49 protein-coding genes, 1 tRNA gene and 2 pseudogenes are annotated in these 57,217 nt (G+C 68.2%); 25 read left to right on the top strand and 27 right to left on the bottom strand.

Translation table 11 applies throughout. From position 1 onward, the window contains the following. Positions 1-205: 205 nt before the first annotated feature. Both ACSMXX_RS08920 and ACSMXX_RS08915 read left to right on the top strand, forming a co-directional pair. Positions 206-1,195: a pirin family protein gene (locus ACSMXX_RS08920; protein ID WP_473183491.1), complete on the top strand. Its 990-nt coding sequence runs from the start codon at positions 206-208 to the stop codon at positions 1,193-1,195. Between the two features lie 7 nt (positions 1,196-1,202). Then, positions 1,203-1,364: pseudogene (locus ACSMXX_RS08915) on the top strand (transcriptional regulator); the annotation flags it as partial. Between the two features lie 30 nt (positions 1,365-1,394). Here the strand turns inward: ACSMXX_RS08915 and ACSMXX_RS08910 are convergent. The 15 genes from ACSMXX_RS08910 to ACSMXX_RS08840 form a co-directional block, all read right to left on the bottom strand. Then, on the bottom strand, positions 1,395-2,018 hold the full coding sequence (locus ACSMXX_RS08910) for a CE1759 family FMN reductase (protein WP_473183490.1): 624 nt from the start codon (positions 2,016-2,018) through the stop codon (positions 1,395-1,397). Between the two features lie 15 nt (positions 2,019-2,033). Next, the gene (locus ACSMXX_RS08905; protein WP_473184703.1) at positions 2,034-3,158 is read right to left on the bottom strand and encodes an LLM class flavin-dependent oxidoreductase; all 1,125 of its coding nucleotides are present in this window, start codon (positions 3,156-3,158) and stop codon (positions 2,034-2,036) included. Between the two features lie 281 nt (positions 3,159-3,439). Beyond that, positions 3,440-4,648, bottom strand: coding sequence for a low temperature requirement protein A (locus ACSMXX_RS08900; protein WP_473183489.1), 1,209 nt, complete (start codon positions 4,646-4,648; stop codon positions 3,440-3,442). Between the two features lie 117 nt (positions 4,649-4,765). Beyond that, entirely contained in the window at positions 4,766-5,494 is a 729-nt protein-coding gene (locus ACSMXX_RS08895; protein ID WP_473183488.1) for a hypothetical protein, read from the bottom strand. A gap of 60 nt (positions 5,495-5,554) precedes the next feature. After that, positions 5,555-6,046, bottom strand: coding sequence for a hypothetical protein (locus tag ACSMXX_RS08890; protein WP_473183487.1), 492 nt, complete (start codon positions 6,044-6,046; stop codon positions 5,555-5,557). Between the two features lie 65 nt (positions 6,047-6,111). Further along, complete coding sequence (locus tag ACSMXX_RS08885) at positions 6,112-7,395, bottom strand: MCE family protein (RefSeq protein ID WP_473183486.1); 1,284 nt, start codon at positions 7,393-7,395, stop codon at positions 6,112-6,114. Then, the gene (locus ACSMXX_RS08880; RefSeq protein ID WP_473183485.1) at positions 7,392-8,801 is read right to left on the bottom strand and encodes an MCE family protein; all 1,410 of its coding nucleotides are present in this window, start codon (positions 8,799-8,801) and stop codon (positions 7,392-7,394) included. Before ACSMXX_RS08880 ends, ACSMXX_RS08885 begins: the two co-directional genes overlap by 4 nt. After that, entirely contained in the window at positions 8,798-9,943 is a 1,146-nt protein-coding gene (locus tag ACSMXX_RS08875; RefSeq protein WP_473183484.1) for an MCE family protein, read from the bottom strand. The genes ACSMXX_RS08880 and ACSMXX_RS08875 overlap by 4 nt, the downstream gene beginning before the upstream one ends. Continuing rightward, positions 9,940-10,947 (bottom strand): MCE family protein, encoded by a 1,008-nt coding sequence (locus ACSMXX_RS08870; protein WP_473183483.1) that lies wholly within the window; start codon positions 10,945-10,947, stop codon positions 9,940-9,942. Before ACSMXX_RS08870 ends, ACSMXX_RS08875 begins: the two co-directional genes overlap by 4 nt. After that, on the bottom strand, positions 10,944-11,972 hold the full coding sequence (locus ACSMXX_RS08865; protein WP_473183482.1) for an MCE family protein: 1,029 nt from the start codon (positions 11,970-11,972) through the stop codon (positions 10,944-10,946). Before ACSMXX_RS08865 ends, ACSMXX_RS08870 begins: the two co-directional genes overlap by 4 nt. Beyond that, on the bottom strand, positions 11,969-13,297 hold the full coding sequence (locus ACSMXX_RS08860; protein ID WP_473183481.1) for an MCE family protein: 1,329 nt from the start codon (positions 13,295-13,297) through the stop codon (positions 11,969-11,971). The genes ACSMXX_RS08865 and ACSMXX_RS08860 overlap by 4 nt, the downstream gene beginning before the upstream one ends. A 3-nt stretch (positions 13,298-13,300) precedes the next feature. Further along, positions 13,301-14,164, bottom strand: coding sequence for an MlaE family ABC transporter permease (locus tag ACSMXX_RS08855; RefSeq protein WP_473183480.1), 864 nt, complete (start codon positions 14,162-14,164; stop codon positions 13,301-13,303). A 3-nt stretch (positions 14,165-14,167) separates the two neighbouring features. Continuing rightward, positions 14,168-14,938, bottom strand: coding sequence for an MlaE family ABC transporter permease (locus ACSMXX_RS08850; protein ID WP_473183479.1), 771 nt, complete (start codon positions 14,936-14,938; stop codon positions 14,168-14,170). Continuing rightward, positions 14,935-15,894, bottom strand: a complete 960-nt coding sequence (locus tag ACSMXX_RS08845) for an ABC transporter ATP-binding protein (RefSeq protein WP_473183478.1) — start codon at positions 15,892-15,894, stop codon at positions 14,935-14,937. The genes ACSMXX_RS08850 and ACSMXX_RS08845 overlap by 4 nt, the downstream gene beginning before the upstream one ends. Before the next feature lie 503 nt (positions 15,895-16,397). Then, entirely contained in the window at positions 16,398-17,459 is a 1,062-nt protein-coding gene (locus ACSMXX_RS08840; RefSeq protein ID WP_473183477.1) for an RNA polymerase sigma factor, read from the bottom strand. Between the two features lie 501 nt (positions 17,460-17,960). On the opposite strand from ACSMXX_RS08840, the gene ACSMXX_RS08835 reads away from it, so the two are divergent. The 3 genes from ACSMXX_RS08835 (at position 17,961) to ACSMXX_RS08825 (ending at position 20,106) form a co-directional block, all read left to right on the top strand. Beyond that, positions 17,961-18,245, top strand: a complete 285-nt coding sequence (locus ACSMXX_RS08835; RefSeq protein ID WP_473183476.1) for a hypothetical protein — start codon at positions 17,961-17,963, stop codon at positions 18,243-18,245. A gap of 70 nt (positions 18,246-18,315) precedes the next feature. Then, positions 18,316-18,756: an ATP-binding protein gene (locus ACSMXX_RS08830; protein WP_473183475.1), complete on the top strand. Its 441-nt coding sequence runs from the start codon at positions 18,316-18,318 to the stop codon at positions 18,754-18,756. A 354-nt stretch (positions 18,757-19,110) separates the two neighbouring features. Further along, positions 19,111-20,106, top strand: a complete 996-nt coding sequence (locus ACSMXX_RS08825; protein WP_473183474.1) for a helix-turn-helix domain-containing protein — start codon at positions 19,111-19,113, stop codon at positions 20,104-20,106. An 815-nt stretch (positions 20,107-20,921) separates the two neighbouring features. Here ACSMXX_RS08825 and ACSMXX_RS08820 read toward each other — a convergent pair. Then, complete coding sequence (locus ACSMXX_RS08820) at positions 20,922-22,136, bottom strand: PucR family transcriptional regulator (protein WP_473183473.1); 1,215 nt, start codon at positions 22,134-22,136, stop codon at positions 20,922-20,924. A 257-nt stretch (positions 22,137-22,393) separates the two neighbouring features. Here ACSMXX_RS08820 and ACSMXX_RS08815 point away from each other — a divergent pair, with 257 nt between their 5' ends. Next, positions 22,394-22,546, top strand: a complete 153-nt coding sequence (locus ACSMXX_RS08815; RefSeq protein ID WP_473183472.1) for a hypothetical protein — start codon at positions 22,394-22,396, stop codon at positions 22,544-22,546. Then, entirely contained in the window at positions 22,539-24,440 is a 1,902-nt protein-coding gene (locus ACSMXX_RS08810; RefSeq protein WP_473183471.1) for a long-chain-fatty-acid--CoA ligase, read from the top strand. Before ACSMXX_RS08815 ends, ACSMXX_RS08810 begins: the two co-directional genes overlap by 8 nt. A gap of 287 nt (positions 24,441-24,727) precedes the next feature. Here the strand turns inward: ACSMXX_RS08810 and ACSMXX_RS08805 are convergent. From ACSMXX_RS08805 to ACSMXX_RS08790, 4 genes and pseudogenes are all read right to left on the bottom strand, one after another. Next, positions 24,728-25,926 (bottom strand): annotated as a pseudogene (locus tag ACSMXX_RS08805) (XdhC family protein). Between the two features lie 334 nt (positions 25,927-26,260). Beyond that, complete coding sequence (locus tag ACSMXX_RS08800; RefSeq protein ID WP_473183470.1) at positions 26,261-26,737, bottom strand: (2Fe-2S)-binding protein; 477 nt, start codon at positions 26,735-26,737, stop codon at positions 26,261-26,263. Between the two features lie 9 nt (positions 26,738-26,746). Next, entirely contained in the window at positions 26,747-29,080 is a 2,334-nt protein-coding gene (locus ACSMXX_RS08795; RefSeq protein ID WP_473183469.1) for a molybdopterin cofactor-binding domain-containing protein, read from the bottom strand. A 677-nt stretch (positions 29,081-29,757) separates the two neighbouring features. Next, positions 29,758-30,294 (bottom strand): PaaI family thioesterase, encoded by a 537-nt coding sequence (locus ACSMXX_RS08790; protein WP_473183468.1) that lies wholly within the window; start codon positions 30,292-30,294, stop codon positions 29,758-29,760. Positions 30,295-30,383: 89 nt separating this feature from the next. Between ACSMXX_RS08790 and ACSMXX_RS08785 the strand changes: the two genes are divergently transcribed. Then, complete coding sequence (locus tag ACSMXX_RS08785) at positions 30,384-30,848, top strand: winged helix-turn-helix transcriptional regulator (protein ID WP_473183467.1); 465 nt, start codon at positions 30,384-30,386, stop codon at positions 30,846-30,848. Positions 30,849-30,887: 39 nt separating this feature from the next. Here ACSMXX_RS08785 and ACSMXX_RS08780 read toward each other — a convergent pair whose 3' ends face one another. Together ACSMXX_RS08780 and ACSMXX_RS08775 are read right to left on the bottom strand one after the other, a co-directional pair. Beyond that, positions 30,888-31,133: a hypothetical protein gene (locus ACSMXX_RS08780; RefSeq protein ID WP_473183466.1), complete on the bottom strand. Its 246-nt coding sequence runs from the start codon at positions 31,131-31,133 to the stop codon at positions 30,888-30,890. Between the two features lie 82 nt (positions 31,134-31,215). Continuing rightward, positions 31,216-31,698, bottom strand: coding sequence for a winged helix-turn-helix transcriptional regulator (locus ACSMXX_RS08775; protein ID WP_473183465.1), 483 nt, complete (start codon positions 31,696-31,698; stop codon positions 31,216-31,218). A gap of 280 nt (positions 31,699-31,978) precedes the next feature. On the opposite strand from ACSMXX_RS08775, the gene ACSMXX_RS08770 reads away from it, so the two are divergent. Then, positions 31,979-33,202, top strand: coding sequence for an MFS transporter (locus ACSMXX_RS08770; protein ID WP_473183464.1), 1,224 nt, complete (start codon positions 31,979-31,981; stop codon positions 33,200-33,202). Positions 33,203-33,358: 156 nt separating this feature from the next. Here ACSMXX_RS08770 and ACSMXX_RS08765 read toward each other — a convergent pair whose 3' ends face one another. The 4 genes from ACSMXX_RS08765 to ACSMXX_RS08750 form a co-directional block, all read right to left on the bottom strand. Continuing rightward, the gene (locus ACSMXX_RS08765; protein ID WP_473183463.1) at positions 33,359-34,228 is read right to left on the bottom strand and encodes an alpha/beta fold hydrolase; all 870 of its coding nucleotides are present in this window, start codon (positions 34,226-34,228) and stop codon (positions 33,359-33,361) included. A gap of 85 nt (positions 34,229-34,313) precedes the next feature. Then, positions 34,314-35,318, bottom strand: coding sequence for an NADP-dependent oxidoreductase (locus ACSMXX_RS08760; RefSeq protein WP_473183462.1), 1,005 nt, complete (start codon positions 35,316-35,318; stop codon positions 34,314-34,316). 201 nt (positions 35,319-35,519) lie between these two features. After that, the gene (locus tag ACSMXX_RS08755; RefSeq protein WP_473183461.1) at positions 35,520-36,575 is read right to left on the bottom strand and encodes an aldo/keto reductase; all 1,056 of its coding nucleotides are present in this window, start codon (positions 36,573-36,575) and stop codon (positions 35,520-35,522) included. Positions 36,576-36,633: 58 nt separating this feature from the next. Then, positions 36,634-37,320 carry an SDR family oxidoreductase gene (locus tag ACSMXX_RS08750; protein WP_473183460.1) on the bottom strand — a complete coding sequence of 229 codons (687 nt, stop codon included), beginning with the start codon at positions 37,318-37,320 and terminating at the stop codon, positions 36,634-36,636. 115 nt (positions 37,321-37,435) lie between these two features. Here ACSMXX_RS08750 and ACSMXX_RS08745 point away from each other — a divergent pair, with 115 nt between their 5' ends. Both ACSMXX_RS08745 and ACSMXX_RS08740 read left to right on the top strand, forming a co-directional pair. After that, on the top strand, positions 37,436-37,996 hold the full coding sequence (locus tag ACSMXX_RS08745; protein WP_473183459.1) for a TetR/AcrR family transcriptional regulator: 561 nt from the start codon (positions 37,436-37,438) through the stop codon (positions 37,994-37,996). A 991-nt stretch (positions 37,997-38,987) separates the two neighbouring features. Next, a complete protein-coding gene (locus ACSMXX_RS08740; RefSeq protein ID WP_473183458.1) occupies positions 38,988-40,160 on the top strand; it encodes a tyrosine-type recombinase/integrase in 1,173 nt (390 codons plus the stop codon). Between the two features lie 292 nt (positions 40,161-40,452). Here ACSMXX_RS08740 and ACSMXX_RS08735 read toward each other — a convergent pair. Next, positions 40,453-40,524 (bottom strand) — tRNA-Arg (locus ACSMXX_RS08735). A 182-nt stretch (positions 40,525-40,706) separates the two neighbouring features. On the opposite strand from ACSMXX_RS08735, the gene ACSMXX_RS08730 reads away from it, so the two are divergent. From ACSMXX_RS08730 to ACSMXX_RS08665, 14 genes are all read left to right on the top strand, one after another. Beyond that, positions 40,707-41,150, top strand: coding sequence for a response regulator (locus ACSMXX_RS08730; protein ID WP_473184702.1), 444 nt, complete (start codon positions 40,707-40,709; stop codon positions 41,148-41,150). 183 nt (positions 41,151-41,333) lie between these two features. Then, positions 41,334-42,221: a DALR anticodon-binding domain-containing protein gene (locus ACSMXX_RS08725; protein ID WP_473183457.1), complete on the top strand. Its 888-nt coding sequence runs from the start codon at positions 41,334-41,336 to the stop codon at positions 42,219-42,221. 196 nt (positions 42,222-42,417) lie between these two features. After that, positions 42,418-43,809: a diaminopimelate decarboxylase gene (gene lysA, locus ACSMXX_RS08720; RefSeq protein WP_473183456.1), complete on the top strand. Its 1,392-nt coding sequence runs from the start codon at positions 42,418-42,420 to the stop codon at positions 43,807-43,809. Positions 43,810-43,902: 93 nt separating this feature from the next. Beyond that, positions 43,903-45,195 carry a homoserine dehydrogenase gene (locus ACSMXX_RS08715; RefSeq protein ID WP_473183455.1) on the top strand — a complete coding sequence of 431 codons (1,293 nt, stop codon included), beginning with the start codon at positions 43,903-43,905 and terminating at the stop codon, positions 45,193-45,195. Between the two features lie 40 nt (positions 45,196-45,235). Next, positions 45,236-46,315: a threonine synthase gene (gene thrC, locus ACSMXX_RS08710; RefSeq protein WP_473183454.1), complete on the top strand. Its 1,080-nt coding sequence runs from the start codon at positions 45,236-45,238 to the stop codon at positions 46,313-46,315. 321 nt (positions 46,316-46,636) lie between these two features. Next, the gene (gene thrB / locus ACSMXX_RS08705) at positions 46,637-47,584 is read left to right on the top strand and encodes a homoserine kinase (RefSeq protein ID WP_473183453.1); all 948 of its coding nucleotides are present in this window, start codon (positions 46,637-46,639) and stop codon (positions 47,582-47,584) included. A 442-nt stretch (positions 47,585-48,026) separates the two neighbouring features. Continuing rightward, on the top strand, positions 48,027-50,078 hold the full coding sequence (gene rho, locus ACSMXX_RS08700) for a transcription termination factor Rho (protein ID WP_473183452.1): 2,052 nt from the start codon (positions 48,027-48,029) through the stop codon (positions 50,076-50,078). Between the two features lie 382 nt (positions 50,079-50,460). Next, the gene (locus tag ACSMXX_RS08695; protein ID WP_473183451.1) at positions 50,461-51,591 is read left to right on the top strand and encodes an LCP family protein; all 1,131 of its coding nucleotides are present in this window, start codon (positions 50,461-50,463) and stop codon (positions 51,589-51,591) included. Positions 51,592-51,743: 152 nt separating this feature from the next. Continuing rightward, the gene (gene rpmE / locus ACSMXX_RS08690; RefSeq protein WP_070010905.1) at positions 51,744-51,968 is read left to right on the top strand and encodes a 50S ribosomal protein L31; all 225 of its coding nucleotides are present in this window, start codon (positions 51,744-51,746) and stop codon (positions 51,966-51,968) included. A 103-nt stretch (positions 51,969-52,071) separates the two neighbouring features. Further along, a complete protein-coding gene (gene prfA / locus ACSMXX_RS08685) occupies positions 52,072-53,151 on the top strand; it encodes a peptide chain release factor 1 (RefSeq protein WP_473183450.1) in 1,080 nt (359 codons plus the stop codon). A 33-nt stretch (positions 53,152-53,184) separates the two neighbouring features. After that, positions 53,185-54,066 carry a peptide chain release factor N(5)-glutamine methyltransferase gene (gene prmC / locus ACSMXX_RS08680; RefSeq protein WP_473183449.1) on the top strand — a complete coding sequence of 294 codons (882 nt, stop codon included), beginning with the start codon at positions 53,185-53,187 and terminating at the stop codon, positions 54,064-54,066. Then, a complete protein-coding gene (locus ACSMXX_RS08675) occupies positions 54,066-54,713 on the top strand; it encodes an L-threonylcarbamoyladenylate synthase (RefSeq protein ID WP_473183448.1) in 648 nt (215 codons plus the stop codon). The genes prmC and ACSMXX_RS08675 overlap by 1 nt, the downstream gene beginning before the upstream one ends. Positions 54,714-54,783: 70 nt before the next feature. Beyond that, the gene (locus tag ACSMXX_RS08670) at positions 54,784-55,476 is read left to right on the top strand and encodes an arsenate reductase/protein-tyrosine-phosphatase family protein (RefSeq protein WP_473184701.1); all 693 of its coding nucleotides are present in this window, start codon (positions 54,784-54,786) and stop codon (positions 55,474-55,476) included. A gap of 104 nt (positions 55,477-55,580) precedes the next feature. Next, positions 55,581-57,044 carry an MraY family glycosyltransferase gene (locus ACSMXX_RS08665; RefSeq protein WP_473183447.1) on the top strand — a complete coding sequence of 488 codons (1,464 nt, stop codon included), beginning with the start codon at positions 55,581-55,583 and terminating at the stop codon, positions 57,042-57,044. Positions 57,045-57,217 lie beyond the last annotated feature (173 nt).

Raw genomic sequence — 57,217 nt, 5'->3', positions numbered from 1 at the left:
GCGAGGATATACCCCCTACCCGTATACGGCTCGACGGCTGGCTCTCCCCTTCCTCGACGGCGGGTGCGATCGACCGGACTACCCTCAACTCCGGGGAGGACCCGGATCTCCGGGCTCCGGTCGAGGCCACGGGCCGGGGCTCGGATGGGGGTGACGAACCGAGACGCCCGGAGCGGCCACCACGCTGTCCTTCACTGGAGGCACGATGAGCAATCTCGAGACCGCCCCTGACGAGTTGACGTGTACCGACACCTCCTCGGGGCGGGTCGGGCAGGTCCTCCAGCCCCGTGCCGTCCCACTGGGGGGCCCGCGGGCGATGACGGTGTGCAGGACGCTGCCGCAGCGGAAGCGTTCGTTGATCGGCGCCTGGTGCTTCGTCGACCACTTCGGTCCGGACGACATCGGCGTCACCGGAGGCATGCGAGTGCCCGGGCATCCGCACACCGGGCTGCAGACCGTGTCGTGGCTGTTCACGGGCGAGATCGAACACCGGGACACGACCGGAGCACATGCGATCGTTCGTTCCGGCGAGCTGAACCTGATGACCGCCGGGTCCGGCATCGCACATTCGGAGTTCTCCACCTCCGATACGAGCACGTTGCACGGCACACAGCTGTGGGTCGCCCTGCCGGACGAACACCGGTTCGTCGGGCCCGACTTCGAGCACTACGCACCGCCCGGGATCGAGTCCGGCGGCGCCGGCCTGCGGGTCTTCCTGGGGGCGCTGGCCGGGCACGTGTCTCCCGCCACCACGTACTCGCCGCTGGTGGGGGCAGAGATCACGCTCTCGGCCGGCGGACGGCTGCAGCTTCCCGTGGACCCGGCGTTCGAACACGGAGTGCTCATCGACACCGGAGAGGTTTCCGTCTGCGGCTCCCCGGCCACCCGTGGCCGGCTTGTCTACCAGCCCTGTGGCTCCTCCGAGCTCGAACTGCGGGCCTCCGCGGCAGAGCCGGCGAGGGTGCTGCTGCTCGGAGGCGAGCCGCTCGGGGAGCAGATCGTCATGTGGTGGAACTTCATCGGACGCAGCCACGAGGAGATCGTCGAGTACCGCGCTCACTGGCAGGAGGAGCGGGCCCGCACCCAGGGCAGCGCGGGCGGGCACACGGGCCGCTTCGGCGCTTTTCCGTCGGCCTGGGACGAGACGCTGCCGGCTCCGGAGCTGCCCAACGCCCGGCTCACCCCGCGCCAGTGACGCGGCATGCGACTTCCACGCGCTGGCATGTGAGCACACCGAGACGGTGTGCGGCATGAACCTCCACCTGCTGCGCGGAGTGCTTCATGGGCTGGGTGATTCCGGACTTGAGGCATGCCTGGCGCCGAGCCCCGGCCGATGCTGCGTCCGACTGCGGCCAGCCGGCTGATCCGGGAACCGAGCACCGCTTGCGCGACTTCTACGCCGGGTCGGTGGAGGAGCTGCCGAGGAGCCGTTCCATCGTGGTGAGTTCCTCGGTGAAGGTGTCGCGCCGCTGCCGGGCACCGCATCCTTCGACCAGGCGCGCGAAGTCGGTTGCCGCGGCGGTCACGCGCTGCCCGAGGGCGTCTCCCGCCTGGGCGCCGAAGTCGTCTGTGGCGGCGTAGACACCGCGGGGCGAGACGATCGCGTGCAGGTAGGAGAACATCGGCCGCAGCGCGTGTTCCAGGACGAGGGAGTGGCGTTCGGTGCCGCCGGTCGCCCCGATGAGGACGGGCATGTCCGAGAAGGTCTCCTCCGGCAGTACGTCGAAGAACGACTTGAACAGCCCACTGAAGGAAGCGTTGAAGGCGGGCGTCACGGCGATGACGCCGTCCGCGCCGGCGACGGTCTCGAAGGCGTCCTCCAGCGGTTCCGTGGGGAAGCCGGTCAGCATCGCGTCCATGACGGCGCGGCCCAGGGGACGCAGTTCGACGAACGAGGACCGGGCCGCGCTGCCGCGGGCCTCCAGTTCCGCCCGTACGGCAGCCTCCATACGGTCGGCGAGCAGACGGGTCGAGGACGGCTCGCGAAGGCCGCCGCTGATGATGGCCAGCTCGGTCATGTCGCGCTCGCTCCTTCATCCGTCCGTGGGCGCCGTTCCTGTCGCCGTCCCCGTTTCCGGCGGACCGACCTCCCGCGCCCGCAGCAGCGAGGCGTGGGTCGGTGCCGCCGGCACGCCGGCGGGCCGGTGCGCGGCGAACTCCTTGCGCAGCACCGGCACCACCTCCTCGCCGAGCAGGTCGAGTTGTTCGAGCACCGTCTTCTGAGGCAGCCCGGCGTGGTCGACGAGGAACAGCTGCCGCTGGTAATCGCCTGCGTACTCGCGGAATGCCAGCGTCTTCTCGATGACCTGCGCAGGCGATCCGACCGTCAGCGGCGTTTGGGAGGTGAACTCCTCCAGCGACGGACCGTGCCCGTAGACGGGCGCGTTGTCGAAGTACGGCCGGAACTCCTCGACCGCGTCCTGGCTGTTGCGGCGCATGAAGACCTGTCCGCCGAGGCCGACGACCGCCGCTTCCCGGGAGCCGTGGCCGTAGTACTCGAAGCGGCGGCGGTAGAGCTCCACCATGCGCTGCGTGTGGGAAGCGGGCCAGAAGATGTGGTTGGCGAAGAATCCGTCCCCGTAGTAGGCCGCCAGCTCCGCGACCTCGGGCGTACGGATGGAGCCGTGCCAGACGAAGGGCGGCACGCCGTCCAGCGGGCGGGGCGCGAGGGTGAAGCCCTGCAGCGGGGTGCGGAACTCCCCCTCCCAGTCCACCACTTGCTCGCGCCACAGCCGCCGCAGCAGACGGTAGTGCTCCACGGTCAGCGGTACGGCCTGGCGGATGTCCTGTCCGAACCAGGGATAGACCGGGCCCATGTTCCCCCGCCCCAGCATCACGTCACAGCGGCCGCCGGAGACGTGCTGCAGCACGCTGAAATCCTCGGCGATCTTGACCGGATCGTTCGTGGTGATCAGCGTCGTGGAGGTCGACAGGATGATCCGCTCGGTCTGCGCGGCGACGTATCCCAGGAGGGTCGTCGGCGACGAGGGCGTGAACGGCGGATTGTGGTGCTCCCCGGTGGCGAAGACATCCAGGCCCACCTCCTCAGCCTTCCGGGCGATGGCCAGGGTGTTCCGGATGCGCTGCGCCTCGGTGGGAGTGCTGCCGGTGGTGGGATCGGGGGTGACGTCGCCGACGGTGAAGATGCCGAACTGCATCCCGGTCTCTTCCGCGGGCTCCATGCCTACCTCCTCCGAGGCCTGCCTCGACTTCCATCCGGCGCCCCTGCCACAGCTTGCGGGGTACCCGTGTCGCCGATCCGGACACCTCGGACATCCCGTGACTGAATCGCTGGTCGCCCGGGGCATGGGGCGCTCCGGGGAAGCATGCCGGGCGCCTTGCGACGATGGCCCAACGACGGCCCCGCCGTCCGCGGCTCGCCGTCCGCCCCCCGCCGCCCAGGCGCAGGCCGACCCTCTTGCGGCCGTCCCCTGCGGCTTCAGTGTTCGTGGCGTATCCGGTCGCGTTCCTCGGCGAAGCGGCCGGTCTCGAACGCCACCAGGCCGACCATGGCGGCGGCGAGCACCGCGAGGGTGGCCAGCGCGGGAATGAGCGGCCCGACGCCCATCATCGCCAGCAGCGCGACAGCCAGCACCGCGCGCTGCACGTTGACGACGTGCAGGACACGCCACGTGAACGCGACGTGCCCCAGCAGGTACAGCGAGACGCCCCCGACCAGCGCGGCGAGCCCGACACCCTTCAACGGGTCGGCGAGGTCGTGGTGCACGGGGTCGCCCACGTAGTTCAGTACCTTCTTCAGCCCCAGCGCGAGCAGCACCACACCGGCGATCAGCGGCAGGTGCAGATAGCTGTAGGCGTCGCGCGCCAGCCGGGGCCGGTCGGCGTCCGATGTGCCGGCGAACGCCCGCTCGGCCGCGAGCGCGGTGAAGTCGAAGTAGGCCCACCACAGCGCCGCCGACAGGACCAGGCCCAGTACCGCGGCGGCCACGACCGGCCACGAGACCGGCAGCTCGGCCATCCCGACACCGACGGCCACGATCGACTCGCCCAGCGCGACGATGAGGATCAGGCCGTGCCGTTCGGCGAAGTGCTTGGCCGAGCGGAGCCGCCAACCCCGCGCCCCGCCCAGGTAGTTGCCCAGGTAGTCCGCCACCAGTGCCGCCGCCCACAGCGCCGTCTGCGTCGGCCCGTCGGTACCCGCCGCGATCAGCAGCAGAGTGGTCGCCGCGAGCATCGAGGGCGCGAAGCGCAGCAACTGCCCGCGCAGACCCGGGTCATCGGCGGAGAAGATCCAGAAAAGCATCAGGTGCAGGGTGCGGAAGAGGAAGTAGCAGACCGCGACGACGACCGGGCCGTGCAGTCCGCCGGAGAGGTCGTCGAACGCCTCCGGGATGCTCAGCGCGAGGACGAACATCACGGCCATCGCGGCGAACAGCGCCAGCCGGCTGACGCCCTCGTCGGCACGCGCCACGTTGCCCACCCACGCGTAGCAGACCCAACTCCACCACAGCAGCCCGAAGATCAGCACCCCGCGGAGCATCCCGTGCCAGGTGAGATCCTCGGACATGAACGCCGTGACCGCGGTGAGCGCGAACACGAACACCAGGTCGAAGAACAGCTCCAACGGCGTCACCGCGCCGCCTTCGCGCTGGAACTCGGTACGCAACCGCCCCCGGGCCCTGTTCATGGCGACATGGTGGCACACCCGCTGAACTGGGCCGCAACCGTCGACGACACCGCCTTGCAGGTGCGGGCACGGCCGACGAGGATCTTGAAGGGAGTGCGGCGGGCTTCGCTGCCACCCCTACAGCGCGTCGACAGCGCTCACTTTCCAGCTGTCCGAGACCCGGACCAGGGTCATCCGTACTCGGTTGAGATCGAGCCGGGGGCCTGAGACCTGAGTGCTCTTCGAAACCTGGTTCATGAACAGCAAGATGACGACGCGGTCCGGCGAGGCCGACACCACTGATGCCGCGGGAGTCTTACCGGACGGGGGCTTCGCCACCGTCGCCTTGACAACACCCCGGTATTTCTTCGCCGTCGGCATGACCACGGTCGAGGTCGTCTTCCGGTACTTGTTTCGGAAAGAACCCGTGAGGTGCCCGCTCGCTGCCGCGAAATCCCGGTCCAGGTGCCGGTGGTCGTACGAGAGGATCACCGGTGCCGCCTTCTTGGCCGCAGCCAGGGCGCCGGTTCGCGCCTGCCGGGTCCGTTCGGCGTCGTAGTACTCCGGCCCGAGCAGCGTCGTGGCGATCAGCCCCACCAGGACGAGCACCGCGAGTACGGCCCCGGGGATTCCGGATCGATCGGGCTGCCGCTTCGCGGCTGTTCCCGCCGGCTCCTTCCCGTGGACCTTCCGCTCAGCTCTCCTCTCCTCGTCGATCCCGCTTTCCCATGCCTCCCCTGCTGCAGCGGCATCGGGTCCCTGGGCCTTCTCGGCCCGCTTGGCCGCAGCGCGGGCGGCCGCCACCACGGCGCGCGGCCGGGCTTTGGTGCCCGCGCCCTCGCGCCCTCTGACCGTCGGATTCACCACGATGACTCTCCCTGACTGGCGTTACGGGTTGCGGGCCGCGTGTTCATGGCGGGGCGGGCCTCAGCCGACGAACTCGACATCGGAGGTCAGCCATCTGCCGTCCTCGAGCACGAGGTCGAGCTGCAGCCGGTAGTTACGGGCCTGGCCCTGCTTGACGGCGGTATTGGTCACCTTGCTGTCGGCCACGATCAGCACGCGGGCGGACCGCTCGTCGGCCCTGGCGATCCCCGCCTCGATCACCCGTCCTTGGGAGACCGACTTGTTGGCGGCGACCAGTTTCGTCAGTTCCTTGGTCTGCCCTCTGAACTGACGCTTGAAGTCACCCGTGGCGCCCTTCAGTACGTTCTTGCTGTCGCGGTCGTAACGCCGGTAGTCCAGCGACGTGAAGTTCAGCGCCGTCTGCCGGGCCGCGGCCACGATGTCCTGGCGGCGCTGCTCCTCCTGCCCTCGGTGGTAGGTCTGCACGGCGAGGTAGCCGGAAGAGGCCAGCAGCAGCACGAGCGCGACCGCGAGTCCTACGGTGAGCGCCCTGCCATGGCGTGCAGAGCTCACCGCTCTCCGCCAGAGACGACGCGACGAACCGGCGGCCCGGACCGCGAAGGCCCGAAGCGGAACGGTCATGCCATGGGTCCGACGAGCAGCCATCGCCACGACTCCTTTCCGAACACGATCTGTTCTCCACCCGTCGAGCCGATCTCGAAGGGCGTTCCGCCCGGGCCGTCGGCGATGCCGGTGGCCGGGTCGTAGGGCGAGAGATACGCGGCTTTGCCGGCGCCGCCCGGTCCCGCAGTCCGCCCGTCCGGCGGACTCGGAGCGTTCTGCGCACCCCGGACCGAGGACTTGCTCCCCCGCGGGGCCGTGCAGCGGGCCTTGGTGTTCGCCTCCCGCTCCCGGGTCTCCTGGGGAGCACGCCGCTGGGTGTCGTAGCCCTGCCGGCACGACGGCGGATCGTCGGCGTTGACCACCATGCCGAAGTGGGCGGTGCCGTCTCCCGGCAGCACGGTGAAACTGCCGGCCACGGCCGCGGGGAAGGTGACCAGGGCCTGTTCCACACCGGGAAGCCGGGCCTCGGTGATCTGCCCGCCGCTGATCAGGTTTCCCAACAGCAGAGGCACAGCCGAGCGATTGGCCTTCACCAGCCCGTCCAACTCGGGCGCGGCGGAAGCCCCGCCGTCGATGAGCCTGCGGATGTCGCCGTCGCTCTTCTTGAGCTGTCCGGTGAGCGCCGAGAGGTCGCTTGAGAACGACTTGATGGCCGAGCCCTTGTCGGACTGCGTCTTGAGGACCTGCTGTGAGTCCTCGATCAAGGAGATGGTCTGCGGCAGTGAGTCGCTCGCCGACTCGACCAGGGCGTTGCCCGAGTCGACCAGCCGGGTCAACTGCGGGCCGGTGCCGGCGAACGCGTCACCGAGCTCGTCGACGGTCGTCTTCAGGTCTTTCTTGCCGACGGAGCCGACCAGCCGGTCAAGGCTGCCCACGAGTTTCGTCGTGGGCAGCGGGGTGCGGGTGTCGCGGCGCTCGATGGTGCTGCCCTCCCGCAGGTAGGGGCCGTTCCCGGTGCGGGGCTGAAGATCGACGTACTGCTCTCCCACCGCCGAGCGCGTCGCCACGACGGCCAGTGCGTCGGACGGGATGCGCCGCTCGTCCTTGATGTCGAGTGCCGCCGCAACGCCGCCACCGGTGAGGCTCAGGTCGCCGACCCGGCCCACCGGCACTCCTCGGTACGTCACCTCGGCACCGGAGAAGATGCCCCCGGAGTCCGCGAATTCGGCTCGCACTGTGTAGCCGCGGTCCAGGACGCGATCCGCCAGACCGGTGTACTGAGCGCCGACGTAGGACACACCGACGGCGGTGACGAGGCCGAAGGCCATCAGCTGAACCTTGACCGTTCGGGTGATCATGGCTGCATTCCCCTCGTCATGAGCTGAGCGAGAGCGAAGTCGACGTCCGGGGGAGCGGAGCCGCTGCCGCCCGCGTCGCTGCTGCTGCTCGCGCCGCCACCGCTGCCGCCGGTGTACGACGCATGGCTGCTGGTGCAGACGGGCGGGCAGAGGGCGCCACCGCCACCGTCACCGTCACCGCCTCCCGACCCTCCTGAGGAGCCGCCTTCGTCCGGTTCCTCGGGGCAGTCGAGGCCCGGAACGCACGGCTCCCCCCGGCCCGGGACGTCAGGTGTGCCCGGCACCTCGGGGTCCGGGACCCCAGGGATGGCGGGGATGTCCGGGAGGCCGGGGCCCGGCTCCCCCGGCCGCTTCGGCTTCTTGGGGCCGACGTTGCGGTAGAGGCTGTCGGCATCCAGATCCGCGGTGATCTTCAGATTGACGTAGTCGCCCTTGATGGCGTCGACGACATTGCGCGGGAACGGGTAAGTCGTCATCAGTTCCAGCGCGTTGGGCAGGTCGTCGCCCGCCTCGTTCAGCCGGCCGAGAATCGGCCGGAGGTGCTTCAGATTGGCGATGACGTCGTCCCGCGATGCCTTGATGACCCTGGTGCCGACCTTGCCGAGCTTGTCCAGCGACTTCAGCATCGAGGTGAGATCACGGCGCTGGTCGGCAAGGACCTTCAGAGCGGGGGGCATGGTGTCGACCGCCTTCTCGACGGTCCTGCGCTGCTTGGCGAGCTTCTTGGCGAGCCGGTCGATCCCCTTCATCGCCCGTACGATCTCGGAGCGTTGCTTGTCGAGGCCGCCGATGAAGGTGTCCAGCTGCGCGAGCAGCGATTTGATCCGGCTCTCGCGGCCCTCGAGCGTGTGGTTGAGCTCCTTGGTGATCGTGTGGAGTTGCGCCACCCCGCCGCCGTTGAGCAGGGCCGACAACGCGGAGAGCACCTCTTCGATCTCCGCGTTGCGGTTGCTGCGGGACAGCGGGATCGTGGCGCCGTCGGCGAGCTTCCCAGCCGAGGGGACATCTGCCGGCTTGCCGAGCGCGACGTACTTCTCGCCGAGGATGCTGGTCTGGCGCAGATCGGCGACCGCGTTGGCGGGCAGTTTCGCCGAGTCGGCGATACGCAGCCGCACCCGGGCGCGCCAGCCGTGCAGTTCCACCTTCTCGACAGCCCCGACGGTGACGTTGTTGACCTTGACGGCCGACTGCGGCACCAGGTCGAGGACATCGCGGAACTCGACCGTGACGCGGTAGGCGTTGCCGTCCGCGGCCGCGCCACCCGGCAGTTGGACGTCCTGCAGGCCGCCGAACTCGCAGCCGGACAGCAGCAGCGACGAGGCCGCTGCCCACACGGCCACGACGTGCGGAGCACGGCGCGCCCCCGACCGGCGCTGGGGCGACGAGCACGTGACGAATTCGCTCATGCCCGGGCCCCCAGGATTCCGCCGAGGGTCTTGTCCATGGAGGGCGCGCCGCCGCCCGGTTCCGCGGCGCCGGTGACCGGGTCGCCTTCCGGCAGTTCGGGCAGCGACTTGAAGACCTTCTGCAGCTTCTTGCAGTCGGCCTTCTCTCCGGCCGTCCTGAGCACGGAGCACAGCAGGGACGCGGGGTCCTGGTGCGCCTGGTCGGCGTTGTTGCGGGTGTCCAGGGTGCCCGACCTGGGGTTGTAGGCGTTGTGCAGGTTCGACAGGCCGGCCGGTGCCACCTCTAGCAACTCCTCCAGCGCGGCCCGCTGTTTGACCAGGACGCGGGTCGTCTTGCTGAGTCCCTTCACGTTGGAGGTGAGGGAGCTCTTGTTGTCGTGGACGAAGGCGGAGACGTCTGTCAGCGCGACTGACAGGTGCTTCATCGCCGCCGCCAGGTCCTTGCGTTCTCCCGCGAGTTGTTTGGCGACCTTGGCGAGGCTGTCGTTGAACGACCGTACGTTGTCGTCGTCGGCGGCCAGCGCGGCCGTGAACACCTGCAGGTTCCGTACGGTCCCGAACAGGTCCCGCCTGCCGTCGGAGAGAGTCGTGACCGCCTGCGACAGGTCCTTGACCGTCGTGTGCAACTTCCTTCCCTGGCCGTCCAGGTTGTCCGCGCTGACCCCGAGCAGCCTGGACAGCGACCCGTCCTTGTTCGCACCGCGCGGGCCGAGCGACTCGGACGTCATGTGAAGACTGTCGAAGATCCGGTCCAGCTCGACGGGGACCGCCGTCCGGCTCTGCGGGATGACCGCACCGCTCCTCATCGTCGGTCCGCCGCGGTACACAGGCAGCAGCTGGAGGTAACGGTCGCTGACCACCGAGGAGTTGACGACCGCGGCTTTGGCGCCGGCGGGGACCTTGCGGCCGGCCTCGTACTCCAGCGTCACGCGGACCTGTCGCCCCTGCGGGGTGACCTTCTTGACCTCGCCAATCCGGACACCCAGTACACGTACGTCGGATCCGGGGTAGACGCCGACGCTGCGGGGGAAGAACGCAGTGACCTGAACCGGCCGGGGCCGCGGCCAGAGCAGGACGGTCAGTCCGGCTACGAGGGCCAGCGCCACGACGAGCGCCAGTGCACGGGGGTGTCGCCTGATCATCGGGAGCCCTCCGTAGGCGTCGTCGCGGCGGATCTCGCGCCTCGGGGGACCACGGGCGCGGCGACCAGGTTCTCGATGTAGCTGTCGAACCACCGGCCGTTGCCAAGGGTGTTGGTGAAGACCCGGGAGAACGGGGCGAGGAGTTTGACGCTGCGGTTGAGGCTCCCCTCATTGCGCTCCAGGAGGTCGACCACCTTGTTGAGCCGTTTCAGCGCCGGTCCGATCTGCTTGCGGTTGTCGTCGACCAGGCCGGACAGCTGTACGCCGAGCCCGGCCGCGTTCCTCAGCAGCGAACGGATGACCGCCCGCCGGTTGTTGATCTCCTTGAACAGCTTGTCGCCGTCCTTGATGAGCTTGACCAGGGTGCGCGAACGGTCGGAAAGCACACCGGTCACGCCGTTGGCATGGTCGAGCAGCTCTCCCAGTTCCTGATCACGCTTGGCCACGGTTCGCGAGAGCCGGGAGAGACCCTTGATCGACGCCTTGACCTCCGGCGGGGAGTCCTTGAACGTCTGCGAGAGGGTGTCCATCGCGGTGGCCAGCCGCTTCGTGTCGACCTTCTCCGAGGTCGTGGTGAGGTCACTGAACGCCTGCACCACGTCGTACGGGGCGACCGTGCGCTTCAGCGGGATCTCATTCCCGGGGTCCAACTGCCCCGGACCCTCCGGCTCCAGAGAGAGGTACTTGGCACCGAGGATCGTCTTGACCCGGATCGCTGCCCCGGTCCGGGTGCCGAACCGCGGATCGCCCTTGACCCGGAAGGCCACCTTGACGTGGGTGCCCGCAAGCTCGACCTCGTCGACCTTGCCGACCTTCACCCCGGCGATCCGTACCTCGTCGCCGGGCTTGAGGCCGCCGGCCTCGGAGAAGGCCGCTGTGTACTCGTCGCCGCTGCCGATCAGCGGAAGATCCTGCACGTTGAAGGCCGCGGCCACCAGCAGCGCGATCGTCGTCAGTCCGGCGGCCCCGATCGCCACGGGGCTGCGCTCGCGGAAGGGCTTCACCGGCCGCACCTCGCCTGGGCCACGTGCATCTCCGGAGTGAGCACCTTGCCGGACTTCGGCAGTACGACCCGGCCGTCGAAGTCGCAGAGGTAGAAGTTGAACCAGGAACCGTAAGAGGCCGTCCCGGTCAGCTTGTTGAGCTTGCGCGGCAGCCGTTTCAGGACACCCTCCACGGTCTTGTCGTTGTCGTTCAGCGTTCCGGAGAGCTCGGACAGGCCGGCGATGTCGGACTTCAGCGCCGGGCGGCTGTCCTTCAGCAGGCCCGAGGTGGCGCCCGCCAGGTCGTTCATGCCGACGAGCGAGTCGCCGATCGCCTTGCGGTCGGCGGAGAGACCGGAGATCACCCGCTGCAGCTGTGTGAGGAGCCCGGAGAAGCGGGCGCTGCGCTTGTCCAGGGACCCCAGCACGGTGTTGAGGTTGGAGATGACGGAGCCGATCAGCTTGTCGCGGTTCGCAAGGGTCGTGGTCAGGGACGCGGTGTGGGCGAGCAGGCTGTTGATCGTGCCGCCCTCGCCCTGGAAGGTCCTGATGATCTCCGTTGCCAGCTGGTTCACGTCCTTCGGACTCAGCGCGGCGAACAGCGGCTTGAACCCGTTGAGCAGAGCGTTCAGGTCCAGCGCCGGCTGCGTACGGGACAGCGGGATCTGCCCGCCCGACGGGAGCTGCGAGCCGTCGCCCGCGCCCTCGGTGAGGGCGATGTAGCGCTGCCCGACCAGGCTGCGGTAGCGGATGACCGCGTTGGTGCTGGTCAGCAGCGGCCGGTCCCGGGAGGCGGTGAAGGAGACCTCGGCCAGCTTCCGGTCCTTGATCCGGATGTCCTCGACCTCGCCCACCCGCACACCGGCCACCCGGATGTCGTCGCCCACCTCCAGGCTCGTGACATCGCTGAACACCGCCGTGTACGTGTCAGTGGGAGTGAACCGGATCTTGACGATGGTGGCGGCGAGCAGTGCGGTCGCGAGCACCGTCACCACAGCGAAGATGCTGAACTTGACCAGCGGCGCGGTCGTTTCCCTCGCCCTCATGCGTGGCTCACCGCCGTTCCGCGGGCCATCGGCCCGAAGAGCAGGGTCGCCACCCCGGGTACCTCGTCGGCCGGGACCCCCATGACCGGGGCCACCACCGAGTTGACGAGCTGCTGCTCGGCGGGCGTACCGGACAGCACGTGGCCGGCCGAGGGAGACCCTCCGTCAGAGCCCGAACTGGACGTGCCGTCCTTGAACTTGAGCGGTGGTGCGGGCTTGGGCGGGTTCGGCAGACCCATGCAGCCGGGGCCGCGGCGCTCGCCGTAACGCGGTTCCTCGCCGGGGCGGTAGGCCGGTCGCGGCAGACCGAATTCGAGGGTGATGTGCATCTTTCCGCCCGCGTACATCTGCTCGGCGAGCGGTTCCGACTTCACCAGTCCGTCGAGCAGGCAGGGGTATTCCGGCGAGTAGCGGGCGAGGAGGGCCAGGGTGGGGCGGGAGACCCGGTTCAACGTGATGAGCCGGTCGGCGTTGTCGTCGAGGAACCCCTCAGCGGTGTTCGCGAAGGTGGTGGTCCCGGTCAGTACCGACGTCAGCGCCTCCTTCTTCCGCACCACGGTCCGGCTCGTGGTGATGGAGTTGCGCAGGACCCGCAGCAGGTCGGGGGCGGCGTCACCGTAGATCTCCGTGACGTCGGCGAGCCGGGAGATGTCCTTGTGCAGCGCCGGCATGTGCGGGTTGAGCTTGCGCAGGTAGCGCTCCAGCCGCGTGAGGTTGGCGCCGATCGCCTCGCCCCGCCCCTCCAGCGCGACCGAGAACGCGGACAGCGTGGCGTTCAGCTTGGCCGGCTGGACCGTACGCAGCAGCGGCAGCAGGTCGTTCATCAGCTTCTGCAGCTCGATGCCGGCCTTGGTGCGGTCCTGGGTGATCACGTCTCCCGCCCTGATGGAACGTATCGCCGAACCGTCGCGGCCGTCCCGGCCGGCGGGGCCTTCGGGGACGTCGGGAAGGACCAGGTCCACGTACTTCTCGCCGAACAGCGTCTTGGGCAGCAGCCGGGCGCTGACGTCGGCGGGGATGAGTGGGGTGTATTCCGGCTTGAGTGCGATGTCGAGCGTCGCCTTCTCGCCGTCGGCCCGTACGTCGCGTACCTGGCCGACGATGAGCCCGCGCAGCTTGACGTCGGCGGAGGGCTCCAGCTGGTTGCCGACGGTGTCCGCCTGCAGCGCGATCCGCACGGCCGGTGTGAACACCTGCCGGTAGACGGCGACGGTCAGCGAGAGCATCAGCCCGAGGACGACGAGGAAGACGACCCCGGTCAGCCGCAGCCTGGTGGCGGGGGCGAGCCCGGGCCTCAGTTTCCCGGGGTTCCTGGAGAGACGCATCGGCTACCCCGCGATTCTTACGGTCGTGTTGGCGCCCCAGATCGCAAGGCTGAGGAAGAAGTCGAGAATGTTGATGGCGACGATCGAGGTACGCACCGCGCGCCCGACCGCGACGCCGACGCCCGCGGGGCCGCCCTTCGCGTAGTAGCCGTAGTAGCAGTGCACCAGGATGATCAGGATCGCGAAGCAGATGACCTTGCCGAACGACCAGAGCACGTCGACCGGTGGCAGGTACTGCTGGAAGTAGTGGTCGTAGGTGCCCGCCGACTGCCCGTAGTAGCCGGTGGTGATGGTCCGGGCGGCGAAGTAGGAGGAGAGCAGCCCGATCACGTACAGCGGGATCACCGCGACGAACCCGGCGATCATCCGCGTGGTGACCAGAAAGGGCAGCGAAGGGATGGCCATCACCTCGAGGGCGTCGACCTCCTCGCTGATCCGCATCGCGCCGAGCTGGGCGGTGAAGCCCGCGCCGACCGTCGCGGAGAGGGCGAGGCCGGAGACGAGCGGGGCGATCTCACGGGTGTTGAAGTAGGCGGACAGGAAGGCCACGAAGTTGGAGGTGCCCAGCTGGTTGAGCGCCGCGTATCCCTGCAGGCCCACCTCGGTGCCGGTGAAGAAGGTGAGGAAGGCGATGACGCCCACGGTGCCGCCGACGACCGCGAGTGCTCCGCGGCCGAAGCTCACCTCGGCCAGCAGGCGCAGCACCTCCTTCTTGTAGCGGCGCAGCGTGCGGCCGGTCCAGGCGAGCGAGCGGCCGTAGAACGACAGTTGGGTGCCCAGCTCCTCGAGGGAGCCGAGCGGGCCCTTGATGAGGCGATTACTGGGGCGATTGCTGTGACTGTCACTGGGACGATCCGGCAGAGCCATGAACTATCCCCTCTGCGGGACGACTTGGAAGTAGATGGCCGTCATCACGAAGTTCACGACGAACAGCAACATGAAGGTGATGACCACCGACTGGTTCACCGCGTCGCCGACTCCCTTCGGCCCGCCCTTCGCGTTCAGTCCCTTGTACGAGGCGACGATCCCCGCGATCGCGCCGAAGACCAGCGCTTTGAGTTCTCCCGCGTAGAGGTCGGGCAGCTGGGCGAGGGTGGTGAAGGAGGCCAAGTACGCCCCGGGGGTCCCGTTCTGCAGGATCACGTTGAAGAAGTAGCCGCCTGCCACGCCGACGACCGATACGAGACCGTTGAGCAGAACCGCGACCAGCATCGAGGCCAGTACCCGGGGGACGACCAGGCGGTGGACCGGGTCGATGCCGAGCACCTCCATGGCATCGATCTCCTCGCGGATCTTGCGCGCGCCGAGATCCGCGCAGATCGCCGTACCGCCGGCCCCCGCGATGAGCAGCGCGGTGACGATCGGCGAAGCCTCCCTGAGGACCGCCAGGACGGAGGCGGCTCCGGAGAACGACTGGGCGCCGAGCTGCCGGGTGAGGCTGCCGATCTGCAGCGCGATGACGGCGCCGAACGGAATGGAGACGAGCGCGGTCGGCAGGATCGTCACACTGGCGATGAACCACGCCTGCTGGATGAACTCCCTTGCCTGGAACGGCCGTCGCGGCAGGGTGCGCAGCACGTCGAGGGCCATCGCGAACAGGCTGCCGGAGTGTCTGAGCGCACCGGTGGGTGAGAGGGTCATGTGCCCGTCACCGCCTGCCGGGACGCCGCTTCCTGGCGCGCGGCGATCAGCCTCCAGCGCGTTGGACGGTCGATGCCGGGACTGGGCAGCAGGCGCGGTGTGACACCGGCGCCGGTCGCGCCCTTGCCGCCGATCGGGCCGCGCTGGTTGCCGGCGTCGAGCTCGGCCAGTTCCTGTTCGACCTGAGCGGCGTCCTTCTCCTCCGCCATCCCGATCGGGCCCTGCATACGGCCGTTGAGGAACTGCCCCACGACCGGCTCGTCACTGGCGAGCAGCTCTTCGCGCCTGCCGAACATGACCAGCTCGCGGCGGAACAGCAGCCCGATGTTGTCCGGCACCAGCCGGGCCGAGGCGATGTCGTGGGTGACGATCAGGAAGGTCGCGTCGATCTGCGCGTTCAGGTCGACGATCAGCTGATTGAGGTAGGCCACGCGCACCGGGTCGAGACCCGAGTCGGGCTCGTCGAAGAGGATGATCTCCGGATCGAGTACCAACGCCCTTGCCAGTCCGGCTCTTTTGCGCATTCCCCCGGATATTTCTCCGGGCAGCTTCTCCTCGGCTCCGATCAGGCCGACCATGTCCATCTTCTCGAGCACGATCTGCTTGATCTCGCCCTCTCGCTTGCGGGTGTGCTCACGCAGCGGGAAGGCGATGTTGTCGTAGAGACTCATCGAGCCGAACAGCGCGCCGTCCTGGAAGAGGACGCCGAACAGCTTGCGGACTTCGTAAAGGTCGTGTTCGCGCAGCCGCGTTATGTCCCGTCCGTCGATTCGGATCGAGCCCCGCTCAGGCTTCAACAACCCGACGAGCGTTTTGAGGAACACGGACTTGCCCGTGCCCGAAGGCCCGAGCATGACCGATATCTGCCCGGCGGGCAGCGTCAACGAGACGTCCTGCCAGATGACCTGGTGACCGAAGGATTTCGTCAGTCCTTCCACACAGATCTCGACACCCATGTAGGGCCCTTTCAGCCATGAACATCAAGAACAAATGGCAAGCCATATAGACGGTGGTGGTCAGCCCGTACCTGCCGGCGGGGATAGGAGTCCATGCCGGGTGAGCGGGCGAAAGGAGGAGAAAGCCAGCCCACCCGGCTGGTGAACTCACCGGGCACCGGCACAACAGCCATGCGGGTGCGGCGTTGTGCGTCGGCCGGTGAAGAGGTGGGCAGCGGTCCGGACAGCCGCGGCGGCGGCTGCAGGAATGGTCCGGTCAGCGCCCGAATCGCAGTACCGGGTGAACTCTCTCTCCTTCCGGTCTCACCCTTCGATGCTTTCGCTTTCGGAGCCGGCTCTTATCTGCTCTACGCGGGCGAGGGGCCGGTCCGTCGCTGGAATCGGAAGATTTTTTCGAGCGCGTACGGGCATGCCTCTGCCGGCCTTTGACGGCATGGGTTCAACCGGACTCTGCCGGCATTTGGTTCAGCCGGGCGGTGCCGGCACGAGCTCAGTCCGGTGGACTACGGCACCTCACCGGGCAGCGCGTCGCCGCCGGGGAGATCGACGGTGGGTGTGCCCGCATCCGTCGGCGCGGCGGGCTCGGAGGGGTTCGGCTTTACCACCGGGAGCTTCACGTCGGACGGCCGGGACGGCACCGAGGAGACCTCAGGGACCGAGGGAGCAGCTGGGGCTGCAGGGACAGCAGGGACCGATGGGGCCTCGGGAACGGCCGGAACCTTCGGGGTGGTTGGCGCAGACAGCTTCGGCAGCAGGGAAGTCGCACTTGCCGGCAGCTTCCCGGGATCCCATATCCGCGCGGTGCCGGAATCCGGCTGGACGTTGGGACGGAGCATCGGCGCGAGCTGGTCCTGGTCACCGGCCGGCTTGTCGGCCACTTCCGTCCTGGAGACCTGGGGCGGACGCGGCCTGTCCTCGTCGTACGAATGAGGGAGAGCGATGCCCAGAGCGGCCAGCGTTGCCGCGGTGGAGGCCACTGCCGCCACCTGCGCGCCCCCGATCTCAGGTCGGCCACGCACCAGCCAAACGGCCAGTGCCAGCGTGCCGGCCAGCGAGTTTCGCATCGCACGCCGGGCCCGGGCCAGCAGTGACTCGGTTGCCTCGTAACTCAGTCCCATCCGCGTGGCGACCTGATCGACGTCCAAGCCCTCCGACTTGAGCCGGAGCGCCTCGGCCTGTCTGGGGGGCAGCGCTCTGCTCCGCCGCGCCAGCCACTTCGCCTCCGCACGGTCACAGACCACTTCCTCAACGGGCACCGGCGCCGGGGCGGCCAGCGCGGAACGGCTGCTCACTTCGGCCTCCCGGTTCAACTGCCGGTACCGGTCGAAACAGAGCCGCATCGTCACCGTCGTCAGCCAGGGGGCGAGCCGCTCGTGGTCGATGTTCGGGTTCTCCATGGCGCGGAGCATCGCCTCGTGTACGGCGTCCTCGGCATCCTCGACGCTCATGGACCGCCGACGAGCCACCTTCAGTAGCTGCTCGCGGTGGCTCCACATGCGCTGCCACCGTTCGTCGCCCGGATCACCCGGTTCGCCGGGATGCAGATGCTGCATGTTGCTCGGCATGGACGCTCCTTCGAACCATCGAGATCACAACCGAAGATGGAACGTGCCTGCCCGGGACCTGAGGCGGCTCGACGCAACGCCGACGGTCAGGGTCCGGATCCGGCACCCGGAACTCGCTGTCTCGCCACGGAACAGTTGTTGTCCTCGCGTCAAATCGACATTACTGCCCGGTACCCAACAAGGGGAGAGGGCGTAACAAACGAGAACGTCACACTTCGCCGGGGTTCCTCACCCGCCGCATCGGCAGCACCCGGTACCCCGGTGGAGGAGCACCGGCCTGCCGGGTCCTGCGTACGGGGGAAAGTTTCTCTGCGTGTACACAGAAGTGCGGGAGTCCGGTTCCGCTTTACCTTCCCGGTAACTGCTGCGCTGCAGGCCGCAGTGGGGGCAACTGGACCAGACTCATCCATGGAGCAATGGCGCCACAGGGCGGGCCTCCGCATCAGGACTGTCCTTGTGTCACCGGGTGGCTGCTCCCCATCGACCTTCAAGGACACCGTGATGGCCGGCATTCCTCACCCATGCGCAGTCGACCGGTTCCCGCTCCAACTCGGCGCCCACCGGCCCAGAAGAGCCCACGTCGTGATGCTCCTCGGCGAGGACAACCGCGTTCCCGATCGCACTCTCGCCCGCGAGGCGATGGGCGCCGACAGCTGCGCCTCCGAGCCCGAGACGGCACTTGGGGCTGATGGAACGCGCCGTCTGTTCGATCTGTCCCGGTCCGCCGGCGTCCTGCTCACTCCCGTGCTGCGGTGCATCCAAGATGACGACGACGCGCATGGTTGATCCTGGAATTCACGCTGTGGCTTCTTTCCCTGATGCTCCACGATCGGCACAGCGCGGTGAGGCGCCCGTTGTGACCCTTCAGGTCGCGTTTCAGCTGCCGGCGCTACACGTTTTCGTCTCCGAGGCACGGCGGTGTGTCGTGGCGCGGTTGCGCGAGTGGGGTGCTCATGAAGACGTCTGCAGGGACGCGGAGTTAGTGATCTCCGAACTCTTCACCAATGCCTTGCTCCACACCGACAGCGAGGAGATCAGCTACGGGCTGCGGGTGACGGGTGTGCGACTGCGTGTCGAAGTCGCAGACGAGGGTTGCCGGTCGAAGGAACAGCGCCTGCGGTCTGCCGAGTCCGAAGAGGAGAACGGGCGCGGGCTGCTACTGGTCAAGGCCTTCTCGGTGGCTTGGGGAGTCCGGGCCGGTGAGAATGGTCAAGGCAGCGTGACTTGGGCCGACCTCCCGTACCGGCCTGCGCCCGGATGGATCCCACAGCCCCAGCCGGACCCTCACACCAGATGAGGAAGCCGATCCCCATGACAGAGGGGCCACATTCGGGTTGCTGAGCTTCACCGCGTGATGTCGCCGGCAACGACGAAGCCTGCTTCGAGCTGCGCTGATCTCGGCTGCGACCAGGCCGGCTCCCTGCCTGACGGGACCCTGCGGGTCTCTGAGGAGAGAGCCGAGGCAGCGCGTCGCTCGTCCCGAGACCATGGAACGGCCTTAACGGAGCCGCTTCTTCCGCGGATTGGGCGGACACAGCGGACACGCAGCACTACGCTGCGGCTGTGATTTCTGCCACGGCCGCGCCGACAGGGCGCTGTGGCGAACACCCCTTCCATCACCAGGTCAACGGCAGTGAGGGAGCGATGAAGGGTGTTTGAGAGGACCGGAGGGACCTATGTCGTCGACTCGTCGTCGATCAGGGACGTGGTGCCGCGTGAGCGCGCCGACTTCTGGACCGATCACGTCTCGTCCGTTCACTGCCGGATGGACCTGAGATTCCCGCACGGCGACTCCTTCCGCGCCGGGACGATCCGCCAGCTCACGGACACCTATCAGCTCGCGAAGTGCTGGTCGGACAAGCTCGGATATCTCCGGACCCCGCAGCAGGTACGCCGGCACCCGGATGAGGACTACCGGTTCGTGATCATGCTCTCCGGAAGGGCCGTGCACCGTCAGGACGGCCAGGAAGCCGAGATGGTGCCCGGGACCGCGGGTCTGATCCCGGTGAACGGGTCGTACCAGACTCTCTACGATCGCTACGAGGGACTCAGCATGACCATCCCTGCTCACGAGGTGGACAGTCGGCTGAACCGGAAATCCCCGGTGACCGCGGGGCTGGACCTGGCATCAGGCCTGGGCCGCGTGGTGGGGGACATGGTGACCAGCCTCCACGAGGCACGGGACACTCTCACCACCAGCCAGTTCGATGCGGTGTCCGACCGGATCGTCGAGCTGTTGTGCATGCTTGTGGCGGGCGACGACCGCCCGGATGCGCCGGAACATCTGGCCGAAGTGGAGGCGATGGTGCGCCGCCATGTGCGCGAGCACGCGGGCGACCCGGGGCTGAACGGCGAGGCGATGGCACGCGCGTTGGGGTGGTCACTGCGGCAGATCCAGCTGGCGCTGCAGTGTGCCGGGACCACGCCCCGTGAGCTGATCCGCGAGGAGCGCCTGAGGCTGATACGGGAACGCCTGCAGAACCCCGCCTACAAGCACGTGACCATCACGGACCTGGCGTACGCGTCGGGCTTCTCCTCTCCGAGCGCACTCAGCACCGCGTTCCGGAAACGCTTCGGGATAAGCCCACGCGAAATGCGGCATGAGGGAGACGCTGACACCGCAGCCGCTCAGAGGCCGCGCGAATAGGGCGATCGTGGGTTCTACCTGGTGGTGAAGTGGGCACGGACACCGGTGAGCACGCTGCCCGGAATCACCGGGACAGCAGAAAGGATCACTGGCACCATGCCGTCTACACAAAACGTGCCTGCTCAGCAGGCACGTACCTCTGGTGTAGATGCTGTTGGTACCCCCGGCAGGATTCGAACCTGCGCACACGGCTCCGGAGGCCGTCGGGTTCCCAGACATTTCCGCAGGCCAGAGCCCTATGTGATGGCGTATCAGCCCGGCTGGCCCACAAATAGCCCACGGTCCACAAAGCCGCCTGTCCGGGCGCTTCATCGAGCAGAACAAGCGGCTTAGCACCGCCCGCCCGGCTTCTCGGGCCCGGGGTCGCGAGCCTTCGGAAGCGACCTCCTTCTGGACGTACGGGGCAGCAGTGCCGTGCCTGGCCGATGCGCCCCGCAGACCACGACGTACGTGATGTACGCCTCTGTGCCGACATCTCAGGCGCTGTGCCGAGGGTTGTGTGGGCTTCGTAGATGACCTCGGCCGGTGCGCCGTCGAGGGTGGCTGCAACCAACAGGGTAGTTCCTGTTCATTGGCCTACCTCCCGGGCACGAGGGAGGTGCTGCTGGTATTGCTGCCCGGCTTGTCCTTTCACGGCGCGGCGCGAACAGAGTGGCACGACGGTGTGCGGGTGGCGCCGTCGGAGATGCTGACAAGAGGTCCGACCACCGCCCGGCTGAGCGCAATGCTCCGCGACAGCACCTTCTATGGCTCCCGACCCCCATGCCTCGCTTGACGAAAGACATGGTGGGGACGTCTTCTGCTGAGCTGCGCGCTCAGTACGCCTTTCCGTGCATACCGAGTGACCCTTGTGGCCCGCCCAGACCTACGGCTGCAAGAGCGATGTACAGCTCCGCGCAGGACTGCGCGTCGGCGGTGTGCCGCCCGGTCAGATCGGCGATGCGTTTGAGGCGGTACAGGACTGTGTTGCGGTGGCAGTGCAGACCGTCAGCCGCCGCAGTGGTTGATCCGCCGACGACGAACCAAGTACGCAGGGTCTGCATCAAAGTGGTCTGTTCTTGCGGGGGCAGAGCGAGGAGAGGACCCAGAACTGACTGGGCCACTTCCTGCGCCATGTCAGGGGAGGCAGCCGCAAGCAGTGAGACAGGCGCGCGGCCGTACAGGTGGGTGCCGGTAGTGCCGTGTGGCAGGCACCGCACAGCTAGTTGGGCCTGCCGCCAGGCCGCTGGGGCGTTCACGGGGGAGGCGAAGGGTCGGCCGACCCCGACACGGGACGCAGCGATGTTGGTCAACTGGTCGACCGCCAGCGTGATGGCCTCCTCATTGGGGAGAGACAGCAAGCCCACCCAGGCCCCTGCCTGTTGAGTCCACGCTGAGCCGATTCCGACGGCACGGAGGCGCCGCTGCACGCAGGGCAGCGGCTCTTCCCTGTCCGGGGCTTCGGCGCAGACCACGAGAAACGGGCCTTGGCGGTCGAGGTCCAGGATGCGCGCGAAGTCCCACGCGCTCGCGTGCGTGCCGGCCTTGCCATCGAGCAGGGTGGTGAGCATCATGCGCCTGGCTGCGGAGTTGCGACGTGACTGTTCCTCGACGGTGGCTCGATAGGAGTCGGCGGCCACGCTGGAGTAGTCGTCGATGACCGTCCAGATGTCAGATGCCATGTGCAGCAGCTGGACGGTGCTCTGCGTGTCCACGGCGGTGCTGACCAGCCGGTCCCAGAGGAAGCGGCCGGCCATCCGGTAGGCGTGCAGGAGTGCTTCCAGGGGGATGCCCTGTTCTGCTTTCATCCGCCCGGCGGCGCGGGGCGCGTCCGGTGTTGTGGGCCGCCCCTGCAGTGCCATGAACATCGTGGACAAGTTGTCGAGCACCACAGTTCGCAGTTGGTCGCGGCTGAGCAGCGTGCTCTCGGCGTACGACTCCTCGCCTCCGAGGATCTCGTCGGTGAGGTCCTCGGCGAGCTGGCCTGCCTCGGTAAGGAGTCCGCCGATCAGTGCGACGGACTGGTCACTGGGCCTCAGCTGTGGCTTCACGTGCGTAGTGTAGGCGCGCGGTTGTGCGCAGGCACAATACTGCGACGCAATTTCCCGCCCCCCGCCCATGGCCCAAAGTCGGGGAGCACGGTGAAATCACCGACAGTGTGTTTCACGGTGGTTTCACTCATGAGGCATGCGCACAAGTAATGGCGGATCGAAGGAGATCGTATGAACGCCTACGACGCGTCGTCGGTGCGGGTCCAGCCAGTTGCGTGCTGGTCGCCGCCCGGCCGACCGAAGGACCTCATGTACGCGTGGCGCCGAGGGAGGCCGGTGACGAGCACCTCGCTCAGAAGGTCCACCCGCCGACCGCATGCAGCCATTTGTTCACAGCCGGCTTCGACGGTGACCTGGATCAATCCTCGCTCGCGGACCCGCGCTACGGCACCGTCGCGGTGAATGCGTGAGCGCCTGGACCGTCGTGGCTGCCTGACCCCCAACGGCCAGCAGGGCACCTTCCCCGACACCCGTGCCGACGTACAGAGAGGCATCGGCGGCGTGCACAACACGCCGTCCGCCCCCGAGGCGCTGGAGCACACGACCGTGGCCCCTTCCGGCCCGCGCCGTTGTGTGGTGCGCGGAGGGCTGCCCCTGGCCCGAGACCGCGGTGACCCGTCACCAACCGCACCGCCGCCGGGCCACTGCCCGCCGACTTCATGCTGCGGGCTGATACCGAACCACTGGAGAACCACCATGCTCAATCTGGCCGTCGTCCTGGAGAACTCCGCAAGGGAACATCCCGACCGTGAAGCGCTGGTCCTGGGCGACACCCGTATGTCGTTCGCCGAAGTGGACGCGGCGGCGAGCCGCATAGCGGCTGCTCTTGCGGCACACGGCATCAGTCCTGGCGACCGGGTGGCGGTCAGCTGTCCTAACCTGCCGTACTTCCCCTTCGTCTACTTCGGTGCGCTCAAGGCAGGCGCCGTGGTCGTACCCCTCAACATCCTGCTTACCGACCGGGAGATCGCCTATCACCTGGAAGACTCCGCAGCCAAGATCTTCTTCTGCTTCGAGGGCACGGACGAACTGCCGATGGGCAAGACGGGGCTGTCCGCGTTCGATGCAGTGCCGGGCTGTGATCACTTCGTCATGATCACAGCCAACCCGCAGGCACCGGCCCCGGTCGACAGAGTGACGACGCTCACCGAGTTCACCCGCAGCTACTCGCCCGCGGTCGAAACCGCCATGACCAGTGAGACCGACACGGCTGTCGTGCTCTACACCAGTGGCACGACCGGCCGGCCCAAGGGTGCACAGCTGACCCACAGCAACATGGTCCACAATGCGCTGTTGGCCAGCCGTCAGTTCGGAATGAACCAGGACGACGTCCATCTGCTGGCTCTGCCGCTGTTCCACTCGTTCGGCCAGACGGTGCAGCTCAACGCAGCGTTCGCCAGCGGGGCGACAATCGTGCTCCTGCCCCGATTCGATGCCGCTGCCGCCCTGAAGGCAATGGAGCAGGAGAACATCACCTTTTTCGCCGGCGTACCGACCATGTACTGGGCACTGCTCAGCCATGAGGCCGCAGACCGCCACGACCTCCAGCGCATAGCGCAGAACCTCCGGATCAGCATCTCCGGCGGATCAGCGCTGCCGGTAGAGGTACTGAGGGCATTCGAAGAGCGCTTCAACGTGCCGATCCTGGAGGGCTACGGGCTATCCGAGACCAGCCCGGTCGCGACCTTCAACCCACTGGACCGGCCTCGTCGACCGGGGTCGATCGGACTGCCGGTATGGGGTGTGGAAGTGAAGGTGATCCGCAACGACGGGACGCAATGCACCGTCGACGAGCCTGGCGAGATCTGCGTACGAGGGCACAACGTGATGAAGGGATACCTCAACCGGCCCGAGGCGACAGCGGAAGCGATCGACGCGCAGGGCTGGTTCCACACCGGGGACATCGGCAAACGGGACATGGACGGCTACCTCTATGTCGTCGACCGCAGCAAAGACCTCATTATTCGGGGCGGCTTCAACGTCTACCCCCGGGAGCTGGAGGAAGTGCTGCTCACGCATCCCGACGTGAGCCTGGCCGCAGTAGTGGGGGTGCCGCACGAGAGCCAGGGTGAAGAGGTCAAGGCATACGTCATCCCCCGCGCTGGAGCCACTGTCACCGAGGAAGACCTTGTGGCATGGTGCAGGCGCAACATGGCAGGCTACAAGTACCCGCGGATCGTGGAGTTCAGGGACGTCCTGCCGATGACCGCCACCGGAAAGATCCTCAAGCGGGAACTGGCTCAGAACGCACAGCAAGGAGTCGCTGCGAGTACGAACAATCCGCCTCTTCACGAGGGAAGTTGACAGCTCCGCGCAAGCACCGATTGCGGCAGGCAAAGTGCCGGGATAGTGAACGCAGCGAAAGGTGTTCCCGCTACGTCTGGGCCGCTCGACCGCCGAACCCGGCGATGCGGTGACATCACCCGACGTCGCTCCGTCTGGAGCAGGCCAAGCGCAGTCTGATTCTCCTGGTCATCGGCGCTAACCGTGGCTGGGTGCGTAGTTGGCCAAGGTGCTCTGCAACGCGGCGCGGCAAAGGTCTACGCGGGCCCCAAGGCCGTCAGCACCCCGGGGTCGTACCACACAGCGGCTCAGCGATCAGGAGCAGGTCCGCGCGCTTGAAGACTGCCGCCTGAAAGGGGCGCCATCACGCGATGCTCGGCATCGCCCGCCTGACCGCCGCGAGTTGTTGCGCGGTGGATCGGGCCGTCCGTGCGTTTCAAGGGCAGGCCGCTGCCGCCCCGGCGGTGCGCCACGATCTCGGCCACAATCGACAAGGCCGTCTCCTCTGGTGTGCACGCGCCGAGGTCGAGGCCGATTGGCGAGTGCAACCGAGCTAGCTCCGCCTCATCGACGCCGGACTCCCGCAGAAGCGCCAGCCGTTGCAGGTGCGTGCGACGCGAGCCCATCGCGCCGATGTAGGCCGCCGGGAGTCGCAAAGCCCGCTGCAGCAATGGGACGTCGAACTTGGCGTCGTGAGTGAGTACGCAGATCACGGTGCGCGCGTCCCACACCTGTGACTCCAGGTAGCGGTGCGGCCAATCGGCGACCACCTCGTCCGCTTCGGGAAAGCGTGCGGAAGTCGCGAAGAGAGGGCGCGCATCGCACACGGTCACGTGGTAGCCGAGGTACTTCCCGATCCGTACGACGGCCGCGGCGAAGTCGATGGCACCGAAGACCACCATCCGTGGCGTTGGAGCGATCGATTCCACCAACACCGTCAATGGTTCGTCGGAACGACTGTCTTGAGCACCGATCTCGATCGTGCCCGTGCACCCTGTCTCCAGGAACGCGGCGGCCTCGGCCCGCACCGTAGCTCCAGGGCCGGATCGCCGAAGCCACCCTCAGAAGAGCCGTCTGCCCGTACGGTCAACACCCCACCCGTCAGGTCGGCTGGGCCGCGGACGACTCTCACCACTGCTGCCGCATCTGCCGCAGCCGCGATGGCAAGAGCCTCCACCAGCCCTGCGCGCTCAGTGGGGATGACGGGTTGAACGAAGATGTCCAACGCCCCGCCGCAGGTCAGGCCGACCGCGAAGGCGTCCTCGTCCGAGTAGCCAAAGTGCTCGAGCATGCAGATGCCGGACGCCAGAGCATCACGGCACAGGTCGTACACGGCTGCCTCCACGCATCCTCCCGACACGCTTCCGATGGCTGTGCCGTCGACGTCGACGGCCAGCGCGGCACCTGGTTGCCTGGGAGCGCTGCCATGGACCGCGACAACGGTTGCGACGGCGAAGGTCCGCCGCTGCTCGCACCAGCGCGACAACTGGTCAGCGATGTCCAGCACTATGTTCCTTTCCGCAATTGGCGACGGCCTGGGTTGCGCCCGTCCACCACGAAGGCTTCGCCGATACGGTCGAAGGATCCACAGCGGCGGACGTTCCGCCCTCGGCGAGGTCCAAGTCGCCGTTCCTGTGGCCGCCGAAGTTGCCTGACCTTTGCGGCGGTTCATTTCACACGTCCGGCTGGCCGACGCCGTGAGACGCCGCGACCCAGAGGTGCTTCCCGCGTCGAGTGCGGGCTGTGACGGCTGTGTGAGGTGGTGGTCACCATGCGAAGGCTTGCCTGCCAGCTGATGCAGGTGCCGCGTCACGCCCTGGGCGGTGCACTCGGTGGGTGCGTCACATGTGCGCAGCGCCCACCTTGATCGCTTCCCGGATGCGGTTGTAGGTACCGCAGCGGCAGATGTTGCGGATCTCGTCGAGGTCGGAGTCGCTGATCTCATGACCGGAAGCCTGTGCTTGCCTGACCTTGGCCACCGCCGCCATGATCTGCCCGGGTTGGCAATAGCCACACTGCGCTACGTCATACTCCAGCCAGGCCTCCTGCATCGGGTGCAGGTCCTTGCCGACGGTGTCCGGCAGGCCTTCGATCGTGGTGATCTCGTCGTCCGGCCCGACATCCTTGACTTCTACCGAGCAAGGATTGAAGGCCTTGCCGTTGAAGTGGGACGTGCAGGCTTTGCAGACATTGATGCCACAGCCGTACTTCGGCCCGGTGACGTTCAGTACGTCCCGCAGGACCCACAGCAGTCGAAGGCTGTCATTGACGTCGACGGTGACCCGCTTGCCGTTGAGGATGAAGGTGTGCTTGCTCATGATGGGCTCTCAGTAGGTGTGGCTCAGGCCGTCTGACGGGGACTCGGGAACGGGTGGAGTGAAGGGCTTGACGTCGAAGGACACCGTGTCGTGGTTGATCGGGAACCGGGAGGGCATCGTGCCGGTCGCGCGGGCATAGGCCCCCGCGACTGCAGCCACGGATGCGGCCACCCCGGCTTCGCCGGCACCACCAGGTTGCTCGGAGTCGGAATGCATCACGATGCACTCGAAATCAAAGGGGACATTCCACTGCCGGGTGTAGAAGTAGTTGTCCCAGCTGGCTTCGAGGAAGTGCCCGTCACGCAGGTGAAGGCTGCTGGTGAGGGCGAGCGCGATCCCGTCCGAGACGCCGCCCAGCATCTGGGCCTCCAGGCCCTGGGGGTTGATCACCAGCCCGGCATCCACAGCGATCACGGCCTTAGTCACCCTGGGCCCGGTGACCGCGTGGTGGATCTTGCGGTTGACGGTCTCGGCTCGACAGTCGATCTCGACGAGCACCGCGGTCGCGCCCTTGTACTCGCTGTGGATCGCGATGCCCTGCGCCATCCCGGCGGGCATCGACCTGCCCCACCTGCCAACGTCGGCGACCTTCTGCAGCACTGCCTTGACCCGGTCGTTCTTGAGGAACGCGAGCCGGAAAGCCAGCGGGTCCTTACCCATCTTTCGGGCGAGCTGGTCGACCACGAGTTCGTTGGCACACGCCACGTCCGGCGAGTAGATGTTGCGCATGCTGCCGGTGTTGAAGCGCGCGTCGGTCTCGTTGAGCAGCTGGGTGACGACGCCGAAGTTGTAAGGCAGTTCCTGGGTCAGCGTGAAGATGCTCTCGGAGAACCCAAGGCCGCCGAGCCCGGTGGGCAGCCTGTCGGCCGTGGCCGTGATCATTTCGCCGAGTCCGTGGCTGAAGTCGGTGACGACACTCGTATGCCGCTGCTCGAAGCTCAGCACTTGCCCCGCCAGGTACGTGGCCCGGATCCGCGACGTCGCCATGGGGTGCACCCGCCCCTGCCGAGGCTCGTCGGCGCGATGCCACATCAACCTGACCGGTTTGCCCATCGCCTTGGAGATCTTGGCGGCCTCGATGGCGGGGTCAGCGAAGAGCTTGTGTCCGAACGATCCTCCGCCGGTGACCACGTTGACGGTGACCGCGTTCTGCGGCAGGCCGACGGCCTTTGCGATGTCGCCCTGCGCCACGATCGGCACCTTCAGTCCGGCCCACACCGTTGCCCGGTCCGATCGGACGTCGGCGATCGCGCAGTTCGGCTCGAGCGCGGCGCTGCTGCGGAACATGAACGTGAAGTCCGCCTCCACCCTGCGCGCCAGTACAGGGACCTTCGGGACCGCCAGCGGCAACTCGGCCTTTCTCAGCCGAGCCAGGATCGACTCGTCGGACTCGCCCTCGACCGGGCCCGGGTTCCACTGCACGTTGAGGGCACGCACTGCGTCGATGCACTGCCCGAATGTCTCCGCGCGAACAGCGACACCCGTGTCGACCATCGCGACATCCGTTACGCCCGGCATGGCAAGCACCGTGGCTCGGTTACCAACAGACTTCGGCGAGCCGTTCAAAGTTGGCGGGCGGCAGACCATGGTCGGCAACGCATCCGGCAGGTGCAGGTCCAGCGTGAATTTCTTCTCCCCCGTAACCGCACGTCGGGCGTCCTCGCGCCGGTGGGGCTTGCCGATCACCGAGAAGCTCGAAGTGTCCTTGAGCTCGACCTCTACGGCCTTGACGGTACGGCTGGCGGCCTTGGTTGCCAGCGAGCCGTAAGTCACTGACGACCCGTCAGGCGCGGAGATCACACCCATCTTGGACTTCAGCAGCTCCACGGCCGAGCCGAGCTCGATCGCCGCAGCTTCCAGCAGTGCCTTCCTGGCGATCGCCGCGGCGACTCGTACAGGTGTGAAGGTCGAGACCGTGGTGTTCGATCCGCCGGTGAGCTGGTTGAACATCAACTCGGGTCGGGCCGGCGCCAAGCCCACGTGCACCTTGTCGACCGGCAGGTCGAGTTCCTCGGCGATGATTATCGCTGTCGAGGTGGTGATTCCCTGGCCGACTTCCATTCGCGGAAGCTCGAACGACGCGGTGCCGTCATCGTGGATCACGATCTTGATCAGCGCGGACGTGGGGCGCGCGGCGTCAGTCTGCAAATCCTCGAGATCGTACAGTTCCGGGATCTGGGGTACTGAGCGCACTGCTGCACGAGCAGGTGTGCCCAGCCCGAGGTCGGCGGCCACGGCAAGTGTGGCTCCACCCAGCACATAGCCAACGAACGCGCGGCGGCCGACCCGCGCGCGCTCACCGCCGCCGGTGGTGCGGCCACTGTTGTCAGGGACGTTGGTCATCGGCCGTTCCTTTCCTATCCCGCTTGTCCGCTCTCGAGATCGACCGGCAGTTACGTTTCAGGGACCGCGCGGCAGGGAGCACTTGGCACAATTAGTTGTCGGCTCTCGATCGGCGAGCGGAGCAGAGCCTAGAGCTGCTCAAAGTCCTGGTCTCTAGGCCGAGCACCAGCGAAGCAGGGCGGCAGGTTGTGCGTGAGCACAGCGGGAAGCGGCTATTCGCACAAGATGAGAGTGCAACGAGGAGGCAGTGAAAGCAGACGGTGAAATGAGCCGTCCGAGGCATGTGGGGCCCGGGGAACCCGCCAGTTCCCTGATCGCCGGAAGACGAAGTGCGCTGGCCTTCGGCGTTGTCGTCCTGAGCTCTTTCGTGCTTTAACGGTGTCCAGACCAGCCGCGGCCGTATTCCAGGGGCGCACAGTTGCGCGGTCTGCAGGGCAACGAAGAGCTTCGAAAAAGCAGTCCGCACCTTCGGTTTGTCGGCGAGTTGGCCCTGTCCGGCGGATCATTGGCGGAGCCCTGATCGGGTCGTTGTAGCCGTGACGGTGCTGTGGAGGGTGTAGCGCTTTTTGTATCGGGTGGCGACAGCGTGGGACTTCTTGAAGTGATTGACGGTTCTGTCGAACTCGTTGCCGTGCTTGTAGATCCCGCCCGTTGAAGCCGGTAGGTCGGGCGGCAGTTCAGGTCAACGGAGCACGCTGACGCCGTCGACTGCCAGGCTCGGCATCAGTGGGTAGCGGGAACAGCATGCAGGTGCTGGTGGCGTGGGCGAGTAGGCGGTCCGCCGCATCGACCAAATGGGCCTGGGCAAGGGCGGTCTGGCTTCCGCTGTTGATGACCGTGCCGATGGCGCGGACCGTGCCTGTGTCCAGGGTGACCCGCCGAAGGAACTTCACTGTCAGGTCCAGTGATGTGTATGCCATGCCCTGTGGCAGCGTCGACTGGACGGCGCAGCCTGCCGCCGAGTCGAGCAGCGTGGCGTAGACCCCGCCGTGCATGCTGCCGATGGGGTTGTAGTGCTCTTCTCCTGGTGTCAGTGAGAACACCACGCGCCCCTTCTCCACCTCCTGCAGTGCGAAGCCCAGTGTGGCGCCCACTGGGGCCGTGGGCAGGACGCCGGCCTGCAGCTCACGTAGGAAGTCCAGCCCGGAGGTGCGCCCGGCGGCAGCTGCGGTGAGTGCCGGGTCCCCCCAGTCGTATGTGCGTGTCCGTCCCACGATCTTGCTCCTCCCGGTCTGCTCTCCAGGGGAAGCTAGCCTCCTGCCCCCTGACTGTCAATCTTGAAGCCAGGCGGTACGCTGGCGGGATGGAGTGGCTTGAGGCGAGCACCGAGAACTGTCCGGTTCAGATCTCGCTGGGTGTGGTCGGAGAGAAATGGACGTTGCTGATCCTGCGCGACGCCTGCAACGGCGTCCGCCGCTTCGACGACTTCCGCCGCCACATCGGTCTGTCGGAGGCGATCCTCAGCAACCGGCTCCGGAAGCTGACCGCCGCCGGCATCTTGAAGACCGAGCCCTACCGGGAGCCCGGCAGCCGATCCCGCAACGAATACCGTGTGACCCGCAAGGGGTGGGATCTGTGGCCCGTCCTCGTGGCGTTGAAGCAGTGGGGAGAGGCCTACGGTGACGACTCGTCAGGGCCGGTTCTCGACCTTCGGCACGACGAGTGCGGCGCCCCTGTGAGGGTGGTTGTCGAGTGCACCGAGGGGCACACCGAGCTGACCCCCTCCGAGGCGACCGCCATGCCGGGCCCCGGCGCCCGGATGCGCTGACATGACGGAGTCTGAACAACTGGGCGCCCGTCGTGGGCATCAGGTGCGTGGACCCATGACGGAAAACCCGAAGGAGCGCGTCGCAAACGGGTGCGCCAGCTCAACCTCTCCGTCCTTGAGGACCACGTTGCGGGTGTCGGCGAGCTCTCTCAGCGCGAGGTCGTACCCCTCGAACGTGATGCCCACCTGGGCGGTGATCGATTCACGGGAGGGAATGACCCCGCGGGTTGCGAGGTGCGTGTAGATCGCCAAGCGGGTGCGCTCCGCAGCATCGCTGAGGGTCATGCTCGTTCCCGTCTACCTCCATCGTTGGCCGGTGCCCTGCACGTTGCATGTGTGCGCTCTCAGAGCGCCGGCGCGCACCCGGTCACTCCTCGCTATCGGGTGCGGGCGGCGCTGGTGCGAACTCCACCTGCGTCGGCTCCACGAGCGTGCCGGACTCCGCGACGAAGGACACCCGGACGCGACGGCGGGAGCCGCTCACGAAGGGCAGAGCCTTCAAGGGCTTGGTAGACGGGAGATGCTCGTCGCCCCACTGCTGCAGAGCGGCCACGACGAGTTTGAGCTCCTCTCCTGCCGGAGTAAGGGCGTAGGAGTCTCGGGTCCGCTGACCAGGCTGTCGGTAGGGGATCTTCTCCATGATGCCGTGCTCGACCAGGCTTGCCAGGCGGGCACTGAGGACATCAGTGGCGATGCCGAGCCTGTCGCGGAACTCCGCGAACGTACGCCGCCCGAGAAGTGCTTCCCGGAGAAGGAGGAAAGTCCACGGGTCGTTCAGCACCGCGAGGCTCCGAGTGATCGCGCACGAGCTGACGAGCGCGTCGGAGAGAGCTTTGGACCGCGGAGCCATGCCCTCATCGTACTTTGACTCGCCCTGGCCAACTCAGCTGCCGATCACCAACTCAGGTGCCGATCAGCGACTCGGTCGTGCGCGTGACCGCCTTCTTCCTGGCGCCACACGGCCGCATCCGCTGGAGACGCTGGCTCCAATTGACGTACCCCGGGCTATCCCGGATGGAAGGCGCCAGTGATGGCTCGCCGTGAGGGGCGTCCCGAACCTCACAGGGCAGTACACCTAGCGCTCGCACATGGTGAGTTGGCTTAACCAACTCAGATGCTAGGGTCGCGCTATGGCATTGAAGGAGGACGTGGGTGAACGCTCCCGGAAACCCCGGGATTTGGGCAGCCGGGCGTCCTTTTTCGCTGCGGCTGCCACGCTCGCTCTGTCGTTGTGGTCCAGTGGCGCACCGAGCGTGCTCTATCCGCTGTACGCGGAGGCATGGGACCTGACGCCGCTCGTCGTCACCTCGGTCTTCGCGACTTTCCCCGTTGCGCTGATCGTCACGATGACGCTCCTCGGTGATCTTTCGGATGCGATCGGCCGACGGCGAGTGATGATGTGGGGAGTCGTGCTGATCGCTGCGTCCGCTGGGGTCTTCGCGCTCGCGCCCGCGGTCTCCTTCCTGTTCGTCGGCAGAGTGCTCCAGGGTGTCGGCGCCGGCCTGGCGATGGGCGCCGCAAGTGCCGCGCTCTGGGAGAACAACAACTCGTCGAATCCGAGACTGGCCAGCTCCGTTGCGACCGTCTCGACGTCGACAGGGCTTACGCTCGCGCTCGCGCTGTCGGGTGCCCTCGCGCAGTTCGCCCCCCTGCCGCTGGTGTGGAGCTACATCGTCCTGCTCGTGCTCGCCGTCGCGACCGTGGGTGTCCTCGCTGCGGCACCCGACGATCGCGGCGCGAACGTCCGCAGGTGGCGGCCCCGTCCACTGCGACCTGCGCCGGGTATCCGCCTCCCGTTCGCGATCGCCACCCTGTCGGTCGCGCTCGCGTACTGCATGGGCGCGGTGTTCCTGTCTCTTGGCGCGCACATGATCCGGCAGTTCGCACAGACCGACGATCTGTTCGTCATCGGTGTCCTGCTCGCGTGCTCATCGGCGGCCATCGGCGTCACCGGTCTGTTCCTGGGCCGGGTCCCGGCGTATCGAGCAGCGCGGATCGGCGCGGTGAGTTCCCTCGTCAGCCTCGGCCTGATGGCGCTCGTCGCGGGGACAGGCTCGATCGTGCTGCTCCTGGCCTGGTGTTGTGTCGGCGGTGCGGCATACTCGTTCGCTTTCACCGGCGGACTCGGCGTCATCAACCACGCCGCTCCTGGCGGCCACCGCGGAGCCACACTCTCTCTGCTCTACCTCTTCGCCTACCTCCTCCAGGCAGGCACCGCCGTGAGCGTCGGCGCCCTCGCCACGGCGTTCGGTCTCGGCATCGCCATCACAGCGGCTGCCGCTTTTCTCACACTCATCTGTTTGACGGTCCTCACGCTCGCAAGGACCCTGCCCAAGGCTGAGCGGTCGAAATGACCCGCGCTACGTGAGCGCTGACGCGCTCGGGAGGGGGTATCGGCACTTTCCTCGACACAGGTCCGCGCCCGCGGCCGCGGTTCCAGCGGCGCGCTCACCGCCCCGAAAAAGGGGCACGCCCCACTGCCGGTATTGGTCGATGAAGGCCCGGTCCGCTCACGATGCGAGGAATTCAAGTACCTGTGAGACGAATTCGTCGTGGTACTGGAAGATCCCTCCGTGTCCGGCGTCGGGGTAGAGGGGTACGAGTTCGCCCTGGGGCAGCCGTGCGGCCAGGTCGAGTGTGTTCTCACTCGGTACCATCCGGTCGCTCTCGCCGTTTGCCACCAACGCCGGATGGTGAATGCGCGACAGGTCTGCCGGCGTCTGGAGGCCCCATCGGCGGATGGCCTTCAACTGGGCACGGAACGACCACAGTGCCATGGCTTTATCGCGGTCGTCTGTGCGCTCCTTCAACCGTTCCAGGAAGGCGCGCCCTGCCCGTCGGCCGCCCTCGGTGTCGGTGAAGAAGAGGAACTGCTTCGGATCCTGGCGGGTCAGGGCTCCTTTCAGCACGGCTCGGATGGTGACCGGCGTGACCTTGTCGATGCCGGGGCCTCCGGCGGGACCCGTGCCCGCGAGGATGAGTTTGCGCACGAGGTGCGGTTCCTCTGCTGCGATGACCTGGGCGATGAAGCCGCCCATAGACAGGCCGAGCCAGTCGGCCTGGTCGAACCCGAGGGCCCGGATGAAGAGCACGGCGTCGTGGGCCATCGCCTCGATGGTGTCGGGCGTGGAGCCGCCTGACGCACCGACTCCGCGGTTGTCGAAGGTGATCACTGGGCGTCGGGCGGCGAGTCCGTCGATCACGCGTGGATCCCAGTTGTCGAGGACAGCGGCCAGGTGGTTGAGGAAGATCAGCGGTACGCCGTCCTTGGGGCCGTGCTGCCTGTAGGCGAAGTCGACGCCGCGTACGGACACTGATCGAGTCGGTGCGCTCTTGTACGACGACGGGGTGGGGGTGGGGGAACTGTGTCGTGCACTCATGACCGGGTCCTAGGGATAGTGAGGGGTGCGGGATCTTCTCGTTGCCCAAGCAGGTCTTCACCGGTTGTCCGGCGAGGGATTGTCCTCACGTCATCGCGACGACGACCTTGCCGGCTTTCGCGCGGCCCGTCTCGACGTACTCCATGGCCTCCCGGGTCTCCTCGAACGGGAAGACACGGTCGAGGACGGGGCGGATCTTCCCGGCGTCGATGAGCGGCGTTAGTTCGCGCAGTTGGTCGCCGCTTGCCTTCATGAACAGGAACGAGTACGTCACGTTGCGATGCTTGGCGCGGCGCCGGATCTTGAAGCTCAGCGCGCTCATCGCCAGCCGGAGGATCGCGTTCGTGCCCAGCTCGCGGGCGAAGGCCGCGTCGGGAGGGCCTGCGAGGCTGATGACCTTCCCGCCGGGCTTGAGTACCCGCAGGGACTTCTCGAGCGTCTGGCCGCCGAGGGTGTCCAGGACGACGTCGTAACCGTCGAGGACCGTCTCGAAAGTCTGCTGCTTGTAGTCGACGGCGACGTCCGCGCCGAGTTCCTTCACCAGGTCGATGTTGGCCGTGCCCGCAGTGGTGGCGACGTGTGCGTCCAGCTGTTTGGCCAGCTGGATGGCGGTGGTGCCGACGCCGCCGGAGCCCGCATGGATGAGGATTTTCTGGCCTGGCCGCACCTGTGCCCGTTCGACCAGCGCCTGCCATGAAGTCAGGGCGACCAGGGGAATGGAGGCGGCCTCCGCCATGGTGAGCTTGGCCGGTTTGATCGCCACGTCGTCCTGGCGGACGGCGATGAGTTCGGCGAACGTGCCGATGCGGTCCTTGTCGGGCCGTGCGTAGACCTCATCGCCCACCGCGAACCGTGTGACGGCCGATCCCACCTGGACGACCACCCCGGCGAGGTCGTTGCCCAGGATGAGCGGGAGTCGGTACGGCAGGATCGCCTTGAATTCCCCGTCGCGGAGCTTGAGGTCGAGCGGGTTGACGCTCGCCGCGTGGATGCGGACCAGGACGTCGTCGGCACCCACCCGCGGGTCGGGCATCTCGCCGGCGCGCACCCCGTCCTTGTCGCCGTACCGCTCGATCACGAAGGCCTTCATCGTCGTCTCCGTTTCTCGTCCGTGCGGGGACGGGTTTCTTGTTCATTCTGGGTTTTCTTCCGTTGCAGGGCACTTTTGTGGCGTTTGTCAGAATGTCCTGGAGCCCAATCTGATGCGGCGGGCGGCCATCACCGCGGCGGCAGCTGACGCAGGCCTCAGGAGCGGCCCCGCTGCCGGTGGCCGGTCGGCGTGCCGGCGGCGTCATGCCACCGGTGCGGCCGGGGGGACGATGCGGCTGGAATCGCCTCCCTGGACGCCGTCGAGGGAGGCGGTGATCTTCTCGTGGGGAGTTCCGAGGGGCACCGTGCTGACTTCGGACAGGCGGGCGAAATGCTCGGGGGCCATCTGGACGTCGAGAGTGCTCAGGTAGCTGTCGAGCTGGGTGAGGTTGCGCGGACCGATGATCGGGATGAGGGAGGTCGCGAACTGGGCGGCACGCTCCCGTACCCAGGCCACCGAAAGCTGGGCAGGCGTCACGCGGATCTCTTCGGCGATGGTCAGAACAGCATCGATGACGGCGGTCTTCTGGTCGGTGTTCTCCGTGTGGATGACCGCGCCCAGGTCACTGAGGCGCCCCTCGGTGCTGCGTCGGTACTTTCCGGTGAGCAGTCCACCACCGAGCGGGGACCACAGGGCGGCGCCGAGCCCGAGGCTCTCGGCCATGGGCAACAGCTCGCGGTCGGCGGTCCGCTCGACGAGGCTGTACTCGTTCTGGATGCCGACGATGGGCGCCCAGTTCTTCAGGTCCGCGAGGGTCACGGCCCGGGAGACACGCCAGGCGGGGAAGTTGGACAGGGCGGCGTGGTGGATCTTGCCGGTACTCACCAGGTCGTCGAGCCCGCGCAGGATCTCTTCGATGGGGGTGAGCTGGTCGGGGAAGTGCACCCAGAGCAGGTCGATGTAGTCGGTGTTCAGGCGCTTCAGGCTGGCCTCCACCGAGGTGACCATGGTCTTGCGGCTGTTGCCCGTCCTGGAGACGCTCGGCTGCGCCGCCGCCCCGAGGGCGAACTTGGTGGCCAGGACGAAGTGGTCCCGGTCGGTGAAGACGAACTTTCCTGTCAGCTCTTCCGACTCGCCGAACTGGTAGGTGTCCGCGGTGTCGAGAAAGGTGCCGCCTGCTTCGGCGAATCGGTCGAAGATGCGGCGCGCCTCGTCCGGCTCGGCGCCGGCTCCCCATCCGGTGCCGAAGTTCGCCGTGCCGAGCGCGTACTCGGACACGCGCAGCCCGGTCCGATGTCCGAAGGTCGTGTAACGCATCAGGTTCGTCCTCACTCCAGGAAATCGATAGCGGGGAGGCCGTGCGGCGAGGCGTGCCTCACGCCGCATTCGGCGAATCAGCCAGGCTCTGCCTGACGTACCGCGTGACCTCGTCGGCGAGGATTTCCGGCAGGCCCGTCTCGATGCCGCGCAGGGCCTGTGCGGCGACATCGGCGGGGTCGGTCTTCTGATCGGCGGGCACGCCGGCGGCCATGTCGGTGTCCATGTATCCGACGTGCAGCGCCGAGACGGTGATGCCGCGGGGCGCCAGTTCCTCGCGCGCCGCGTCGGTCAGCGCCCAGGCCGCGGCCTTGGCCGCGGCATAGGACCCCAGGCCCGCGGGGTGCAGCCAGGACAGGACGGACAGAACGTTGAGTACGCTGCCGCCGCCGTTGCCCTCGATGACAGGGGTGAAAGCCCGCGTCACGGCGAGCAGACCGAAGAAGTTCGTCTCCATCTCCAGGCGCACCGCGTCCAGGCCGCCCGCGATCAGTGGCGTGGCGGTGGAGATGCCCGCGTTGTTCACCAGAAGCGTCGCGTCAGATGCGGTGCGGGCCGCGGCCCGAATCGACTCCTCGTCAGTCACGTCCAGCCGCAGCGGGGTGACCTCCAGCAGGTCCACCGTTTCCGGGCGGCGAGCCGCCGCGTACACCTTCGCTCCGCGCTCCAGAAGCTGAGTGGCCAGATGCCGCCCGAGCCCACGATTGGCGCCGGTGACCACCGCCACCGCGTCCTTCAGTTCCATGCCTGCCTCCCAGCGTTGCCGACGCTGCTGAGCCGTCGCGCAATTTAGATTACGATGGCAATCTAAAGCCTAGCCTAGAATAGATGCCAATCAACATCCAATCGGGAGGTGGCTGATGGGCCGCGTATCGCAGGCGCAAGCGAAGGAGAACCGTCGGCGGATCGTGGAAACCTCCTCCCGGCTGTTCCGGAAGCAGGGCACCCACGTCAGCGTCGCCGACGTCATGAAGGCGTCCGGCCTGACGCACGGCGGCTTCTACAAGCAGTTCGCCTCCAAAGAGGCGCTCATCGACGAAGCCACCGCCCACGCGTTCGACGAACTCACCCGGCTCCGCAACGACGGACTCGAGCAGCACGCCGGACAGCGCGAGGCCGCCCAGCAGGCGCTGATCGACACCTACCTCTCCATCGAGCACCGCGACAGTGCGGCAGACGGATGCCCCGCCGCCGCGCTGGCCACCGACATGGCGCGCGAACCAGGAGATCGCGAGGCCCGCCGCGTCTACACGGAGGGAGTGGGCGACTTCGCTGAGTGGCTCGCTACCGGGGACCAGGACGGCGTCACCCGGCTGTGCACCATGCTCGGCGCACTCGTCCTAGCCCGAGCCACCAAGGGCTCGCCACTCTCCGAGGAGATCCTCACCGCCGCACGCGCAGCACTGACGGCGACCAGCTGATCAAGGGATCAGGGGACACGATGCCGGGCAGCACACAAAACCTGGTTCCCGCGCGAACTTCCTTCGACTCCAGAAGGCGGTGAAAGGACCGGGACTGCGACGCCCCGACTATCGTCGACCTCTACCCACATGCGAAGCACGGCTTCAGCGACAGTGCCCGGCACGGTGAACATGCCAACCTGGAGGCCTGGGAGTCCCGCACCGCGACCATGTGACTTGATAAACGCGGACCCGTCTTCCTTCGGCACTGTTCCAAGCGGACGCCGGATAATCGACGAGCCGCCCGCACCCGCTCGAGAGTGGGTGCGGGCAAGTGGCCCGGCGTCAGCGCCGGAGGTCCAGGCAGAGGGCTGCGACCATGGAGCGTGCGGGCGCGCACGACGGCTGCGTTGCGTCGGCAGCACCAGCCTCGCCGCACCCCCGACTCGCCCCGCCACCGCGGCGTGCGGCCCTTGGGAGCGGAGGGCGACGGCCGGTGCAGCCGAATGGCCGGAGACTCGGTGAGGCGCAGCAGCATGTCGTACAGCAGCACGACTTTGATCCCACATCGGTGACCTCCCAGGGGTCGGCCTCTGCGTGGGGTTCTGCCACCGTCGGCCTGCAGAGCCAGCGGTGGCCGCTGCCGGCCGAGATCTTCTAGTTCCCGTGCATCCCATGCGTGCGGCCTGCCTGCGCAATGAGCTCAGTGTGCACGCGCCTGTGCGGGGCGCGCTGGGGCCGGGAGGCTGATTCGACGGTACGTGAGCTACAGGAGGCCGACATGGACAGACGTGGGGGTTGGAGCAGCAGGCAGGGCTTGGGCGAGGGGGCGGGGCGATGTCACGGCCAGATGCACAGAAGCGGGCATTCGGAGCGGGCCGGCGTTGCGGCGGATTTGGCGGGGGAGTTCGGGGCGGAGCTTGTGCGGGCTTTGCGTGCGGGGCTGGCTCCCGGCCGTGCCGGTGCATACGGTTCGCGCGGGCCGTCGCAGCTGAGTTGGTATGCGTTCGCAGTGAACTACGCACAGGCGCACTGGTTGGGGCGGGCGGCACACACCCGGCGGGAGAACAGCGAGGCTCTGGCGGCCATCACGAGGGCGATGTTGGTCGACCTGCCGGGTCGCCCCGAGGAGTCGCTTCTGCACCGTTCGCTGCAGGGATGGGCATTCGTCGTACCTGGGCCTCAGGAACGCGAAGTCCCCGCACAGGCACGGTTGGTACTGGACTGGGTAGCCAAGGCATCCCGGCCGCTGATCGACCTGCACGACCCGGCCGTGGCCCGCGGCGTGCTTGATGCACTCCGCCGCAAACGCGACGGGACGGCCGCGGCCCGGGAGACCTGGCGGCGTAAACGGAAGGTGCTGGTGAGCGCTTTGTACTACGCCGTCGAACAGGGCGAGTTGGGCAGTCATCCACTCGACAACATCCGGGCCGGAATATCGCGGCAGGTAACCACGGTCGATCCTCGTGTGGTCGTCAACCCTCAGCAGGCGCGAACACTGATCACCGCCGTCTCCTACGTCGGCACCCATCACCGGGCGCGCGGGCGGCGGCTCGTCGGCTTCTTCGCCGGCATGTACTACGCCGGACTGCGTCCGGAAGAGGCAGCCGGGGTGGTAGTGACCGACTGCGTGCTGCCCACCGGCGGTTGGGGCCGGCTGGTCGTCAACCGCGCCCTGCCGCAGGTGGGCAAGAAGTGGACTGACAACGGGCGCCGCCACGACGAACGTGGGCTGAAGAACCGCCCGGCAGGTGAGACCAGGGTCGTGCCCCTTCCTCCGCACCTCGTCGCCCTGTGGCGCGAGAGCATCAACACCTTCGGGGTCGCTGAGGACGGCCGCCTGTTCTTCACCGAGCGCGGGGACATCATCGGCTCCACCTCGTACTACAGAGTCTGGAGCGAAGCCCGAACGCTCGCACTGCCGCCGCAACTCGTGGCGTCCCCGCTCGCCGCGAAGCCTTACGATCTGCGGCACTCGGCCCTGTCCACCTGGCTGTGTTCAGGAGCAGACCCGGCTGAGGTGGCGCAGCGCGCCGGCAACAGCATCGACGTTCTCCTCTCGCGCTACGCGAAGTGCCTGTATGACCGGCAATCCATCACCAACCAGCGCATCGAGCACCTCCTGCGTGCCTACGATCCGCCTTCTGCGGACGACGAAACAGCTGCTGATTCGCCTGAGCAGTGACCCGTCAGACCGTGCGCGTTTTCCGCGGAGCTGAAGAAAATGCGCTGGTCAAGCCGCTGATGGCTTTCTTGGCGCAGCTGAACGTAATCCTCGCGACTGGCGGAGCAGTGACTGCTTCATGCTGGCGCCATCAAGCGCGCTGAGCTGGAAGGATGCCGCAGCACACCTCGCCGTCGGCCCGCACCATGCGGTAGTCGGAAAAAGAGAAACGGTCCAAGAACCGTTTGCCTTTTGGCATGAACACGAAAAATCCTGACCCGCATTTCTGCTGGTCAGGACCCTTGATTGGAAGTACCCCCGGCAGGATTCGAACCTGCGCACACGGCTCCGGAGGCCGTTGCTCTATCCCCTGAGCTACGGGGGCTCGTCGCGCTGTGAGCGGCGACAAGAGGAACAGTACCAGCTCGGTGGTGCTGCACCGGAACCCCGTTTCCCGGGCCCGGAGTTACCGGCGAGGGTCGCCTCAGGCCGCGCTCCGCAGGGGTGGAAAAGGGCAAAAGCCGGACGCCGGGGGAGGGGTGAGCCTAGGCTCTGTGTGTGCCAGGTATGTCCGGCCGGGTTCTTGTCGTGGACGACGACAAGGTCATCCGGCAGCTGATCAAGGTCAATCTCGAGCTGGAAGGTTTCGAGGTGGTGACCGCTGCCGACGGTGTCGAGTGCCTCGACATCGTGCAGGGTGTCCGGCCGGATCTCGTCACGCTGGACGTCGCCATGCCCCGCCTCGACGGGCTGCGGACGGCCGAGCGGTTGCGCTCCGACCCCCGTACGCGCCACATCCCGGTCGCGATCGTCAGCGGCCACACGAAGATCGACGGTGAGGGCGGCGAGGAGCCCCCCGTCGACGCCCTGCTGGCGAAGCCCTTCGAACCGTCCGAACTGGTTGCGATGGTGCGGCAGTTGACCGGACGGGCAGAGGGCGGCGAGTCACGGCGCGGCGATGCGGACGAAGCGGACGAACAGGAGCCGGCCGGTTGGCCGGCCGGCCGCTGAACCTCTGCCCGCGCTCCCCGCCCCGCTCGAACACGCCCCACGCCCGACGTCCCACGCCCCTCGGTACCGCCGTCACCAGCGGTGACGGACGCACATCGCTCGCGCCCCCCGATGCGGCACCGCGCCCGCCCGGAGCGGAATCCGGTTCGCGCCGACCCACCCCCTCTCCCATACGCTTGCCCTGTGACACCCGCCCAGCTCTCCCGCACCGTGCTGCACGTAGTACGCCGTGCCGCGGCGGAAGGTGAGCTGGGAGCGGTACGGGGAAGCAGCGATCTGCCACAGCGGGTGACGGTCGAGTCGCCACCGCGGCGTGGGCCCGGTGACTACGCGGTGAGTGTGGCCTTCCGGCTCGCCGGTCCGTCGGGCATGGCGCCGTACGACGTGGCGCGGGTGCTGCTGGCCAGGCTCGCGCGGCAGGACGGAATCCGCACGGCGGAGATCGCCGGAGGCGGCTTCCTGAACGTCACCCTCGACGACCGTGCGAGGGCCGAGCTCGTGGCGGAGCTGACCCGGACGTCCAGCTCCAGCTCCGCCTCCGGCCTTGGTGACCCCGCGGCCGGTTCCGCCCTCGGCACCCCCGCCCCCGACGCCCCCGCCGCCGACATCGCGCACTGGACCGCAGCCACCGGCGATGCCCCGGCCGCGCTCGCCGTACGTACGTCGCAGTCGAGCCCTCTCTTCCGCGTGCAGTACGCACACGCACGAGCGTGCGCTCTGTCGCGTAACGCCCGTGACCTGGGGTTCCGCGGTGAACCGCACGCCTACGCGGATGCCGGACAAGAACCGGCGGCCCGTTCCGTCTACGGCACCGGCGGCGCGGCCCTGCTCGCGCTGCTCGCGGATCACCGGCGGGTCAGCGAGCAGTCCGATCCGGCCCGCCACGCACGCCATCTCGTCGCGGTCGGTGACGCCTTCTTCGACTTCCACGACCAGTGCCCGCCCCTGCCCAGCGGCGACGAGAAACCCGGGGCCGCCCACCGCGCCCGGCTGGCTCTCGTCGAAGCCACCGGGACGGTGCTGGCAGGCGGCCTGACCCAGCTCGGCGTAAGCGCGCCCGCGCATCTGTGAGACCGGAGCGAGCCCCCGAGTCCATGCCCTCCGTGACGTCCCAGAACCTCCGAGACACCCCAGCGTCTTTCGAGAAACCCCAGAGCCCTCCGACACACATCCCAGACTTCGTACACCCGCAAAGGACCACGATCAGCGTGAACACGTACACGGCTGTGAGGACGACGAACCTCCCCGGTGAGAGCGAGGCCACCGCATGAGCCGCTCCGCGCACCCCGCAGGCCCCCGGCACGCCGACGTGCTGCCCGAGGGCCACTACACCGCACCCCCCGCCGACCTCAACGCGCTCGACCCCCGCGTCTGGCCGAAGACCGCCGGCCGCACACCGGCCGGCTCGGTCACCGTCGGCGGCCTCGACGTCAGGGATCTCGCCGAGGAGTTCGGCACCCCTCTCTACGTCCTCGACGAGGCCGACTTCCGTGCCCGCTGCCAGGCTTGGCGGGACGCCTTCGGCCCGGACGCCGACGTCTTCTACGCGGGCAAGGCCTTCCTCTCCCGCGCCGTCGTGCGCTGGCTGACGGAAGAGGGGCTCAATCTCGACGTCTGCTCCGGCGGTGAACTGTCCGTCGCCCTGGCCGCCGGCATGCCCCCCGAACGGATCGCGCTGCACGGCAACAACAAGTCGTCGGCCGAGATCCAGCAGGCCGTCGAGGCGGGCGTCGGGCGGATCGTGCTGGACTCCTTCCAGGAGATCGCCCGCGTCGCGCACATCGCCGACCGGCTCGGCAGGCGCCAGCCCGTCCAGATCCGCGTCACGGTCGGCGTCGAGGCACACACGCACGAGTTCATCGCGACGGCGCACGAGGACCAGAAGTTCGGCCTCGCCCTCGCCGAGGGTCAGGCCGCCGAGGCCGTACGGCGCGTACTGAAGCTGGACAGCCTCCAACTGGTCGGCATCCACTCCCACATCGGCTCGCAGATCTTCGACACCTCGGGCTTCGAGGTCGCCGCGCACCGCGTCGTCGGGCTGCTCACCGACATCCGCGACGAACACGGCCTGGAGCTGCCCGAGATCGACCTCGGCGGCGGCCTCGGAATCGCCTACACGCCCGAGGACGACCCGAGCGAGCCGCACGACATCGCCGCCTCGCTCCGGGAGATCGTCGGCCGCGAGTGCCGCGGCGCCGGTCTGGCCGTGCCGCGCCTTTCCGTCGAGCCGGGCCGTGCGGTGGTCGGGCCCTCGGCCTGCACGGTGTACGAGACGGGCACGGTCAAGGAGCTGCCGGGCCTGCGTACGTACGTGAGCGTGGACGGCGGCATGTCGGACAACGTCCGCACGGCGCTCTACGACGCGGAGTACAGCGTCTCGCTGGCCTCGCGGACCTCGACCGCCGAGCCCATGCTCTCCAGGGTCGTCGGCAAGCACTGCGAGAGCGGCGACATCGTCGTACGGGACGCGTTCCTGCCGGCCGACCTGGCCCCGGGCGACCTGCTGGCCGTGCCGGCGACCGGCGCGTACTGCAGGTCGATGGCGAACAACTACAACCACGCGCTGCGGCCGCCGGTCGTCGCGGTGAGGGACGGGGAGGCGCGGGTGATCGTCCGACGGGAGACGGAGGAGGATCTCCTGCGACTGGATGTCGGTTAGCGAGACATTCGTCCCACATGTTGGAACGAGCGTGGAATCTCCGTACCCGTACGTGAGACTGACAGCACAGGAAATGACGAGAGGCGAGGTCGGATGATGCGTACGCGTCCGCTGAAGGTGGCGCTGCTGGGCTGTGGGGTCGTCGGCTCAGAGGTGGCACGCATCATGACGACGCACGCGGACGATCTCGCCGCCCGCATCGGCGCCCCCGTGGAGCTCGCCGGCGTCGCCGTGCGCCGCCCCGACCGCGTACGCGAGGGCGTCGACCCGGCGCTGGTGACCACGGACGCTGCGGCGCTCGCCCGGCGCGAGGACATCGACGTCGTCGTCGAGGTCATCGGCGGTGTCGAACCGGCCCGCAGGCTCATCACCTCCGCCTTCGAGCACGGAGCGAGCGTCGTGACCGCGAACAAGGCCCTGCTCGCCGAGGACGGCCCCTCCCTCCACGAGGCCGCGGAGAAACACGGCAACGACCTCTACTACGAGGCGGCGGTCGCCGCGGCCATCCCGCTGGTACGGCCGCTGCGCGAGTCCCTGGCCGGCGACAAGGTCAACCGCGTCCTCGGCATCGTCAACGGCACCACGAACTTCATCCTCGACCGGATGGACTCCACCGGCGCCGGATACGGCGAGGCCCTGGACGAGGCAACCGCGCTCGGCTACGCGGAGGCCGACCCCACCGCCGACGTCGAGGGCTTCGACGCCGCAGCAAAGGCCGCCATCCTCGCCGGAATCGCCTTCCACACCCGCGTCCGTCTCGACGACGTGCACCGCGAGGGCCTCACCGAGATCACCGCGGCGGACATCGCCTCGGCGAAGCGCATGGGCTGCACGGTCAAGCTGCTCGCCATCTGCGAACGGGCGGCCGACGGCCGCTCGGTGACCGCGCGCGTGCATCCCGCGATGATCCCGCTGAGCCATCCGCTCGCAGGCGTCCGCGAGGCCTACAACGCGGTGTTCGTGGAGTCGGACGCCGCGGGCCAGCTGATGTTCTACGGGCCGGGCGCGGGCGGCGCACCCACGGCCTCCGCCGTGCTGGGCGACCTGGTGGCCGCCTGCCGGAACAAGCTCAACGGGTCGAGGGGCCCCGGCGAATCGGCGTACGCGCAGCTGCCGGTCTCGCCGATGGGCGAGGTCGTCACGCGCTACCACATCAGCCTCGACGTCGCCGACAAACCCGGCGTCCTCGCGCAGGTCGCCACCACTTTCGCGGAGCACGGCGTCTCCATCGACACCGTGCGCCAGCAGGGCAAGGACGGCGACGCCTGGCTCGTGGTCGTCACGCACAGCGCGCCCGACGCGTCGCTGAGCGCGACCGTCGAGGCGCTGCGCGGGCTCGACACCGTGCGCGGCGTCGCCAGCATCATGCGGGTCGAGGGCGAATGAACGGGACCCGGATACAGGGGAATCGAGGACAGTGACCACCATGGAAACCGCAGCACCCGCCACCTCCCGCCAGTGGCGCGGCGTCATCGAGGAGTACCGCGACCGGCTGCCCGTTGGTCCGCAGACGGCCCCCGTCACACTGCGCGAGGGCGGCACGCCGCTCGTACCGGCGCAGCTGCTCTCCGAACTCACAGGCTGCGACGTCCACTTGAAGGTCGAGGGCGCAAACCCGACCGGTTCCTTCAAGGACCGCGGCATGACGATGGCGATCACGCGGGCCAAGGAGGAGGGCGCGCAGGCCGTCATCTGCGCCTCCACGGGCAACACTTCGGCCTCCGCGGCCGCCTATGCCGTACGTGCGGGCATGGTCTGCGCCGTCCTGGTGCCGCAGGGAAAGATCGCGCTGGGCAAGATGGGCCAGGCGCTCGTGCACGGCGCCAAGATCCTCCAGGTGGACGGCAATTTCGACGACTGCCTCACCCTCGCCCGCGGTCTGTCGGAGAAGTACCCGGTGGCGCTGGTCAATTCGGTCAACCCCGACCGTCTCGAAGGCCAGAAGACGGCCGCTTTCGAGATCGTCGACATGCTCGGGGACGCCCCCGACGTGCACGTCCTGCCGGTCGGCAACGCGGGGAACATCACTGCGTACTGGCGGGGTTACAGCGAGTACCTCGCGGACGGTCCCGCCACGGGTGCGCCGCGCATGTGGGGTTACCAGGCATCCGGTGCCGCGCCCATCGTGCGCGGGGAGCCCGTGAAGGACCCGAGCACGATCGCCACCGCCATCCGGATCGGCAACCCGGCTTCCTGGAAGCTCGCGGAGCGCGCGCGTGACGAGTCGGGCGGTTTCATCGACTCTGTGACGGACCGTCAGATCCTGCGTGCCTACAAGCTGTTGTCGTCCCGCGAGGGCGTCTTCGTCGAGCCGGCCTCCTCGGCGTCGGTCGCCGGCCTGCTCCAGGCAGCCGAGCAGGGCAGGCTGGAGCCCGGGCAGCGCGTGGTGTGCACGGTCACCGGCAACGGGCTCAAGGACCCCGACTGGGCGGTCGCGGGCGCCCCGCAACCCGTGACGGTGCCGATCGACGCGGACGCCGCGGCGGAACGTCTGGGCCTGGCCTGACGGTTCGCCCGCGCCGGCAGCGGGAAGTCTTCCGGTGGCCGGCGCGGCAGCCGGCACGGGGACAGGTGGCAAGGGAGCGCGGAACCGCTTGCGACACGCATCGTGCGCCTCCCGTGCGCCCTGTGTCGCCACTGAACCTTCCTTCGATAGGCTTGCGTTCATCCCCACTCCCCGTACGTACTCCGGGGCATCCCCTCGTCCTGTCCGGGAGGCCCCACCTGGTCCGCCGGGCCCGGAACGCACAGGGTCCGTGACCCTTCCGGCGCCCTCGCCGCGGTCCATGGGAAATCGCGTCAACAATCCAAGGAGAGTCATCGGGAGATGGCCGGTCCCGCGTTCCGCGCCGCAGCTGTCCGCGTGCGCGTTCCCGCCACCAGCGCCAACCTCGGCCCCGGCTACGACGCCCTGGGCCTGGCGCTCGGTCTCTACGACGACGTGGTCGTCCGGGTCGCCGACTCCGGTCTGCACGTCGACATCGCGGGGGAAGGTGCCGAGACCCTGTCGCGAGACGAGGACCACCTGCTCGTGCGCTCTCTGCGTACGGCTTTCGATCTGCTCGGCGGCCAGCCGCGCGGCCTGGAGGTCGTCTGCGCCAACCGGATCCCGCACGGGCGCGGCCTCGGCTCGTCCTCCGCGGCCATCTGCGCGGGGATCGTGGCCGCACGTGCCGTCACCACCGGCGGTGAGGCCAAGCTCCACGACGCGGCGATGCTGGAGCTGGCCACCGAGATCGAGGGTCACCCGGACAACGTGGCGGCCTGTCTGATGGGCGGCTTCACGCTGGCCTGGATGGACGCGGGAGCCGCCCGGGCGATCAGGATGGAGCCCGCGGAATCCGTCGTGCCGGTGGTCTTCGTACCCGCGAGGCCGTTGCCGACGGAGACGGCGCGGGGGCTGTTGCCCCGTCATGTCCCGCACGTGGACGCGGCGTTCAACACAGGGCGTGCCGCGCTGCTCGTCGAGGCGCTGACCAGGCGTCCCGATCTGCTGCTGCCCGCGACGGAGGACCGGCTCCATCAGGAGTACCGCGCTCCGGCGATGAAGGAAAGCGTGGAATTGGTGAACCGGTTGCGGGCGGACGGCGTCCCAGCTGTTGTCTCGGGTGCGGGCCCGACGGTGCTCGCGCTGCCCGAGGGCCACGGCGCCGGCGACAAGGTGGCTCAGCTCGCCGGCGAGCAGTGGACGGCGAACAGGCTGAGCCTCGACACCGCGGGAGCCAGCGTCCTGCCCCTGAAGGCGGACGGTGCGGACCGGGGCGCATCTCAGTGACGCAGTGCCGGTGTACGGCCCGGCAGAGCCGGCGAAGGCCTTGGAGAAGCCGATGATCCAGGAGAGGGGGAATGTTTGTTGGGTCCGGTAGTGTTAACCTCAAGTCAGTGCTCGCAGTCTCGTGATCCACACGTGAAACTCTGTGGTGGCCCGTAGAGTGCAGTGCTTGAGTGATCCCCAAGGGCAGAGGCCCAGGATCGCCTCTTCCTCCAGGAGCCTCCCACGCTGCGTCGTTCTGCGTCGCAGTCCCGAGCACGCTCCGGAGCAGGCATGCAGGACGCACATTCTCCTTGCACGCCGAACCATGAATTGATCTCCCCGCCACACATCCAGGCGGGAACCACCGTTTCGGCCAGGTCCGCGCGCACAGGACCAATCGCCGGACAGCACGACCGGTCGCCGAGCCAGACAGGCCGACGTCCGCTCCAGGGAAGGACCCTTTGTGAGCGACACCACCGATCTGATGGGCGTGAACGCCGCTCCCCCTGAGTCCGATGGCTCAGGCGGCACCTCCTCCGGGAGCGCCGCTGCGGAGAAAGCCGACGCGCCTGCCACGGACGCTGCTGCCGCGCCTGCCTCCGGTGCTGCGCCCAAGCGCCGGCGCACCGGCACCGGGCTTGAGGGCATGGTGCTCGCCGAGCTTCAGCAAGTTGCCTCCGGTCTCGGCATCAAGGGCACCGCGCGTATGCGCAAGAGCCAGCTGATCGAAACCATCAAGGAGCGGCAGGCGGGCGGGGGTTCGTCCGCCGGCGCCGACGCTCCCGCCGCGCGCGGCAAGGACGCGGACGCCGCCGAGGGCGACGACCAGTCGGGCAGGCCCAAGCGCCGCGCCACGTCCCGGGCGCGCACCGGTGAGACCGGCGGGGACGGGGAGGACTCGGCCCAGATCGACATTCCGGGCCAGCCCGCGAGCGAGGGGAAGGCCGAAGGCGACCGCCGCGGCCGCCGCGAGCGTGGCGAGGGCGGCGGCAAGGCGGAAGCCTCCGCCGACACCGCCGAGGGCAAGGCCGACGGCCGCGGCGACGGCGGCCAGCAGCACAAGGGCGACGGCGGCGGCCGTGGCGACGGATCCCGCGGTGACCGCGGCGACGGCGGTGGCCGCCAGCAGCAGGACCGCCCCTCCAAGCGCGACCGCCAGCGCGGCCGCGGCGGCAAGGGCGGCGACGGCGGCGGCCAGAACCAGAGCGGTCAGAACCAGGGCGGTCAGAACCAGAACCAGGGCGGAAACCGCCGGGACGGCCGTGACGACGACGACTTCGACGGCGGCCGGCGTGGTCGGCGGGGTCGTTATCGGGATCGGCGTGGGCGTCGTGGTGGGCGTGAGGATGCCGAGCCGCAGATCGCTGAGGATGATGTGCTGATTCCGGTGGCGGGGATCTTGGACATCCTGGACAACTATGCGTTCGTGCGGACGTCGGGGTATCTGCCGGGTCCGAATGATGTGTATGTGTCGTTGGCGCAGGTGCGGAAGAACGGTCTGCGCAAGGGTGATCACGTCACCGGTGCGGTGCGGCAGCCGCGTGAGGGGGAGCGGCGGGAGAAGTTCAATGCTTTGGTGCGGCTGGATTCGGTCAACGGCACTTCGCCGGAGGGTGGCCGGTCGCGGTCGGAGTTCAACAAGCTGACGCCGTTGTATCCGCAGGAGCGGCTGCGGCTGGAGACGGAGCCGAATCAGCTCACGTCGCGGATCATCGATCTGGTCTCGCCGATCGGCAAGGGGCAGCGGGGGTTGATCGTGGCGCCGCCGAAGGCGGGCAAGACGATGGTGCTGCAGTCGATCGCGAATTCGATCACGGTGAACAATCCGGAGTGCCATCTGATGGTGGTGCTGGTCGATGAGCGGCCGGAAGAGGTCACCGACATGCAGCGGTCGGTGAAGGGTGAGGTGATCTCCTCGACCTTCGACCGTCCCGCGGAGGATCACACCACGATCGCTGAGCTGGCGATCGAGCGGGCCAAGCGTCTGGTGGAGCTGGGTCACGATGTGGTGGTGCTGCTGGACAACATCACCCGGCTGGGGCGGGCCTACAACCTCTCGGCCCCGGCTTCGGGGCGGATCCTGTCCGGTGGTGTGGATTCCACGGCGCTGTATCCGCCGAAGAAGTTCTTCGGTGCGGCGCGGAACATCGAGGACGGCGGTTCGCTGACGATCCTGGCCGCCGCTTTGGTGGAGACCGGCTCCCGCATGGACGAGGTGATCTTCGAGGAGTTCAAGGGCACCGGCAACATGGAGCTGAAGCTGGACCGGAAGCTGTCGGAGAAGCGGATCTTCCCCGCGGTCGACGTGGACGCCTCCGGCACCCGCAAGGAAGAGATCCTCATGGCGGGCGACGAACTCCAGATCATCTGGAAACTCCGCCGGGTCCTGCACGCCCTGGACCAGCAGCAGGCCATCGAACTGCTCCTGGACAAGATGAAGCAGACCAAGTCCAACACCGAATTCCTGCTCCAGATCCAGAAGACCACCCCGACCCCGGGCAACGGCAGCGACTGACGGCAGTACGGGCCGTGCCCCCAGAGGCGCGGCAGTGAGGGCCGCCCCGCCACATGTGGTGGGGCGGCCCTCACTCCATGTGATGACAGTTGAGAGCTTGCGCACAGCCGCCGCGGCACCCCCGGCTCCTCCCGGCCCTCTCACGGAAGTGCATCGGTCCAGGTCGAGGGGCGAAACGCCCCTGTCGTCCCAAACCCGCGCCACTCTCCACGGGCGGGGCATCACCGTCACGCCGTGTGCAACCCTTCCGGATGGCGTGACTTACGGAGCATGCGCCCATCGCCGCGGAGATGCGCGGCCGTCGGGGCATGTGTTCTCGTACGCACGCCGTACGTACGAGAAGTGACGGCGGAGCCGCAGGGCAGGACTGAGGTGGGCGACGATGGCGGACGACAGCACGGTGGGGCCGGACGCGGCGGCTCCGGGCCGCTCCCGCAGCGCCCTCCGCGCCACCGGCCGCCGTCGCAGGCCCCACACGCGCCGGCGGCGGATCCTCAAGGCCGCCGCCTGGACGGCCGCCGGCGCGGTGATCCTCGGCGGCACGGGCCTCGGCTTCGCCTACTTCAAGCTCAACGGCAACATCTCCGGCGTGGACATCGACGCCAAGCTCGGCAAGCACAGGCCGGGCGACACCCCCGACGGCTCGATGGACATCCTCGTCCTGGGCTCCGACAGCCGCTCCGGCACGAACGGCAAGTACGGCAACGGCCAGCCCGGCGCCCGCTCCGACACCGCGATGGTCGTGCACGTCAACAAGGAGCACGACAAGGCGAGCGTCGTCTCGATACCGCGCGACACCGTCGTCGAGCGCCCCAGCTGCGCCAAGGACGACGGGAGCGGCACCGCGCCGCGGCAGCGGGCGATGTTCAACTCCGCGTACGAGACGGGCGGTCCGGCCTGCGCCGTGAAGACCGTGGAGTCGATGTCCGGCGTACGCATGGACCACTTCGCGGAGGTCGACTTCTCCGGCTTCAAGAAGCTGATCGACGACCTCGGGGGCGTCGAGGTCACCACCAGGAAGCCGATCAAGGACCCGGACAGCCACCTCGACCTGGCGCCCGGCCCGCACAAGCTCAGCGGCGAGCAGTCCCTCGGCCTCGTACGCACGCGCCACGGTGTCGGCGACGGCAGCGACCTGGGCCGAATCCAGCTCCAGCAGGCGTTCGTGAAGGCGCTGATGGAGCAGGTCAAGAGCGTCGGTGTGTTCAGCAGCCCGAAGAAGCTGTACGAGCTCGCGGACAGCGCCACCTCCGCCGTCACCACGGACTCCGAGCTCGACTCGGTCGGCGACCTGGCGGGCCTGGCGGGCATGCTCAAGGGCGTCAAGTCCGACGACATCAAGATGTCCACGCTGCCCGTGACCTACGACCCCCGGGACCCCAACCGCGTAGTGCCGATGGAGTCCAAGGCGGCGAAGATGTGGTCCGCGATCAAGCGGGACGCCGCCATACCGAAGTCCGCGGAGAAGGGCTCGGCGAGCGAGCGCACGGACATCGGCCGCGTGGTCGGCTGACGGCCGCCACGCGCCCCTCAGCGGGAATATCCGGCGCCCGCCCCCGGTTTTGGGTGGTACGGCCAGTGATGGCAGACTGGACCGTCGGCCCCGGTTCACGGTGGACAAACCCGTCCTCCGACCCGGTGCCCTCCCGGAAATAGGAGAATCCCTTGAAGCGCGACATCCACCCCGAGTACGTGGAGACCCAGGTGAGCTGCACCTGCGGCAACTCCTTCACGACTCGCAGCACCGTGAGCGGCGGCCAGATCCGCGCCGACATCTGCTCCGCGTGCCACCCCTTCTACACCGGCAAGCAGAAGATCCTCGACACCGGTGGCCGCGTGGCCCGGTTCGAGGCCCGCTTCGGCAAGGGCGCCGGTTCCGCCAAGAAGTAGCACCACTCGAGCGCCGGTCTCCTCGGCACGTCCCGCAGGGCGTGAGGGGCCGGCGCTCTTTCGCGCTGCCTGGCACTTCCTTCTTCACGTAAAGGGACAAACGATGTTCGAGGCGGTCGAGGAACTGATCGGCGAGCACGCCGAGCTGGAGAAGCAGCTCGCCGATCCCGCGATCCACGCCGACCAGGCGCGCGCCCGCAAGCTCAACAAGCGGTACGCGGAGCTCTCCCCGGTGATCGCCACGTACCGTTCCTGGAAGCAGGCCGGGGACGACATCGCCACCGCCCGCGAACTCGCCGTGGACGACCCGGACTTCGCCGCCGAGGTGAAGGAACTGGAGTCCCAGCGCGAGGAGTTGACTGAGAAGCTCCGGCTGCTGCTCGTACCGCGCGACCCCAGCGACGACAAGGACGTCATCCTCGAGATCAAGGCGGGGGAGGGCGGCGACGAGTCGGCTCTCTTCGCCGGCGACCTGCTGCGGATGTATCTGCGCTACGCCGAGCGCGTCGGCTGGAAGACGGAGCTGATCCAGTCCACCGAGTCCGACCTCGGCGGCTACAAGGACGTACAGGTCGCCGTGAAGACCAAGGGCGGCGGCGGTGCGACGGAGCCCGGCCAGGGCGTGTGGGCCCGGCTGAAGTACGAGGGCGGAGTGCACCGCGTGCAGCGCGTGCCCGCGACCGAGTCGCAGGGCCGTATCCACACCTCCGCCGCCGGAGTGCTCGTGCTGCCCGAGGCCGAGGACGTGGACGTCGAGATCAGCGCAAACGATCTGCGTATCGACGTGTACCGCTCCTCCGGCCCCGGCGGCCAGTCCGTCAACACCACCGACTCCGCGGTGCGCATCACCCACGAGCCGACCGGCATCGTCGTCTCCTGCCAGAACGAGAAGAGCCAGCTGCAGAACAAGGAACAGGCGCTGCGCATCCTGCGCGCCCGGCTGCTGGCCGCGGCCCAGGAGGAGGCCGACCAGGAGGCTTCGGACGCCCGCCGCAGCCAGGTGCGTACGGTGGACCGGTCGGAGCGGGTACGGACGTACAACTTCCCGGAGAACCGGATCTCCGACCACCGGGTCGGCTTCAAGGCCTACAACCTGGACCAGGTGCTCGACGGCGATCTGGACGCGGTCATCCAGGCATGCGTAGACGCCGACTCCGCGGCCAAACTGGCCGCGGCCCAGTAAGCGCGCGCACGGACGGGCGGACGGAACGAGAAGATGCTGCATTCGTCCGGGGGGCGGCCCCCGAACCCACGCGGCCTGCTGATCGCCGAGGTGGCACAGGCGACCCAGCGGCTCGCCGACGCCGGGGTGCCCTCGCCGCGGTTCGACGCGGAGGAGCTGGCCGCATACGTGCACGGCGTCAAGCGCGGCGAGCTGCACATGGTGCCCGACAGCGACTTCGACGCCCGCTACTGGGAGGCCGTCTCGCGGCGCGAGGCCCGCGAGCCGCTGCAGCACATCACCGGGCGTGCCTTCTTCCGTTACCTCGAACTGCAGGTCGGGCCCGGGGTGTTCGTCCCGCGTCCGGAGACCGAGTCCGTGGCCGGCTGGGCGATAGAGGCGGTACGGGCGATGGACGTCGCCGAGCCTCTCATCGTCGATCTGTGCACCGGGTCGGGAGCCATCGCGCTCGCCCTCGCGCAGGAGGTGCCGCGCTCGCGGGTGCACGCCGTGGAGCTGGACGAGGGCGCGTACGGCTGGGCCGCGAAGAACGTGGAGGGCAGCCGCGTCACGCTGCACCACGGCGACGCGCTCACCGCGCTGCCCGAACTCGACGGCCAGGTCGATCTGGTGGTCTCCAACCCGCCGTACATCCCGCTCACCGAATGGGAGTATGTGGCACCCGAAGCCCGCGACCACGACCCGCAGTTGGCGTTGTTCTCCGGGGAGGACGGGCTGAGCACGATCCGCGGTCTGGAGCGCACGGCACACCGGCTGCTGCGCCCCGGCGGCCTCGTCGTCGTCGAGCACGCCGACACCCAGGGCGGCCAAGTCCCCTGGATCTTCACCGAGGACCGTGGCTGGGCCGACGCGGCGGACCACCCCGACCTCAACAACCGGCCCCGATTCGCCACAGCTCGCAGGGAGGTGCCGTAATGGCACGGCGTTATGACTGCACCGACGTGACCGACCGCAAGACCGGCCTTCGTGAGGCCGCCTCGGCGGTACGCCGCGGTGAGCTCGTCGTGCTGCCCACGGACACGGTGTACGGCATCGGCGCCGACGCCTTCAGCCCGGACGCCGTCGGCGATCTGCTGGAGGCCAAGGGGCGTGGCAGGAACATGCCTTCGCCGGTGCTCGTAGGCTCCCCGAACACTCTGCACGGCCTCGTCACCGACTTCTCCGAGTCGGCCTGGGAGCTGGTCGACGCCTTCTGGCCGGGCGCGTTGACGCTCGTCGCCAGGCACCAGCCCTCGCTGACGTGGGACTTGGGCGACGCACGCGGCACCGTGGCGGTACGGATGCCGCTGCACCCCGTCGCGATCGAACTGCTCAAGGAGTTCGGCCCGATGGCCGTCTCCTCGGCCAACCTCACCGGGCATCCCGCCCCGCAGGACTGCGACGCCGCGCAGGAGATGCTGGGCGACTCCGTCGCCGTCTACCTGGACGGCGGTCCGACGCCCGACTCGGTGCCGTCCTCGATCGTCGACGTCACGCAGAGGACGCCGGTTCTGCTGCGTACGGGTGCGGTGAGCGCCGAGGAGCTGCGCAAGGTCGTACCCGACCTGGAGGTGGCGCCATGACAGGGGCGGGGGCCGTGCGGCCCCTGGCCTCTCGCGACGGGAGCGGCAGGAGCGCCAGGAGATGCCCGCAGTGAACACCCCTCACGGGCGTGGCACCGCGGATCCCGGCGGCATAAGGGCCACCGGCCCGGGCCCGGGCACCGGCTTCGGCTCCGGCACCGCCGGCGCCTTCCGCATCCTCCACGTCTCCACCGGCAACGTCTGCCGCTCGCCCCTGACAGAGCGGCTGACCCGGCATGCCCTGAGGGAGCGGCTCGGAGACGGCCACTGCGGCGGCATCGTCGTGGAGAGCGCGGGCACCTGGGGCCACGAGGGCGCCCCCATGGAGGACCACGCCGCCGAGGTGCTGCTGGAGCACGGCGCGGACCCGGAGGGCTTCCGCGGCCGCGAGCTGCTGGACGAGCACGTCATCCGGGCCGACCTCGTACTGACCGCTACTCGCGATCACCGCGCACAGGTCGTCTCGATGGGGCATTCGGCGGGGCTGCGTACGTTCACGCTGAAGGAGTTCACGCGGCTCGTACGGGCCATAGACGCCGCGACACTGCCCCCGCGCTCGGCGGAGGGCGTCGTCGAGCGTGCCCAGGCGCTGGTGCAGGCCGCGGCGGCCCTGCGGGGCTGGCTGCTGGCGCCCAGCCCCGAGGCGGACGAGATCCATGATCCGTACGGCGCCCCCATCCCGTACTTCCGCTCGGTGGGGGACGAGATCAGCAAGGCTCTGGACCCGGTCGTCACGGCGCTCACCGGCGTTCCGGCAAGCTAGGTTCCGTCCGTGCGGCACTTGCGTCAGACGAATGTGAAACCGCAGGCCCCGCGCAGGTGTCCTATCGTGTGGGGCCAAGGAACAGCCAAACCCCTGGGGAACCCGTGCGTGAATATCTGCTGACGCTCTGTGTCGCGGCGGCGGTCACCTATCTCCTGACCGGGCCGGTGCGGAAGTTCGCCATCGCGGCGAAGGCGATGCCGCAGATCAGAGCGCGCGATGTGCACCGTGAGCCGACGCCTCGCCTCGGCGGCATCGCGATGTTCGGCGGTCTGTGCGCGGGTCTCCTGGTCGCCTCCCAACTCACCAACATCGGCGAGCTGTTCGTACTCTCCGACGAGCCGCGTGCGCTGCTCTCCGGCGCCGGGCTGATCTGGCTGCTGGGCGTCCTCGACGACAAGTGGGGCGTCGACGCCCTGGTCAAACTGGGCGGTCAGATGATCGCCGCGGGCGTCATGGTGCTGCAGGGGCTGACGATCCTGTGGCTGCCGGTCCCGGGTGTGGGAAATGTCGCGCTGACGCAGCCGCAGGGCTCGCTGCTGACCGTCGCGCTCGTCGTGATCACCATCAACGCGGTGAACTTCGTGGACGGCCTGGACGGCCTGGCCTCCGGCATGGTCACCATCGCCGCCGCGGCGTTCTTCATGTACGCCTACCGGATCTGGTACGGCTACGGCGTCGAGGCGGCCGCTCCGGCCACGCTCTTCGCGGTGCTTCTGATGGGCATGTGCCTGGGTTTCCTGCCGCACAACCTGCACCCGGCGCGCATCTTCATGGGCGATTCGGGATCGATGCTGATCGGTCTCGTACTGGCCGCCGGCGCGGTCTCGATCACCGGTCAGGTCGACTACGACCTCATGGTCCAGCACACCGGTTCGGTGCGGTCCGCGGTGCACGCGATGGTGCCCCTGTACATGCCGCTGCTGCTGCCGTTGACGATCATCGCCATCCCCGTCGCCGACCTGGTGCTCGCGATCGTGCGCAGGACGTGGCGCGGGGAGTCTCCGTTCGCGGCGGACAAGGGGCATCTGCACCACCGGCTGCTGGAGATCGGGCACTCCCACAGCCGTGCGGTGCTGATCATGTACTTCTGGTCGGCGCTGATCGCCTTCAGCACGGTCGCGTTCTCCGTACAGTCCTCCGGCCTCGGCGTCGTGCTCGCGATCGTGCTGCTGAGCGCGCTCGGGCTCGTGGTTCTGCTGATGCCGCGCTTCACGCCGCAAGTGCCGCGCTGGGCGTACGCGTTCGTACCGCCGCGCTACCGGCGCGAGGCGCAGACCGCGGACGAGGGCGTAGACGGAAGCGTGGAGGGGAGCGCGGAGGAGAGCGGCGCGGTATCGGGCGTCCGGTCTGATTCGCCGTATTTGGTCAATTTCGAGAAGGATGCTCAATTCGCCACCGAGAATGGGAATTCGGCCGAGGTGGCCGAAACGGAGAAAACGGAAAAGGCGAACAGTGCACCTCAGCCCGCATTCGCCGGCCTGAACGGCGCCACCGCGATCGGTCGCAACGATCAGCGGGCCGCGCGGAGTTCGGAACCCGCGTGTGACGGCGAGCACACCAAGTAGGTAAAGACCTCATCAAATAGTTTGTGATAGCGTTCACGAAAGCCGGATGAGCCGGAGACCGGAGCGTAGGACGCCGCTCCGGAACTGCGGTTTCGACCCCTCGCATCCGATTCCGGGGAGAGGGCGTCGTCACCGGCGGTCAGCCTTCGACTGGCGCACTGCTCGTGGTGAGT

This window comes from Streptomyces sp. DSM 116795 (genome assembly GCF_055792905.1).
Note: the sequence above shows the minus strand (reverse complement) of the source record. Positions and strands in the feature narration are given on the sequence as shown.

Excerpts from the sequence above, each read along its gene's own strand:
- ACSMXX_RS08920 (WP_473183491.1), top strand. The coding sequence starts at position 206 with ATGAGCAATCTCGAGACCGCCCCTGACGAGTTGACGTGTACCGACACC.
- ACSMXX_RS08910 (WP_473183490.1), bottom strand. The coding sequence starts at position 2,018 with ATGACCGAGCTGGCCATCATCAGCGGCGGCCTTCGCGAGCCGTCCTCG.
- ACSMXX_RS08905 (WP_473184703.1), bottom strand. The coding sequence starts at position 3,158 with ATGCAGTTCGGCATCTTCACCGTCGGCGACGTCACCCCCGATCCCACC.
- ACSMXX_RS08900 (WP_473183489.1), bottom strand. The coding sequence starts at position 4,648 with ATGAACAGGGCCCGGGGGCGGTTGCGTACCGAGTTCCAGCGCGAAGGC.
- ACSMXX_RS08885 (WP_473183486.1), bottom strand. The coding sequence starts at position 7,395 with ATGATCACCCGAACGGTCAAGGTTCAGCTGATGGCCTTCGGCCTCGTC.
- ACSMXX_RS08880 (WP_473183485.1), bottom strand. The coding sequence starts at position 8,801 with ATGAGCGAATTCGTCACGTGCTCGTCGCCCCAGCGCCGGTCGGGGGCG.
- ACSMXX_RS08875 (WP_473183484.1), bottom strand. The coding sequence starts at position 9,943 with ATGATCAGGCGACACCCCCGTGCACTGGCGCTCGTCGTGGCGCTGGCC.
- ACSMXX_RS08865 (WP_473183482.1), bottom strand. The coding sequence starts at position 11,972 with ATGAGGGCGAGGGAAACGACCGCGCCGCTGGTCAAGTTCAGCATCTTC.
- ACSMXX_RS08860 (WP_473183481.1), bottom strand. The coding sequence starts at position 13,297 with ATGCGTCTCTCCAGGAACCCCGGGAAACTGAGGCCCGGGCTCGCCCCC.
- ACSMXX_RS08855 (WP_473183480.1), bottom strand. The coding sequence starts at position 14,164 with ATGGCTCTGCCGGATCGTCCCAGTGACAGTCACAGCAATCGCCCCAGT.
- ACSMXX_RS08850 (WP_473183479.1), bottom strand. The coding sequence starts at position 14,938 with ATGACCCTCTCACCCACCGGTGCGCTCAGACACTCCGGCAGCCTGTTC.
- ACSMXX_RS08845 (WP_473183478.1), bottom strand. The coding sequence starts at position 15,894 with ATGGGTGTCGAGATCTGTGTGGAAGGACTGACGAAATCCTTCGGTCAC.
- ACSMXX_RS08840 (WP_473183477.1), bottom strand. The coding sequence starts at position 17,459 with ATGCCGAGCAACATGCAGCATCTGCATCCCGGCGAACCGGGTGATCCG.
- ACSMXX_RS08835 (WP_473183476.1), top strand. The coding sequence starts at position 17,961 with ATGGCCGGCATTCCTCACCCATGCGCAGTCGACCGGTTCCCGCTCCAA.
- ACSMXX_RS08810 (WP_473183471.1), top strand. The coding sequence starts at position 22,539 with ATGCGTGAGCGCCTGGACCGTCGTGGCTGCCTGACCCCCAACGGCCAG.
- ACSMXX_RS08800 (WP_473183470.1), bottom strand. The coding sequence starts at position 26,737 with ATGAGCAAGCACACCTTCATCCTCAACGGCAAGCGGGTCACCGTCGAC.
- ACSMXX_RS08795 (WP_473183469.1), bottom strand. The coding sequence starts at position 29,080 with ATGACCAACGTCCCTGACAACAGTGGCCGCACCACCGGCGGCGGTGAG.
- ACSMXX_RS08785 (WP_473183467.1), top strand. The coding sequence starts at position 30,384 with ATGGAGTGGCTTGAGGCGAGCACCGAGAACTGTCCGGTTCAGATCTCG.
- ACSMXX_RS08780 (WP_473183466.1), bottom strand. The coding sequence starts at position 31,133 with ATGACCCTCAGCGATGCTGCGGAGCGCACCCGCTTGGCGATCTACACG.
- ACSMXX_RS08775 (WP_473183465.1), bottom strand. The coding sequence starts at position 31,698 with ATGGCTCCGCGGTCCAAAGCTCTCTCCGACGCGCTCGTCAGCTCGTGC.
- ACSMXX_RS08770 (WP_473183464.1), top strand. The coding sequence starts at position 31,979 with ATGGCATTGAAGGAGGACGTGGGTGAACGCTCCCGGAAACCCCGGGAT.
- ACSMXX_RS08765 (WP_473183463.1), bottom strand. The coding sequence starts at position 34,228 with ATGAGTGCACGACACAGTTCCCCCACCCCCACCCCGTCGTCGTACAAG.
- ACSMXX_RS08760 (WP_473183462.1), bottom strand. The coding sequence starts at position 35,318 with ATGAAGGCCTTCGTGATCGAGCGGTACGGCGACAAGGACGGGGTGCGC.
- ACSMXX_RS08755 (WP_473183461.1), bottom strand. The coding sequence starts at position 36,575 with ATGCGTTACACGACCTTCGGACATCGGACCGGGCTGCGCGTGTCCGAG.
- ACSMXX_RS08750 (WP_473183460.1), bottom strand. The coding sequence starts at position 37,320 with ATGGAACTGAAGGACGCGGTGGCGGTGGTCACCGGCGCCAATCGTGGG.
- ACSMXX_RS08745 (WP_473183459.1), top strand. The coding sequence starts at position 37,436 with ATGGGCCGCGTATCGCAGGCGCAAGCGAAGGAGAACCGTCGGCGGATC.
- ACSMXX_RS08730 (WP_473184702.1), top strand. The coding sequence starts at position 40,707 with ATGTCCGGCCGGGTTCTTGTCGTGGACGACGACAAGGTCATCCGGCAG.
- lysA (WP_473183456.1), top strand. The coding sequence starts at position 42,418 with ATGAGCCGCTCCGCGCACCCCGCAGGCCCCCGGCACGCCGACGTGCTG.
- ACSMXX_RS08715 (WP_473183455.1), top strand. The coding sequence starts at position 43,903 with ATGATGCGTACGCGTCCGCTGAAGGTGGCGCTGCTGGGCTGTGGGGTC.
- thrC (WP_473183454.1), top strand. The coding sequence starts at position 45,236 with ATGGAAACCGCAGCACCCGCCACCTCCCGCCAGTGGCGCGGCGTCATC.
- thrB (WP_473183453.1), top strand. The coding sequence starts at position 46,637 with ATGGCCGGTCCCGCGTTCCGCGCCGCAGCTGTCCGCGTGCGCGTTCCC.
- ACSMXX_RS08695 (WP_473183451.1), top strand. The coding sequence starts at position 50,461 with ATGGCGGACGACAGCACGGTGGGGCCGGACGCGGCGGCTCCGGGCCGC.
- prfA (WP_473183450.1), top strand. The coding sequence starts at position 52,072 with ATGTTCGAGGCGGTCGAGGAACTGATCGGCGAGCACGCCGAGCTGGAG.
- prmC (WP_473183449.1), top strand. The coding sequence starts at position 53,185 with ATGCTGCATTCGTCCGGGGGGCGGCCCCCGAACCCACGCGGCCTGCTG.
- ACSMXX_RS08675 (WP_473183448.1), top strand. The coding sequence starts at position 54,066 with ATGGCACGGCGTTATGACTGCACCGACGTGACCGACCGCAAGACCGGC.